The organism is Streptomyces spinoverrucosus (assembly GCF_006539505.1).
GTDB classification, from domain to species: Bacteria; Actinomycetota; Actinomycetes; order Streptomycetales; family Streptomycetaceae; genus Streptomyces; species Streptomyces spinoverrucosus.
Genome location: NZ_BJND01000063.1, coordinates 1 through 53,139 on the forward strand (window position 1 = coordinate 1; position 53,139 = coordinate 53,139).

Annotated in this window: 49 protein-coding genes and 4 pseudogenes; 24 read left to right on the plus strand and 29 right to left on the minus strand. The window is 69.1% G+C overall.

Annotated elements, in window-relative coordinates; all coding sequences use genetic code 11:
• The first annotated feature begins 128 nt into the window (after nt 1-128).
• The 3 genes and pseudogenes from SSP24_RS33305 to SSP24_RS33315 form a co-directional block, all read left to right on the plus strand.
• Complete coding sequence (locus tag SSP24_RS33305; protein WP_141313707.1) at nt 129-803, plus strand: SMI1/KNR4 family protein; 675 nt, start codon at nt 129-131, stop codon at nt 801-803.
• A gap of 179 nt (nt 804-982) precedes the next feature.
• Nucleotides 983-1,465, plus strand: a pseudogene (locus SSP24_RS33310) (tyrosine-type recombinase/integrase); the annotation flags it as partial.
• Nucleotides 1,452-1,880: pseudogene (locus SSP24_RS33315) on the plus strand (acyltransferase family protein); the annotation flags it as partial. The pseudogenes SSP24_RS33310 and SSP24_RS33315, both read left to right, overlap by 14 nt.
• Before the next feature lie 270 nt (nt 1,881-2,150).
• Here SSP24_RS33315 and SSP24_RS33320 read toward each other — a convergent pair.
• Both SSP24_RS33320 and SSP24_RS33325 read right to left on the minus strand, forming a co-directional pair.
• The gene (locus tag SSP24_RS33320; RefSeq protein ID WP_141313708.1) at nt 2,151-2,573 is read right to left on the minus strand and encodes a PIN domain-containing protein; all 423 of its coding nucleotides are present in this window, start codon (nt 2,571-2,573) and stop codon (nt 2,151-2,153) included.
• Complete coding sequence (locus tag SSP24_RS33325; RefSeq protein WP_020113663.1) at nt 2,570-2,785, minus strand: type II toxin-antitoxin system VapB family antitoxin; 216 nt, start codon at nt 2,783-2,785, stop codon at nt 2,570-2,572. The genes SSP24_RS33320 and SSP24_RS33325 overlap by 4 nt, the downstream gene beginning before the upstream one ends.
• Nucleotides 2,786-2,797: 12 nt before the next feature.
• Here SSP24_RS33325 and SSP24_RS33330 point away from each other — a divergent pair, with 12 nt between their 5' ends.
• On the plus strand, nt 2,798-3,031 hold the full coding sequence (locus SSP24_RS33330; RefSeq protein ID WP_141313709.1) for a hypothetical protein: 234 nt from the start codon (nt 2,798-2,800) through the stop codon (nt 3,029-3,031).
• Nucleotides 3,032-3,089: 58 nt separating this feature from the next.
• Here SSP24_RS33330 and SSP24_RS33335 read toward each other — a convergent pair whose 3' ends face one another.
• A complete protein-coding gene (locus SSP24_RS33335; protein WP_229866302.1) occupies nt 3,090-3,650 on the minus strand; it encodes a TetR family transcriptional regulator in 561 nt (186 codons plus the stop codon).
• A 224-nt stretch (nt 3,651-3,874) separates the two neighbouring features.
• Nucleotides 3,875-4,699: an SDR family oxidoreductase gene (locus SSP24_RS33340; protein WP_218037123.1), complete on the minus strand. Its 825-nt coding sequence runs from the start codon at nt 4,697-4,699 to the stop codon at nt 3,875-3,877.
• A 137-nt stretch (nt 4,700-4,836) separates the two neighbouring features.
• On the opposite strand from SSP24_RS33340, the gene SSP24_RS33345 reads away from it, so the two are divergent.
• Complete coding sequence (locus SSP24_RS33345) at nt 4,837-5,724, plus strand: helix-turn-helix domain-containing protein (protein WP_167529774.1); 888 nt, start codon at nt 4,837-4,839, stop codon at nt 5,722-5,724.
• Between the two features lie 186 nt (nt 5,725-5,910).
• On the opposite strand, the gene moaA is transcribed toward SSP24_RS33345, so the two are convergent.
• From moaA to SSP24_RS33375, 5 genes are all read right to left on the minus strand, one after another.
• Nucleotides 5,911-6,900, minus strand: a complete 990-nt coding sequence (moaA, locus tag SSP24_RS33355; RefSeq protein ID WP_141313711.1) for a GTP 3',8-cyclase MoaA — start codon at nt 6,898-6,900, stop codon at nt 5,911-5,913.
• Between the two features lie 29 nt (nt 6,901-6,929).
• The gene (locus tag SSP24_RS33360; RefSeq protein ID WP_141313712.1) at nt 6,930-8,081 is read right to left on the minus strand and encodes an XdhC family protein; all 1,152 of its coding nucleotides are present in this window, start codon (nt 8,079-8,081) and stop codon (nt 6,930-6,932) included.
• A 139-nt stretch (nt 8,082-8,220) separates the two neighbouring features.
• Nucleotides 8,221-10,470, minus strand: a complete 2,250-nt coding sequence (locus SSP24_RS33365; RefSeq protein ID WP_141313713.1) for a xanthine dehydrogenase family protein molybdopterin-binding subunit — start codon at nt 10,468-10,470, stop codon at nt 8,221-8,223.
• Nucleotides 10,467-11,447, minus strand: coding sequence for an FAD binding domain-containing protein (locus tag SSP24_RS33370; RefSeq protein WP_141313714.1), 981 nt, complete (start codon nt 11,445-11,447; stop codon nt 10,467-10,469). Before SSP24_RS33370 ends, SSP24_RS33365 begins: the two co-directional genes overlap by 4 nt.
• 12 nt (nt 11,448-11,459) lie before the next feature.
• The gene (locus tag SSP24_RS33375; RefSeq protein WP_141313715.1) at nt 11,460-12,128 is read right to left on the minus strand and encodes a (2Fe-2S)-binding protein; all 669 of its coding nucleotides are present in this window, start codon (nt 12,126-12,128) and stop codon (nt 11,460-11,462) included.
• Nucleotides 12,129-12,466: 338 nt separating this feature from the next.
• On the opposite strand from SSP24_RS33375, the gene SSP24_RS43595 reads away from it, so the two are divergent.
• Nucleotides 12,467-12,649, plus strand: coding sequence for a hypothetical protein (locus SSP24_RS43595; RefSeq protein WP_218037124.1), 183 nt, complete (start codon nt 12,467-12,469; stop codon nt 12,647-12,649).
• A gap of 243 nt (nt 12,650-12,892) precedes the next feature.
• Here the strand turns inward: SSP24_RS43595 and SSP24_RS33385 are convergent, their stop codons facing one another.
• Together SSP24_RS33385 and SSP24_RS33390 are read right to left on the minus strand one after the other, a co-directional pair.
• Nucleotides 12,893-13,975: a sensor histidine kinase gene (locus tag SSP24_RS33385; RefSeq protein ID WP_229866303.1), complete on the minus strand. Its 1,083-nt coding sequence runs from the start codon at nt 13,973-13,975 to the stop codon at nt 12,893-12,895.
• 534 nt (nt 13,976-14,509) lie between these two features.
• Nucleotides 14,510-14,998: a MarR family winged helix-turn-helix transcriptional regulator gene (locus SSP24_RS33390; RefSeq protein ID WP_141313716.1), complete on the minus strand. Its 489-nt coding sequence runs from the start codon at nt 14,996-14,998 to the stop codon at nt 14,510-14,512.
• Between the two features lie 156 nt (nt 14,999-15,154).
• On the opposite strand from SSP24_RS33390, the gene SSP24_RS33395 reads away from it, so the two are divergent.
• The 5 genes from SSP24_RS33395 (at nt 15,155) to SSP24_RS33420 (ending at nt 19,465) form a co-directional block, all read left to right on the plus strand.
• Entirely contained in the window at nt 15,155-16,516 is a 1,362-nt protein-coding gene (locus tag SSP24_RS33395; protein WP_141313717.1) for a pyridoxal phosphate-dependent decarboxylase family protein, read from the plus strand.
• 353 nt (nt 16,517-16,869) lie between these two features.
• Nucleotides 16,870-17,400, plus strand: coding sequence for a MarR family winged helix-turn-helix transcriptional regulator (locus tag SSP24_RS33405; RefSeq protein ID WP_141313718.1), 531 nt, complete (start codon nt 16,870-16,872; stop codon nt 17,398-17,400).
• A 166-nt stretch (nt 17,401-17,566) separates the two neighbouring features.
• A complete protein-coding gene (locus tag SSP24_RS33410; RefSeq protein WP_141313719.1) occupies nt 17,567-18,187 on the plus strand; it encodes a DsbA family protein in 621 nt (206 codons plus the stop codon).
• Nucleotides 18,188-18,233: 46 nt separating this feature from the next.
• Nucleotides 18,234-19,040 carry an MBL fold metallo-hydrolase gene (locus SSP24_RS33415; protein WP_141313720.1) on the plus strand — a complete coding sequence of 269 codons (807 nt, stop codon included), beginning with the start codon at nt 18,234-18,236 and terminating at the stop codon, nt 19,038-19,040.
• A 5-nt stretch (nt 19,041-19,045) separates the two neighbouring features.
• Nucleotides 19,046-19,465: a nuclear transport factor 2 family protein gene (locus SSP24_RS33420; RefSeq protein WP_141313721.1), complete on the plus strand. Its 420-nt coding sequence runs from the start codon at nt 19,046-19,048 to the stop codon at nt 19,463-19,465.
• A 273-nt stretch (nt 19,466-19,738) separates the two neighbouring features.
• Here the strand turns inward: SSP24_RS33420 and SSP24_RS33425 are convergent, their stop codons facing one another.
• From SSP24_RS33425 to SSP24_RS33435, 3 genes are all read right to left on the minus strand, one after another.
• Nucleotides 19,739-20,905, minus strand: a complete 1,167-nt coding sequence (locus tag SSP24_RS33425; protein WP_141313722.1) for an alanine racemase — start codon at nt 20,903-20,905, stop codon at nt 19,739-19,741.
• Entirely contained in the window at nt 20,902-21,819 is a 918-nt protein-coding gene (locus SSP24_RS33430) for an ornithine cyclodeaminase family protein (protein ID WP_229866304.1), read from the minus strand. Before SSP24_RS33430 ends, SSP24_RS33425 begins: the two co-directional genes overlap by 4 nt.
• A 156-nt stretch (nt 21,820-21,975) precedes the next feature.
• Nucleotides 21,976-22,647, minus strand: a complete 672-nt coding sequence (locus SSP24_RS33435; RefSeq protein ID WP_141313743.1) for a helix-turn-helix transcriptional regulator — start codon at nt 22,645-22,647, stop codon at nt 21,976-21,978.
• Between the two features lie 573 nt (nt 22,648-23,220).
• Between SSP24_RS33435 and SSP24_RS33440 the strand changes: the two genes are divergently transcribed.
• Together SSP24_RS33440 and SSP24_RS33445 are read left to right on the plus strand one after the other, a co-directional pair.
• Entirely contained in the window at nt 23,221-23,487 is a 267-nt protein-coding gene (locus SSP24_RS33440) for a ribbon-helix-helix domain-containing protein (RefSeq protein WP_141313723.1), read from the plus strand.
• On the plus strand, nt 23,484-23,927 hold the full coding sequence (locus SSP24_RS33445) for a PIN domain-containing protein (protein WP_141313724.1): 444 nt from the start codon (nt 23,484-23,486) through the stop codon (nt 23,925-23,927). The genes SSP24_RS33440 and SSP24_RS33445 overlap by 4 nt, the downstream gene beginning before the upstream one ends.
• A 230-nt stretch (nt 23,928-24,157) precedes the next feature.
• On the opposite strand, the gene SSP24_RS33450 is transcribed toward SSP24_RS33445, so the two are convergent.
• Nucleotides 24,158-24,415, minus strand: a complete 258-nt coding sequence (locus SSP24_RS33450) for a TSUP family transporter (RefSeq protein ID WP_141313725.1) — start codon at nt 24,413-24,415, stop codon at nt 24,158-24,160.
• Nucleotides 24,416-24,504: 89 nt separating this feature from the next.
• Here SSP24_RS33450 and SSP24_RS33455 point away from each other — a divergent pair, with 89 nt between their 5' ends.
• Nucleotides 24,505-24,906, plus strand: a complete 402-nt coding sequence (locus SSP24_RS33455; protein WP_141313726.1) for a nuclear transport factor 2 family protein — start codon at nt 24,505-24,507, stop codon at nt 24,904-24,906.
• Between the two features lie 126 nt (nt 24,907-25,032).
• Nucleotides 25,033-25,428, plus strand: coding sequence for a nuclear transport factor 2 family protein (locus tag SSP24_RS33460; protein WP_141313727.1), 396 nt, complete (start codon nt 25,033-25,035; stop codon nt 25,426-25,428).
• Nucleotides 25,429-25,591: 163 nt separating this feature from the next.
• On the opposite strand, the gene SSP24_RS33465 is transcribed toward SSP24_RS33460, so the two are convergent.
• Nucleotides 25,592-25,966 (minus strand): winged helix-turn-helix transcriptional regulator, encoded by a 375-nt coding sequence (locus tag SSP24_RS33465; protein WP_107446466.1) that lies wholly within the window; start codon nt 25,964-25,966, stop codon nt 25,592-25,594.
• A 315-nt stretch (nt 25,967-26,281) separates the two neighbouring features.
• Between SSP24_RS33465 and SSP24_RS33470 the strand changes: the two genes are divergently transcribed.
• Nucleotides 26,282-26,875, plus strand: coding sequence for a DJ-1/PfpI family protein (locus SSP24_RS33470; protein WP_141313728.1), 594 nt, complete (start codon nt 26,282-26,284; stop codon nt 26,873-26,875).
• Between the two features lie 140 nt (nt 26,876-27,015).
• Here SSP24_RS33470 and SSP24_RS33480 read toward each other — a convergent pair whose 3' ends face one another.
• The 9 genes from SSP24_RS33480 to SSP24_RS33520 form a co-directional block, all read right to left on the minus strand.
• Complete coding sequence (locus SSP24_RS33480; protein WP_141313730.1) at nt 27,016-28,962, minus strand: RICIN domain-containing protein; 1,947 nt, start codon at nt 28,960-28,962, stop codon at nt 27,016-27,018.
• Between the two features lie 227 nt (nt 28,963-29,189).
• Nucleotides 29,190-30,092, minus strand: coding sequence for an amidohydrolase family protein (locus SSP24_RS33485; protein ID WP_141313744.1), 903 nt, complete (start codon nt 30,090-30,092; stop codon nt 29,190-29,192).
• 5 nt (nt 30,093-30,097) lie between these two features.
• On the minus strand, nt 30,098-31,132 hold the full coding sequence (locus SSP24_RS33490; protein WP_141313731.1) for an aldo/keto reductase: 1,035 nt from the start codon (nt 31,130-31,132) through the stop codon (nt 30,098-30,100).
• Entirely contained in the window at nt 31,129-31,887 is a 759-nt protein-coding gene (locus SSP24_RS33495; RefSeq protein WP_141313745.1) for an SDR family NAD(P)-dependent oxidoreductase, read from the minus strand. Before SSP24_RS33495 ends, SSP24_RS33490 begins: the two co-directional genes overlap by 4 nt.
• A 185-nt stretch (nt 31,888-32,072) precedes the next feature.
• A complete protein-coding gene (locus tag SSP24_RS33500) occupies nt 32,073-32,381 on the minus strand; it encodes an L-rhamnose mutarotase (protein ID WP_229866305.1) in 309 nt (102 codons plus the stop codon).
• Between the two features lie 77 nt (nt 32,382-32,458).
• Nucleotides 32,459-33,343 (minus strand): carbohydrate ABC transporter permease, encoded by an 885-nt coding sequence (locus SSP24_RS33505; RefSeq protein WP_141313747.1) that lies wholly within the window; start codon nt 33,341-33,343, stop codon nt 32,459-32,461.
• A 77-nt stretch (nt 33,344-33,420) separates the two neighbouring features.
• A complete protein-coding gene (locus SSP24_RS33510; protein ID WP_141313732.1) occupies nt 33,421-34,341 on the minus strand; it encodes a carbohydrate ABC transporter permease in 921 nt (306 codons plus the stop codon).
• A 12-nt stretch (nt 34,342-34,353) separates the two neighbouring features.
• Complete coding sequence (locus tag SSP24_RS33515) at nt 34,354-35,718, minus strand: ABC transporter substrate-binding protein (protein WP_141313733.1); 1,365 nt, start codon at nt 35,716-35,718, stop codon at nt 34,354-34,356.
• Between the two features lie 93 nt (nt 35,719-35,811).
• Nucleotides 35,812-36,927 carry an enolase C-terminal domain-like protein gene (locus SSP24_RS33520; RefSeq protein ID WP_141313734.1) on the minus strand — a complete coding sequence of 372 codons (1,116 nt, stop codon included), beginning with the start codon at nt 36,925-36,927 and terminating at the stop codon, nt 35,812-35,814.
• A gap of 131 nt (nt 36,928-37,058) precedes the next feature.
• Between SSP24_RS33520 and SSP24_RS33525 the strand changes: the two genes are divergently transcribed.
• From SSP24_RS33525 to SSP24_RS33535, 3 genes are all read left to right on the plus strand, one after another.
• Nucleotides 37,059-37,826 carry a FadR/GntR family transcriptional regulator gene (locus tag SSP24_RS33525; RefSeq protein ID WP_141313735.1) on the plus strand — a complete coding sequence of 256 codons (768 nt, stop codon included), beginning with the start codon at nt 37,059-37,061 and terminating at the stop codon, nt 37,824-37,826.
• Between the two features lie 210 nt (nt 37,827-38,036).
• The gene (locus tag SSP24_RS33530) at nt 38,037-41,195 is read left to right on the plus strand and encodes a DUF1349 domain-containing protein (RefSeq protein ID WP_167529775.1); all 3,159 of its coding nucleotides are present in this window, start codon (nt 38,037-38,039) and stop codon (nt 41,193-41,195) included.
• A gap of 384 nt (nt 41,196-41,579) precedes the next feature.
• Nucleotides 41,580-42,761 carry a MalY/PatB family protein gene (locus SSP24_RS33535; RefSeq protein ID WP_141313736.1) on the plus strand — a complete coding sequence of 394 codons (1,182 nt, stop codon included), beginning with the start codon at nt 41,580-41,582 and terminating at the stop codon, nt 42,759-42,761.
• Between the two features lie 467 nt (nt 42,762-43,228).
• Here the strand turns inward: SSP24_RS33535 and SSP24_RS33540 are convergent, their stop codons facing one another.
• Nucleotides 43,229-43,780, minus strand: a complete 552-nt coding sequence (locus SSP24_RS33540) for an OsmC family protein (RefSeq protein WP_141313737.1) — start codon at nt 43,778-43,780, stop codon at nt 43,229-43,231.
• Nucleotides 43,781-44,003: 223 nt separating this feature from the next.
• Between SSP24_RS33540 and SSP24_RS33545 the strand changes: the two genes are divergently transcribed.
• The 3 genes and pseudogenes from SSP24_RS33545 to SSP24_RS33555 form a co-directional block, all read left to right on the plus strand.
• Nucleotides 44,004-44,456, plus strand: a complete 453-nt coding sequence (locus SSP24_RS33545; RefSeq protein WP_141313748.1) for an Lrp/AsnC family transcriptional regulator — start codon at nt 44,004-44,006, stop codon at nt 44,454-44,456.
• 536 nt (nt 44,457-44,992) lie between these two features.
• Complete coding sequence (locus tag SSP24_RS33550) at nt 44,993-45,274, plus strand: ArsR/SmtB family transcription factor (protein WP_141313738.1); 282 nt, start codon at nt 44,993-44,995, stop codon at nt 45,272-45,274.
• Nucleotides 45,271-45,626 (plus strand): annotated as a pseudogene (locus tag SSP24_RS33555) (aquaporin); the annotation flags it as partial. The gene SSP24_RS33550 and the pseudogene SSP24_RS33555, both read left to right, overlap by 4 nt.
• 891 nt (nt 45,627-46,517) lie before the next feature.
• On the opposite strand, the gene SSP24_RS33560 reads toward SSP24_RS33555, so the two are convergent.
• Nucleotides 46,518-47,039, minus strand: a complete 522-nt coding sequence (locus SSP24_RS33560) for a helix-turn-helix domain-containing protein (RefSeq protein ID WP_308439656.1) — start codon at nt 47,037-47,039, stop codon at nt 46,518-46,520.
• Nucleotides 47,040-47,399: 360 nt separating this feature from the next.
• Between SSP24_RS33560 and SSP24_RS33565 the strand changes: the two genes are divergently transcribed.
• Nucleotides 47,400-48,536, plus strand: coding sequence for a PQQ-dependent sugar dehydrogenase (locus SSP24_RS33565; protein ID WP_167529776.1), 1,137 nt, complete (start codon nt 47,400-47,402; stop codon nt 48,534-48,536).
• Between the two features lie 453 nt (nt 48,537-48,989).
• Here the strand turns inward: SSP24_RS33565 and SSP24_RS33570 are convergent, their stop codons facing one another.
• Nucleotides 48,990-49,733, minus strand: a complete 744-nt coding sequence (locus SSP24_RS33570; protein ID WP_141313739.1) for an oxygen-binding di-iron domain-containing protein — start codon at nt 49,731-49,733, stop codon at nt 48,990-48,992.
• A gap of 290 nt (nt 49,734-50,023) precedes the next feature.
• Here SSP24_RS33570 and SSP24_RS33575 point away from each other — a divergent pair, with 290 nt between their 5' ends.
• The gene (locus tag SSP24_RS33575; RefSeq protein WP_308439657.1) at nt 50,024-51,283 is read left to right on the plus strand and encodes a serine/threonine-protein kinase; all 1,260 of its coding nucleotides are present in this window, start codon (nt 50,024-50,026) and stop codon (nt 51,281-51,283) included.
• 102 nt (nt 51,284-51,385) lie between these two features.
• Here SSP24_RS33575 and SSP24_RS33580 read toward each other — a convergent pair.
• Nucleotides 51,386-53,139: pseudogene (locus tag SSP24_RS33580) on the minus strand (S8 family serine peptidase); the annotation flags it as partial.

Below are 53,139 nucleotides of genomic sequence, written 5' to 3' on the forward strand. Positions count from 1 at the left end.
ACTGGGCCGCGTGGGCTGTTCTGGCTCGGTGGACGGTTGACGCTGCTGTCACCTGATGCCTGACATCACGTGTCTCGGCTTGGCTGCATGTGTGCCCGGCGTAGATCCCTTGGCCTACGCTTCGGTTCATGGGGGCGATGATCTGGAGCGGTGTCCGAGAGCGAGTGGAGGCTCTGGCCCGTGCTGACAAGGCCCGGGAGGTCTTCGGAGCGTGGGACAAGCATGGGGGGACGGGGCACCATTTCCGGCTTGCTGATCCGCTGTCAGAGGCGGGTGTTGCCGCGGCAGAGGCTCAATGGGGCGTCTCGCTGCCTGCGGACTACCGAGCCTTTCTCCTCGAAGTCGGCGCCGGCGGTGCCGGACCCTTCTATGGACTCACGACCCTGTCCCGCACAGATGCCGGGTGGCTGTGGAGTGACCCCGGCGGCGGTACCGTCCACGAGCGACTGCGCTTCCCTTGCCCGGATGTTGAAGAGCGCGTGCTTGCGCAGGCCGAGCACGAGCGCAAGGAGCCCCTCGAGTCCGACTTCGAGGGCGAGGCAGCCTTCGACGCGGCGTACCGCGCCTGGCTGGAGGAGGACGAAAAGCTGTCCGACTGGCTCTTGTCCGGCGCTGTGTGCCTCAGCCGCGAAGGGTGCGGCTACTTCGACTGGCTGGTCGTGTCTGGCCCACAGCGCGGGCAAGTGTGGCTCGACGAGCGTGCAGGGGACGGACGGTTCAGTCCCTTCGGACAGGTCGGATTCGCTGACTGGTACCTCGACTGGGTCGAGAAGACTGAGGCTCTCGTGCGGCGTGGCCGCTAGGACGGGTGTTCAAGTGCTCCAGGCTTAAAGGAGTACGCGCAGGCTGGGAGTTCGACACCCTGGCGGTGGGCCAGCAATGCGAAGAGCACGGGGCGGATCGTCCATGTCACGCGGATGCGGTCCTGGGTGGTCTTCGGGGCCATGCCTGTGCCTCGCACGGGACTTCGGAGGGTTGCCTGATGCCTAACAAGAAGGGGAGACGCCGCCGGTTCGGTGCCGTGCGGCAGTACCGGTCCGGCCGTTGGACGGCGGCGTACCTCGGACCTGACGGTGAGCGCATCCGCGCGGAGGAGACGTTCGAGACCAAGAAGGACGCGGAAGTCTGGTTGTCCCAGGTAGAGGCATACCTGACCCGGGGGGACTGGCGTGCTCCCGACGCAGTGGCGGTCAACTTCCGTGTCTCCGCCGAGAAGTGGGTCGAGGAACGGGAGCTGGCCGTTCGTACGGACGACTTGTACAAGCACCTCCTCCGGCTGCACATCCTCCCGACGTTCGGCGCGCTCGATCTGGACGAGATCACGGCTCCGCGAGTGCGCGAGTGGAGGGCTGAACGCCTCTGCACCACCAAAGCGAAGACGACCGTTGCCCAGGCGTACCGCCTCCTCAAGGGCATCATGGAGACTGCGGTCGACGACGACCTGATCAGCCGCAACCCGCCGCGCCGAGAACGGTCAGAGCACCTGGCGCTGTACGGCTGGCACCACCGTCATGGTGGTCGCCTGTGCGGTGGGGAGTGCGTACCGGTACGGCGACGGTGACCACTTCACACGGCGCGGCTGGATCGGCGCATTCCTGCTCGCCGTACTCACCTTCGGCGCCGGACTGACGTCGCGTCGCCGGCGCCTACCGCGGGTGCTGACTGGACTGGGAACGATCAGCTACTCGGTCTATATGGTGCATCCAGTGCTGCTGGCAGTGATCGACAGCACGATCGGCCGACAGCGGCAGGACAATCTCGCGCTCGAAGTGGCGTTCTTCACCGTGCTGCTACCTCTGTGCGTGCTGACCTACCGTTACATCGAAGCGCCGAGCCAGACCTGGGGCCGCAGATTGGCACACCGCGTACAGCCACCGTGACGAGCGCCGTTGAGGGCCCGCACCGGGGTGAGGCACCCCCGGTAGTTGATGCGGGGTTCCTGGGGGTGATCCGCCGGCCGGTCGGGGGCGCGGACTGTCCTGTTGGCGGAGCGGAGCCGCTACTTCCACGCGTCGGCGGCCTCCGTCGGCAGGTGGATGGTCAGCAGCAATGCAGCCGTGGGCGCGGCTTCAGAGAAGGACGGTCAGAGTGCGCGCGCGAACGGGCTCTGCGCTTGGCTCGGCTGGTTGGCAGTCGACGCGGGGCCCGGATCACTTCCCGGCTTCTGGTCCGTACCACTGGAGTGCCTGGCCGGTGACGGCGGCGATGCACTCGAAGTCCCGGTCGCGGTGCAGGAGGGTCAGTCCCTGCAACTCGGCCGTGGCGGCCACCACGAGGTCGACGGCCGCGGCGCTGCGGTGCTGGCCGCGCTGGGTGAGGACCTCCTGGACCCGCCAGGCGCGGTCGTAGGCGCGGTCGTCGACGGGCACCCAGCCGAAGAGCAGGCGCATGTCTTCGATGCCTTGTGTGCGGTCGGCGGCGGAGCGCGCGCTGTAGAAGAACTCCAGCTCGGTGATGGGGCAGGTGGCGACGAGCCCGGCGGCTGCCGCCTGGTCCCAGCCGTACTGCTCGGCGTCGCCGCGCAGCATACGGGCGAGCGCACTGGTGTCGATCAGGAATTGCGCGGCCTTCACCGGCGGTAGTTCCCCTTGTCCTCGAAGAGGTCGAGGTCGAAGGCGCCCTCTTCCGCCGACGCCCGCAGGCGGGTGAGCGCCAGGGCCCGCCGCCGGTTCTCCAGCACCTCGCGCAGCGCGGTGTTCACCGTCTCCTTTTTGGTGCTGGTCCCGAGAGCCTTGGCGACGTCTGCGACGAGCTGATCGTCGAGGTCGATCACGGTTCGACTCATGAGTACACCCCCATGGATATCATTGACGCCATCGATTATATCTCGATGGGGCGCAAGGGGCGGGTAGGGGGAATCGTGGAGGGTGCACGCCTCAGTGAACTGGCCGCCTGCCTGCGGGAGTTCGGCGACGGCGGAGAGCCGCAGCGCCTGCTCGAAGACGATGCCTTGGCTCTCGCGGCGGATCTCTTCGCCCAGGTCGACGGGCGGCCGGCCCCGATGTCTTTCACACCGTTGCGGCGTTGGTGAACCTTGGGCGGATGACCCCGCTGGCCTGCATACAGAAATGTGTGCGGCGGGACCGTGGCTACTCCCTCAACGCGCTCATCGCCCGGTCGAGCAGCACGGCCAGCGGGACAGTACCCTCACAGGCCACCCACCCCGTGGCAGCCACGTCCAGGCAGGCGAGCGCGGCGGCGGCCAGCGCACTCGGCCTGGTGTCCTCGGGCCGGTCAGGGCTGATCCCCAGCCGTCGGGCGACCTCCGGCACCAGCAACTCCTGCCAGCTCAGTTGCTTCTCGTAGTGCCGGGCGCGCAGCGACGGGGTCTCCTGGAGCATGCGCAGATACCTGAGTGCCTGCTCGGGCGCTGCCTCGTTCATCCGCGTCAGGACGTCGAACGCCCGGCGCAGTGCCTCCCACGGCTGTTCGTCGTCGGGGCGGGCGGCGAGCGCCTCCGCGATCTGGCGGCCGGATTCCTCAAGGCGTCCCAGGACGATGTCTTCCTTGGTGCCGAAGTACCGGAAGAGACTGGCGCGTGACAGGCCCACCTCGGCGGCGATCTGGTCGACCGTCGTCCGGTCGAAACCCTGCTCGGTGAAGAGCCGGTGCGCCACCTCGACCACTTCCGCCCGAACCGTCGCACGCATGCGTTCACGCAAGCCGGGCGGCTTGCGGGGGGGCTTATCGGCGGTACGGGCGGTTTCAGACATACGAGAAGGGTACAGCAAGGACTCAATTTGATACCGAGTATCAGACTGTAGAGCGGTATCCCAGCCGCCGCGGCCCGGACACCGCGGTCGGCGAGCGCGCGGTCGCCCGCTGGGAACTGTCGCGCGCCCGCCGGCCCTGATCCGGCCCTGCCGGCGTGCGGTTACGCGGCGTCGCCCTGGGCCTGCGTGGCGACGTCGGCCCACTCCTCCCAGGTCTTCAGCCGCTCGGCGTAGACGTGCGGGACGAGGTGGAGCGGGGAGGTGCCGAAGAAGACCCGCAGGGGCGGGTTGTCGGCGTCCACGATCTTCAGCAGGGCCGCACCGGTGGCGGCGGGATCACCGCGCTCGATGGTGCGCCAGTTGGCGGCGGCGGCCGCGCGCAGGTCGTCGTAGGCGGGCAGTTGCTCGGCGAAGGTGGCGGAGGAGCCGGCCCAGTCGGTGGCGAAGCCGCCGGGCTCGACGAGGGTGACCTTGATGCCGAATCCGGCGACCTCCTGGGCGAGAGCTTCACTGAAGGCCTCCAGGGCCCACTTGGAGGCGTTGTAAATACCGAGGTTGGGGAAAGCGGTGACACCGCCGACGCTGGAGATCTGTACGAGGTGGCCACCGCCCTGGGCGCGCAGGAGAGGCAGGGCGGCCTGGGTGACCCACAGGGCGCCGTAGAAGTTGGTCTCCATCTGGTCGCGGACCTGCTGCTCCGTCAGCTCCTCGACCGCGCCGAACAGGCCGTAGCCGGCGTTGTTGACGACGACGTCCAGGCGGCCGAAGTGGTCGTGCGCCAGCTTGACGGCTTCGGTGGCGGCGGCCTTGTCGGTGACGTCCAGGGGCAGGGGAAGGATCGCCTTGCCGTGGGCGGCCACCAGGTCCGCGAGGGAGTCGGTGTTGCGGGCGGTGGCCGCGACCTTGTCGCCGCGCTCAAGGGCCGCCTGGGCGAACTGGCGGCCGAAGCCGCGGGATGAGCCGGTGATGAACCAGATCTTGCTCACGAGAACGCTCCTGACGAAGTGAAGTCTTATAAAGAGACACTACATCGAGCTGATACTCAGTATCAAGATGAGTTGCGGAGTCGATGCTGTACGCTGCCCCGCATTAGCGAGGCACGTTCGACAACTGGAGGACAGAGATGTCTTCACATGTGGCGGCCGGTGACCAAGTGACGTCAGGACTCGACCGGCGTAGCGAGCTGAGAGAGTTCCTGCGTTCTCGCAGGGCCCGGCTCAGGCCCGAGGACGTGGGCATGCTCTCGCACGGGCGACGGCGGGTTCCCGGGTTGCGGCGCGAGGAACTGGCGCAGTTGGCGGGGGTGTCGTACGCCTACTACGCACGCCTGGAGCAGGGATACGGCGAAACCATGTCGGCCGAGGTGCTGCACGCCGTCGCCCGCGTCCTGCGCCTGAACGAGGAGGAGCGTGACCATCTGGTCCGGCTGGCCCAGCCCGAGCGGCAGAGCACGACGCAGGCCGCGCCCCCGCCGCAGCGGCTGCGGCCCACCGTCCAGCACCTCCTCGACACGATCGGCGTGCCCGCCTACGTCGTCAGCCGGCGCCTGGACATCCTGGGGTGGAACCGGCTCGCCGCCGCCGTCTTCGGGGACTGGGCCCTGCTGCCGCCCGAGGAGCGCAACGTGGCCCGGCTGTTCTTCCTCTCGCCCGAGATGCGCGACCGGTTCGCCGACCCGGGCCGCACGGCGCTGAGAATCGCCGGCGTTGTGCGCATGAACGCCGGCAAAAGCCCCGGGGATTCCTACTTCTCCTCCCTGATCGAGGAGTTGTCGCAGAAGAGCGAGGAGTTCCGGCAATTGTGGGCACGGCACGAGGTGAGCTGCGGGACCGTCGGCGAGACCGTGCGGATGCGGCACCCGCTGGTGGGAGAGTTCGACCTCGTCCACGAACCCATGGCACTGCCCGGTGGCGCCCCGATGCGGCTGATGACCTACCACGCCGAGCCGGGCTCCCGCTCGGAGGATGCTCTGCGGATGCTGGCCAGTTGGGAGATGGAGCGGCTGCGCTGAGACGTGGAGCCGATGACGGAGCTGCGCGCCGAACAGCGGCCACGACCGCCGCATCTCGGCCTCGGCCGTCGGGTGGCACGAATACCCCAGTCCGTCCACGTCCGCGCCTCAGTCATGATTCCGCACCGTGCCGACGAACAGTCCGGGTGCGCCTGCTCACCGGGGTACTCGTGGGCTGCCACCGGGTCAGCCCCCGATGGCCGACATCGGCCTCTCCGGCCGTACGAACGAGGGATCGTCCAGGCCCGAACCGGCCTTCTTGCCCCACATCGCAGCACGCCAGATCCGGGCGATCTCCTCGTCGGGAGCGCCCGAGCGGAGCGCGGCACGCAGGTCGGTCTCCTCGCGGGCGAACAGGCAGGTGCGTACCTGGCCGTCGGCCGTGAGGCGGGTGCGGTCGCAGGCCGCGCAGAAGGGGCGGGTGACCGAGGCGATCACGCCGACGCGGTGCGGGCCGCCGTTCACGAGCCAGCGCTCGGCCGGGGCGGAGCCGCGCTTCTCCTCGCCCTCGGGGGTCAGCTCGAAGCGGGTGCGGAGGGAGGTCAGGATGTCGCCGGCGGTGATCATGCCGTCGCGCTTCCAGCCGTGCTGGGCGTCCAAGGGCATTTGCTCGATGAAGCGGAGTTCATAGCCGTGCTCGACCGCCCAGGCGAGGAGGTCCGGGGCCTCGTCGTCGTTGAGGCCCGGCATCAGGACCGAGTTGACCTTCACCGGGGTCAGGCCCGTGTCGCGGGCGGCGTGCAGGCCCTCGATGACGTCCTTGTGGCGATCGCGGCGGGTGAGGGTCTTGAAGACGTCCGGGCGGAGGGTGTCCAGGGAGACGTTGATCCGGTCCAGGCCCGCTGCTTTCAGGGCCGTCGCGGTGCGCCCCAGGCCGATGCCGTTGGTGGTCAGGGACATCTGGGGGCGGGGGTCGAGGGCGGCGATTCGCTCGACCATGCCGACCAGGCCGGGGCGGAGCAGCGGCTCGCCGCCAGTGAAACGGACCTCTGTGACGCCGAGGACGCGGACCGCGATGCCGACGAGGCGGACGATCTCGTCATCGGTGAGCAGGTCGGGCTTGGCCAGCCACTGCAGGCCCTCCTCGGGCATGCAGTACGCGCAGCGCAGATTGCAGCGGTCGGTCAGTGAGACCCTCAGGTCGGTGGCCACCCGGCCGTGGGTGTCGATGAGCACGGGGCCTCTCCTCCATGCCTTTCGCGCCGTCATGCGGCCAGGACCGAGGCCGGTGACATGGGGGCCACCGGGACGGAACCGTGGATGGGACCGGGGACGCGGGACAAGGGCAGGCCGGTGCCGTTGTTGATGTGGGCGATGATCTCGGCGGTGATGGAGATCGCCGTCTCCTCGGGAGTGTGCGCGCCGAGGTCCAGTCCGATCGGCGAGTGCATGAGCGCGAGGTGCTCTTCGGGAACGCCGGTCTCACGCAGACGTTCCAGGCGGTGTTCGTGGGTGCGCCGGGAGCCCATCGCGCCGATGTAGCCGACCGGGAGGCCGAGGGCCAGGCGCAGCAGGGGGATGTCGAACTTGGCGTCGTGGGTGAGGACGCAGATCGCGGTACGGGCGTCGACTTCCGTGGCCTCCAGGTAGCGGTGGGGCCAGTCGACGACGACCTCGTCGGCGTGCGGGAAGCGGGCGGGGGTGGCGAACACAGGGCGGGCGTCGCAGACGGTGACGTGGTAGCCGAGGAACCGTCCGGCCTGGCTGAGGGCGGCGGCGAAGTCGACGGCACCGAAGATCAGCATGCGGGGTGGTGCTGCGTGGGTGTGGACCAGGAGCGTCAGCTTCTCCGGGCAGGTGTCGGCATTCCCGCCGACCTCGACGCGTGCGGTCCGGCCTGCCCGCAGGAGCGCGCGGACCTGGGTGGCCACCGCCCGGTCCTCCTGTCGGCTACCCAGCGTCCCGTCGTACGCGCTGCCGCCCCCGAGGACGGACAGGGTGCGGCCGAGAAGGCGCTGCGGCCCGTCGATCACCTGTGCCACGGCGACGGGCACACCGGCCGACACCTGTTCCAGGGCGGTGGTGAGGTGGGGCTGGTCGGCGGGGTCGACCCGCTGCACCAGGACCTCCAACTCCCCGCCGCAGGTCAGGCCCACGGCGAAGGCGTCGTCGTCGGAGTAGCCGAACGAGGCCCGTACCGGGGGTTCGCCGGTCTCCAGGACCTGTTGGCACAGCTCGTAGACCGCGCCTTCCAGGCACCCTCCGGAGATGCTGCCGACCGCCTCGCCGTCCGTGCCCACGGCCAGTGCGGTGCCGGGTGGCAGGGGTGCGCTGCCGCTGACCCGGGTCACGGTGGCGAGGGCGAAGGGGCGGTCCTCGCGGCACCAGCGGTACAGCGTGTCCGCGATGTTCAGCATGAGAGGTGTCCTTCGGTGGGTGGTTGGGAAGCCCGCCGCCGCGCCGGCTTGGGGGATCGGAGGGACGGCGGCGGGCCGATCAGTGGGACGTCTCTCGGGGCCCCGCCCGGGTGGCGGGAGGGCCCGTGCCGCCCGGGGTTCAGAGCAGTGCTTCGGCGGTGATGGGCAGGTCGCGGATGCGGCGGCCGGTGGCGTTGAAGACCGCGTTCGCGATGGCCGGCGCGACCCCGACCTTCACGATCTCGCCGAGGCCCTTGACGCCGATGGGGTCGGCGTGGAGGTCCTCCCCGTCCAGATAGATCGCCTTGAGATCGGGGATGTCGGCGTTGACGGGCACGAGATAGTCGGCGAGGTTGGCGTTGACGATCCGGCCGTCGCGGTGGTCGGTGACCGTGTGCTCCAGCAGGGCCTGCCCGACGCCGCCCACCATGGCGCCGAGGGCCTGGCTGTCGGCGAGCTTGGGGCTGATGATCCGCCCGACGTCGTAGACGCCCAGCATGCGCCGCATCCGCACCAGACCCAGCCGCCGGTCGACGGCCACCTCGGCGAACACCGCACTGTAGGCGTTCATGGAGTACCGGTCGTCGCCGCTCGGGGTGAAGATCCCGCGCGTCTCCAGGTGCGTACGGCTGTTACGGGCCAGCAGTTGCCGGTAGGTCTCCCCGCGCGCGGGGGTGCCCTTGACGTGCAGCCGGCCGCCGCGGACCACGATGTCGTCGGCGGCGACCCCGTGCAGCGGTGACCGCTCGTCCTCGACGGCGAGCTTGATCGCCTCCTGTCGCAGCTTGTCGCAGCCGTCCTGGACGGCGGAGCCGACGCCGGCCATGGTCTGCGATCCGCCGTGCGGCGGGGCCGCCGGGAAAGTGGAGTCGCCGAGTTCGAAGCGGACCGTGCGCATGGTCAGGCCGAGGGCGTCGGCGGCGAGCTGCGTCATGGAGGTGTAGGTGCCGGGGCCCATGTCGCTGGTCGACGCCTGGACCAGGGCCGTGCCGTCGGCGTCCAGCCTGACCCGTGCCTCGGACCGCATGCGCAGGGTGTCGTAGATACCGCTGGCCATGCCCATGCCGATCAGCCAGTCGCCGTCCCGCCGGGAGCGGGGCTGGGGGTTGCGCCGGTGCCAGCCGAACTCGCGGGCTCCGGTCCGCAGGCACTCGCTCAGGCGCCGGGTGGACCAGGGCAGCCCGTTGGCAGGGTCCTCCCGCGGTTCGTTGCGCAGCCGCAGCTCGACCGGGTCGATGCCGGTCTCGTGGGCGAGTTCGTCCATGGCCGACTCGATGGCGAAGGCGGCGCTGGACCAGCCGGGGCCCCGCATGAACGTCGGTGTGTTCACGTCCAGCGGCACGGTCCGGTACGCCTGGCGGACGTGGGGCGTGGCATAGAGCATCTGCCCCGGGTTCATCACGCCCTCGACGTAGTGCTCGTACGAGGACGTCTCGGCCCGTATCCGGTGGACCGCCGCGGTCAGGCGTCCGCCTCGGGTGCTGCCCAGACGCAGCCCGTACTCGTAGGCGGGCCGGTAGCCCACCCCGTAGTACAGCTGCTCGCGGGTCAGGACCAGTTTGACCGGGCGGCGGATCTGGCGGGCGGCGAGGGCCGCGATGGTGGTGTGCGGCCAGGTACGCAGCCCGTTGCCGAACGCGCCGCCGACGAACGGCGAGATGACGCGCACGTTCTCCGCCGACATGCCGAACACGGCGGCGAGTTCGTCCCGCGCGCCCACCGTCCACTGGGTCTTGTCCCACACGGTGAGCTTCTCGCCGTCCCAGCGGGCGATGGTGGCGTGCGGCTCCAGCGCGTTGTGGTGGTTACGGGTGAGCCGGTAGGTGCCCTCCAGTTTGACCTCCGCCGACGCCAGTGCGTCTTCGGGGTTGCCGCGCACGTAGTTCTGCGGCGGCAGGGGGTCGTTCTCCCGGACTCCGGGTGCCGTCATGTCGGTCGACGGCTTCTCGGCGTCGTAGGAGACCTTCACCAGGTCCGCGGCGTGCTGGGCGGCCTCCAGTGTGCGGGCGACGACCACGGCGACGGGCTGCCCCAAGAAGCGGACCTTGTCGTCCTGGAAGACGTGCAGCCGTTCGCCGACGAAGGGGTCCAGCCAGGCGCCCGGGTTGTCGCGGTAGGCCAGCGCGGGTTTGTCGAGGTGGCTGATGACGCCCAGGACGCCGGGCTGGGCGTCGGCGGCGCGGGTGTCGATGCCGGTGATCCGTCCGCGCGCGACCGTGCTGTCGACGATGACGGCGTGCACGACGCCGTCGATGATGGGGGTCCCCCCGCGCGAGGTTGTTCGAGCGTGGGGGAGGTCGGCTGTGTACTTGGCCTGGCCGGTCACCTTCAGCCGGCCGTCCACCCGGGACAGCGGCGCTCCGACGGCTGCCTGCGGCTGCGGGCTCACTTGCCACCTCCTACGACGCGCAGTTGGCGCTCGACGGTCCGTTTGAGCAACTCGACCTTGAAACGGTTGTGTTGGAGCGGCCGGGCCCCATCGGCGGCGTGTTCGGCGGCAGTGGTCCACAGGGCGTCGGACGGCCGCCGCCCGATGAGCTGCCGCTCGACGGCGGTGAGCTTCCAGGGCACGGTGCCCACGCCTCCGGCAGCCACCTTCGCCTCGCGGATCACCCCGTGCCGGATGTGCAGGGCTACGGCCGCCGAGGTGAGCGCGAACTCGTAGGACTGCCGGTCGCGCACCTTCAGATAGCCCGACCTCAGCGGACGCGGAAGGGCCGGAAGCTCCACAGCCGTGATCAACTCGCCCTTGTGCAGGGCCTGTTCGCGGTTCGGTGTGCTGCCCGGCTTGAGGAGGAAGTCGGCGAAGGGCACGGTGCGCTCGCCGTCCGTCCCCAGCAGGTGCACGGTCGCTTCCAGGGCGGCGAAGGCCACGGCCACGTCGGAGGGATGCGTGGCCACGCAGTCGTCGGAGGTGCCGAGGATCGCGTGGGTGCGGTTGACGCCGTGCAGGGCCGCGCAACCGGAGCCCGGCTCACGCTTGTTGCAGGCGGCCGTGACATCGCGGAAGTACGTGCAGCGGGTGCGCTGCATGATGTTGCCGCCGATGGTCGCCATGTTCCGCAGCTGCGCCGACGCGCTCAGCTCCAGCGCCTGCGAGATCACCGGGTACAGGGCGCGTACGCCCCGGTGGGCGGCGGCCTCGGACATCCGGACCAGCGCGCCGATGCGCAGGCCCCCGCGCCGGGTGACCGTGATCTCGCGCAGCGGCAGGGCGCTGATGTCGACCAGCGTGCGGGGACGTTCGACGGTCTCGCGCATCAGGTCGACCAGCGTGGTGCCGCCGGCGATGTAACGGCCGCCGTCGCTGCCTGCCTTGAGGGCCTGCCGGGTGTCGGAGGCCCTGGTGTAGGAGAAGGGATGCATGGGGGCCGGACCTCATTTCCCGCGGGCGGCGGTCTGCTCGACCGCCCGCACGATCTTCACGTAGCAGCCGCAGCGGCAGATGTTGCCGCTCATGAACTCCCGGATCTCCTCCGGTGAGCCGGTGTGACCCTCGTCGATGCAGCCGACGCCGGACATGATCTGGCCGGAGGTGCAGAAGCCGCACTGGAAGGCGTCCTGGTCGATGAACGCCTGCTGCAGCGGGTGCAGCCGCTCCCCCTTGGCCAGGCCCTCGATGGTGGTGACCTCGGCGCCGTCCAGCCGGACGGCCAGCGTCAGGCAGGAGTTGACCCGGTGGCCGTCGACCAGGACGGTGCAGGCGCCGCAGGCACCGGCGTTGCAGCCCTTCTTCGATCCGGTCAGCCCGAGGTGCTCGCGCAGCAGGTCCAGCAGCGAGGTCCGGTTGTCGACCGTGACGGTGCGGCGCTCGCCGTTGACGGTCACGGAGACGAGGCTGCTGGGCGGCGCCTGGGCGGCGGCGTCCACCGGCTCGGCGCCGAGCACGGACGGCCCGCCTATCAGGCCACCCGCCACGACGGCACCGCCGACGGCCGTGGTCGCGATGAACGTGCGCCGGGACGGGGCGGACGCGGATCCCTCGGGAGATCCCTCGGGAAACCCCGCGGAGGGGGAAACAGTTGACTCGGGGGGTTCGATGGACATGCCCACTCTCTTGGTCGACGGAAGACGGATGGCGGTACCGACCACCGTCATGTGCACGAATCAGCGTGAGTGCGGGAGACGGTTCACGCCGCGGTGGACGAGCCCGGCCCTCGGCCCGCGAGGATGGCGGCGACCGGGGTCGAACACGGTCGGCAGCCGCCTCATCAGGCCTTCGGTGCGGCATGGCACCCACTGTGCTGCATGCGGCGCGATACAACGAGCAAACAGTTTTGGGACGACTCCGGTAGCTACGACTGCCGTTGGTACGTCTGGCAGTAGCAGGCAGAGCGGTCCGACCGTCCGCGGTGCCGCCCAGGGCCACCCGATGTTCGGCCGGGGTGACGGTGGCCGGCTGGTCGGGACGGGAGTCCGGGCCGATCAGCCAGGTGTGGAGGATGTACGTCCGGCTGGTGGCGCCCTCGGGCAGGGCGAACTGGTTCACGTACACCTCGTACGTGACCGGCTCGGTGAGGTCGAGGTACTCGTCCCTGCTGCCGGTGGGGGAGGAGAGCCGCCGTTGAGGGGCGTGGTGACGTTGCCGTCCCAGCCCGGGAGCCGGCGGGCAGGGTGAGGAAGGCCGGGACCGATCCGGCCGATCCGCAGATCACAGACGAAAGACCACTGCCTGACTGCCTGTTCCAGCCCGGAGCTCAAAGAACAAGGTGCGCGGCATGAACGGCGCACGCGACGGCGTCCGCCCCGGCCATGCCCGCCTCTTCCCCCACCCCCCGAGCCCGCATCACGTCAATCAGGCCGCTGACACGTCACGCCCTGGCTGACGAGTCCGTCGGCAGCACCGCCGTGACCTCCCAGCCCTGGCCGGTGGGACGGGGGCCGGTGCGCAGTTCGCCGCCGAGTGCGGTGACGCGTTCGGTGAGGCCGACGAGACCGAAGCCGCCGCCCCGCGCGGCCTGCGGGATCCGGGTGCCGCCGCGGCCGTCGTCGCGCACGGTCACCGTCAGCGCGCGGCCGTCGTGGACCAGGTCCACGGTGACTTCGCCGGCGTCGGCGGCGTGGCGGCGGACGTTGGTCAGGGCCTCCTGGACGACGCGGTACGCGGCCGTCTGTACCTCGGCCGGGAGGTCGTCGGGTACGGCGGGGTCGCGGTGCAGGACGACCTTCGGGCCGACGGGACCGCCGCCGAAGCCCTCGACCAGGCTCGGGAGCGCTGCCAGATCGCCGAGCGGACGGCTCTTGCCGCCAGCTGCGGCGGTGTAGTCCGGGGCCTCGCGCAGCAGGCCGACGGTGCGCCGCATGGAGGCCAGGGCCTCGGTGGCGGAGGTTTCGATGTTCCGCAGCACGGGGCGCAGTTGGTCCGGGTCGGTGGCCATCATCTGGGCCATCTGCGCCTGCACCAGGATCCCCGTGACGTGATGGGCGACGAAGTCGTGCAGGTCGGCTGCCATCGCGAGGCGTTCGCTCCGGCGGGTCCTGTCGACCATCGCGCGGCGGCGGTGATCGAGGAAGCGCAGGTAGCCACCCAGTCCGGCGGCCACCATCACCGGAAACAGGAGCGCCAGCCCGACTCCTCCGGCAGGCCCCTGGGGAAGCCTGGCGGGCAGGATGACGACGGCCATGCCGCACAGCCCCACGAACGCCGTCGCCCACCACCCGGGGCAGGAACGGACGGCAACCAGCAACAGGTACAGCAGGGACGCCGCTTCCGCCAGGCCGAACGCCATCGGCCAGTCGGTCAGGACAGCGACCACCGTCAACGCCACCGAGGCCCCGGCGGGTACGGCGATGCGCAGGGCGGGGCTGACCCACGCAGGCCGCCTGGCCGTGGGCCAGAGCACCGCGGCCAGGCACAGCGGCAGCACGGTGGCGGGCTGCAGCCACGGCGTCACGCTGTACCCGTCCTGCGGTCCCAGCGCCGCCAACAGGCCCGCTTCCAGCAGGTCCGTGCCTGGCCGCCAGGATCATCAGGGCCGCGCCGACCGCGCGCAGCCCTCTGCGCCGACGGCCGCCTGGCACGGCCGGTCCGTCGATCGCGGGCAAAAGGTTCACGGCGCCAGAGTAAGTATTCTGCGGCCCGGCGAGATCGGCCGAACGGCCATCGCCGCCCGAGCGGGGCCGCCTCAACAGTGGCCGAATGACCGAGGCGCGCGCGGGATCCCGCGAGGAAGGTGGGCGATGTCCGCCTCAGGTGCGGTCCTCCGCGCGCTGGTACTGCTCGCCGTCCGGCAGGGCGCAGCCACCGTACCGACCGCACCGCCTGTCGCACCCGGCTCCCGACCGGCACAGCACCGCCATCCAGTGCCGGCCCCCGACGTACGCGGGCGGAACGCCGGTCACCGCGGTCGCCCGGCCACCGGGTTCCGCCCTGGCGCATGCGCTGTCGGCGCACCACCCGCAGCGGAAACCGCCACGTGCCGGTGATGTCAGTCGACGGCGTCGCGCAGCGCCTCGTTGATATCGCTCAGCGCGCCGGTCAGCCGGGTGTAGTCGTCACGGGCCACGGGCGTGACGAAGTACCGCTCGACGACATGAGAGTGAACCGTCGCGGCCTGAAGGAACACGGTACGGCCGTGATCGGTCGGTTCCACCAGGACGCTTCTGCGGTCCTCCGGTGACGGGACGCGGCAGACCAGGCCGGCTTCTTCCATGCGGTCGATCAACCGGGTGGTGCCACTGCTGGTGAGGGTGAGGTCGTCGGCGAGCCGGCGCTGGGAGACCTCCTCGCCCGGCTTGCGGCACAGCCTGATGAGGACCTCCAGCATCGTGTGACTGATCCCGCACTCCCGTCGCAGGGCGGTGTCGATCCGCTGCTCCAGGCGGGTCGCGGCTTTGATCAGCAGCCCGAAGTCGCGAACGAGCTCGCTGTTGGCGGCACGGGCGGCCTGGTCGCCCCGCCGGGTCGCGGCATTCACCTGCCCAGGTCCTCCCATCCTGACGGTCCTGACCTTGAGTTTACTGCCACATCACCTACTGATGTCTCAATTGCTGAGCAATCAATTGCTGACTGCTCAACGAAATCCTATGGTGGACGCCAATCCCGCAGGCGGGCATCGGAGAGAGGGACATCCATGGACCTGCAGCACTGGCTCGGCCGAGCCACCAACGCGATACAGGACTGGGCCGACACCTTCGGCCCCTACCAGCCGCACCCGTCACTCCAGGTCGACGACGACCGCTTCGCCACAGCCTTCGAGGAGTTCACGGGGAGATTGCGGGAGAACTACCCGTTCTTCCACCCGCACTACGCGGGGCAGATGCTCAAACCCCCGCACCCCGCCGCGATGGTCGGCTACCTCACCGCCATGCTGATCAACCCCAACAACCACGCCCTGGACGGCGGCCCCGCCACGGCCCGGATGGAACGCGAGGCCGTCGCTCAGCTGGCCGCCATGTTCGGCTACGACGCACACCTCGGCCACCTCACCACCAGCGGCACGATCGCCAACCTCGAGGCCCTCTTCGTCGCCCGCGAACTCCACCCCGGGCGAGGTGTCGCGTACAGTGCGGACGCCCACTACACCCACGGCCGCATGTGCCGTGTGCTGGGGATGGAGGGACACGCGGTCCCCACGGACGACCGGGGACGTATGGATCTCGACGCGCTGGAGGACCTGTTGCGCGGCGGCCGGGTGGGCACGGTCGTACTGACCGCCGGAACCACCGGGCTGGGCGCCGTCGACCCGATCCACGAAGCCCTGCTCCTCAAAGAGCGTTACGGCGTCCGCCTCCACGTCGACGCCGCCTACGGCGGCTTCTTCACCCTGCTGGCCGGTGTCGACGGGCCCGAGGGACTCGCGCCCGAGCCCTGGCAGGCGATCGCCCGGTGCGACTCGGTCGTCGTCGACCCGCACAAACACGGGCTCCAGCCCTACGGCTGCGGAGCCGTGCTCTTCCGCGACCCCGAGGTGGGGCGCTTCTACCTCCACGACTCGCCCTACACCTACTTCACCTCCAGCGAGCTCCACCTCGGCGAGATCAGCCTGGAATGCTCACGCGCCGGCGCCTCGGCCGCCGCCCTGTGGCTCACCTTCCAGCTCCTCCCGCCCACCGCCGACGGCCTGGGCCGGGTGCTGGCGGCGGGCCGCCGGGCCGCTTTGAAGTGGGCACAGCTGATCACCACCTCCGACCGCCTGGAGCTCTACCAACAGCCGGAACTGGACATCGTCAGCTACTTCCCCGTTGTCGACCCCGCCACCCTGAGCGGCATCGACACGGCCTCCGCCCGCATCCTGGCGGACGGCATGACGAGCCCCGACCCGGTGTTCCTGAGCACCCTGAGAGCCGACCGCGAGGCGTTCACCGCGCGCCACCCCAAAATCACCGCGGACGCCGACAGCGGGCGCATCCTCCGCAGCGTGTTGATGAAACCGGAATCCGAGCACCACGTGGAGCACATCCACCACCAAGTGGAACGGCTCACCCGATCCTGAGGGCGATGACCGCCCGCGTATCAGTCGCCGTTGAAGTTGCAGAGCGGGTGACGAGGATCGAACTCGCGCTCTCAGCCACGACGGCTCCGACCCGGCCGCCCCGCTGTGGCGACGTACGGCCTCGGGCCAGGACCGGGTCGACACCCCGGACCTCCCCGCGATCCACAAGGCCGAATCGCTCGCCCAGCGCGAGGTGCTGCGCCTGCTGCGCGCCGAGGTGGGCGACGACCCGGACCGGACGTATGTCTGTGCCGAGGTGAGGCAAACAAGGCCGATGTGTAGCGCCCGCTGCTCTCGCCGCTGCCTGCTGTTCTCCTCGCCTCGCCCAAGGCCGCACGAGGCATGATCAGTGGATGCATGGTGTGGAAGACCAGTCGGGCGGTGGGAACGTGGAAGAGCCGACGGAGATCTCGTCGCCGAAGGATGCCGCGGACAATGCGCTGGTGCTGGCGTTCGGGCGGTTGCAGGGGGCGGCGAACCGGCTGGAGTACATCCTCGGGCGGTCGCTGGAGCTGGAGTGCGGCATCAGTCATCTGATGTTCGAGGTGCTGCTCATCCTCGGGCGAGCGGGCGATCCCGGGCTGTCGATGCGGGCCATCGCCCAGGAGCAGGTGCTGACCACAGGCGGGGCGACGCGCCTGGTGGACCGTATGGAGGCGGCCGGGCTGGTGGAGCGCGCCGAGGATCCTGGTGACAGGCGCGGGCGGCTGGTACGGCTGACCCGGCTGGGGGAAGAGACCACCGTGCGGGCGTCCCGGGTGCACGTGGAGAACATCCGGCGTTACTTCCTGGCGCCGCTGCCTCCCGAGGACCGGGAGCGGTTCGCCGAGGACCTGAGGATCCTGAGCCACTCCGCCCGGGACGAGCTGCCCCGCCTGCCCTGAACAGCCCCTCCGGGCTGCGGCCGTGCGGCTTCACCGATGCACTGACATGACGCTTTCCGGTGTGGCTGACGTCACACCGACGGGGAAATATCTGACGCGTCAGTTACTGTTTTCTCAGACGAACCGCTCGCGTTCGGCGGGCGCCACACCTTTGCTGGGACCTTCGATGAAGCTCGTCTACGTCTTCGACGCCTACTGCGGCTGGTCGCACGGGTTCTCCGGAACTCTGCGCGAGACCGTCTCCCGTCATCCCGAACTGCCGGTCGAGGTGGTCTCCGGCGGGCTGTTCACCGGGCCACGCCGGGTGCCGATCCGCGAGTTCGGCTACGTCCAGGGCGCCAACGCTCAGATCGCCGAGCTGACCGGCGCCGAGTTCGGCGAGGGCTACGAGCGGCTGATCACCGACGGATCGTTCGTGATGGACTCCGAGGCCGCCGCGCGCGGCGTCGTCGCCCTGCGCCGGGTGGCCCCCGACCGCGCGGCGGAACTGGCCGGCGCCCTCCAGCGGGCCTTCTACGTCGACGGCCTCAGCCTCTCCGACCCCGCGACCTACCGGAAGGTCGCCGAGGAGGCCGGTCTGGACGCCGACGCCGTCGTCGCCGCCTTCGACACGCCCGAGGCGCACAACGCGGCGGCGGACGACTTCCACCGCTCTGCCGAGCTGGGCGTCACCGGCTTCCCCACCCTGCTCGCCGTCGACGGCAACCGAGTCGCTGCCCTGGCCCAGGGCCACGCCACCGCCGACGAGATCGACCGGCGACTGGCCGCCCTGACCACCGCGCCCTGACCACCGCCTCACCCACTGAATTCCCATCCTCTCCAGGAGGCCCCGCATGAGTTCCCTCTCCTTCAAGGTCCTCGACCTCGACTTCCCGGCCGGCAGCAAGAACAAGACCGCCACGCTCGTCACCGGTGAGCAGGAGGCTCTGCTGGTCGACGCCGGCTTCACCCGCGCCGACGGCCACCGCCTCGCCGCCGAGCTCCTCGACTCGGGCAAGAAGCTGACCACCGTCTTCGTCAGCCACGGCGACCCCGACTTCTACTTCGGCGCCGAGGTCCTCGCCGACGCCTTCCCCGACGCCACCTTCGTCGCCACCCCGATCGTCATCGAGCACATCCAGCACTCCTACGAGGGCAAGCTCAAGGCATGGGCGGCCCTCGGCCCGAACCTGCCCACCCGCCTGGTCGACCTCACCCCGCTGACCGGCGACCTCACCCTCGAAGGCCACCGCTTCGAGCTCAAGGGCGGCCCGGCCGGCCTGCCCGACCGCCACTACCTGTGGCAGGCCGAGCACCGCGCCCTCCTCGGAGGCGTCCTGCTCTTCCAGCAGGAGCACGTCTGGGTCGCCGACACCCCCACCCCTGAGCACCGCTCCGCCTGGATCGACCTCCTGGACGAGATGGCCGCCCTCGACCCGCAGCTGGTCGTCCCTGGCCACCGCCTGCCCGGCACGGCGGCCGACGCCTCAGCCATCACCGCCACCCGCGACTACCTCGTCGCCTTCGAGGAGGAGCTCGGCAAGGCGGCCGACGGCGCCGCGCTGACCGAGGCGCTCGTCAAGCGTTACCCCGACAACGGCATGCTGATCGCCGCCCAGATCGGGGCGAAGGTCGCCAAGGGCGAGATGAAGTGGGGCTGAGTGGCATGACGTACGAGTACACCGACTTCGCGAACTCCACGGCCCCGGCCGACGTGGTCCGCCGCCAGTACCTGGCCTCCGCGGCCGGCGACCTGGAGGCCCTGCGCGCCACCCTCGCCCCGGACGTGGAGTGGAAGGAGATGGCAGGCTTCCCTCTCGCCGGCACCTACCGCACCCCCGACGGGGTCACCTCCCACGTCATGGAGCAGCTGGGCAAGGAGTGGGACGGCTGGACCGCGCACGACGACACCTATGTCGCCGAGGGGGAGAACGTCGTCGTCCTCGCCCGCTACACCGCGACCAACAAGGCCACCGGCAAGCCGATCGACGTGCGCGTCGCCCACCACTTCGTGGTCCGCGGCGGCCTGATCGTCCGCTTCGAGCAGTTCGTCGACACGGCCAAGGTTCGCGACGCCATGACGTAGTCGGGGCAGCACCTCACAGGCGAACTCACACAAGCCGGGAAGACGGTGAGGTCCACCGTCGGCAACGGCACCGTCTTCCTCAACACATCCGCCACCGATGTCAGCGTCCCGCGCGACGAGACCGTCGCCGGGACGGCGACCTGCACGGCGGAGGCCCGCTCGGTCCACGAGCGCAGGCCATGCGGTTGCCTGCCGCAGGGTGGCAGGGCTGGCAGCGTTGATCGTTCCTCCACTACATGGGCAGGGGTGGTGCGCGTCGGAGGGAGGGCTGGGTCACCAGCCTGCGATCCGCTGCCAGACGTCGGTGATGCGGGGGGCGGTGCCGGTGGTGGGTGGTTCGGCGCTGTCGATGACCTGGTAGCCGTGGTGCTGGGCGGCGGTGGCGCACGCGTGGTTGGGCAGGATCCGCAGGCGGGTGCCGACGGGCAGATCGGGCAGCGGGTGACCGTCGCGAGCGGTGAGGATTCCGTGTTCCTGGCTCGCCCCGGTCATGACCAGGCCCCGGATCAGGGTGCCGGTGAGATCGGTGACCAGGCCATACCCATGGTCGACGGCCTGGTTGGCGGTGCCGCGGTCGCGGGACATCGCCATCCAGCCGCCGTCGGTGAGGATCCATCCGTGTTCGGGCCGGTGCCCGATCACGGTGACGGCCACGGACAGTGCGAGATCGTCGATGCCGCATACGCCCAGGCCGGCCATCACCAGGTCGAAGAAGACGTAGTTGCCGGCGCGGACCTCGGTCACTCCTGTGAGGTCGGTGGCGGCGTGCGCGGTCGGGGTGGAGCCGACGCTGACGGTTGCGACCTCCATCCCCTTCTCACGCAGCCGTTGGGCGGCCGCGACGGCGATGTCGCGCTCGTGGGCAGCCGCTTCGCGTTGCCCTGCCGCGGTCGGGGCGAAGTAGGACTCGCCGGCGTGCACGAGGATCCCCTCGAGACAGTCGGCCTCGTGGAGTTCATGTCCGATGGTGAGTAGCGCGTCGTCGTCGACCAGGACACCGCCCCGGTGGCCGTCGCAGTCGACCTCGATCAGCGCCGGGATTCTCACCCCGGCCTCCCCGGCTGCGGCGGTCACGGCGCGCGCCTGCTCAGGGCTGTCGAGGAGAACCTGCAGCGTGATCCCGCGCCGCAACAGCGCCACGACACGAGGCAGCTTGTGCGGAGCGATCCCGACCGCGTAGGTGATGTCGGTGTAGCCGCCGTCGGCGAACGCCTCGGCTTCGGCCAGGGTCGAGACCGTGATCGGTCCCGGCCGGCCGTCGTGCATGAGCGCGGCGACTTGCAGGCTCTTCGCCGTCTTCACATGCGGCCGCAGAGCCACCCCCAGTTCGTGCAGGCGGCCGGCGAGGCGTTGAGCGTTGCGCTGCGAGCGGGATACGTCGAGTACGGCGAACGGCGTGTCCGGGTCGGCCAGCGTGGTGAGAGGCGCGGAAGCGGTCACAGTGCAACTCCCATGCGTTCCAGCAGGGCGAGACCCAGGTGGAGGTCCTGAAGGCCGATGCCGGAGCTGTCGAAGACGGTGATGTCGTGAGGGCTGGTCCGGCCTGGTGCGTGGCCGGTCAGCACGTCGCCGAGCGCGGTCACCGGTGCGTCGGCGGGGGCGTGCTGCAACTCGCCCAGCCGGCGGGCCTGCTGAGGAAGGTCGCAGAACAACGCGGCCCGCGCCAGCAGCGGCGGGGGCAGTTCCCGCTTGCCGGGGGCGTCGGCGCCCATGCAGGAGACGTGGGTGCCCGGGCGGATCCATTCGGTTTCGAAGAGCGGTGTGTCGTCAACGGTGGCGGTGGTCGCGGTGACCACGACATCGGCGGCCGCGCAGGCATCGCAGGCCTCAGCCGGTGCTGCGTCGAGGCCCATTCCGCGCAGGGTGCCGGCCAAGGCCGCGGCACGCTGTTCACTGCGCCCCACCACCAGCACCTGGCGGATCGGGCGAACACGGCTGACCGCGCGGGCTTCGTGGAGTGCCTGGTGCCCTGTTCCGAAGACGGCGAGGACCTGCGAATCGGCGCGGGCCAGGGTCTGGACGGCAAGGGCGTCGGCAGCAGCAGTGCGGTAGGCGTTGGCAGCTCCGACCTCAAGCACCGCAGCGATCCGGCCGATCCGCTGGTCGAGCAGCAGCAGTGTCGAGTGGTGCCGCGGGAGCCCGTACTGGTCATTGCCCGGCCAGTAGGTTCCGATCTTGACTCCGGCATGGGTCGTGGACGCGGCCGGCTTGACCGTGTAGCGGTTGCGGGGGTCGGAACCATGAGTGACCAGGCTGTCCGGTGCGGCGCCGGTGACCGAGTCGAGGAAGGCGGCCCGGGCCGCTTCCAGGGCGAGATCGTCGTCGATGGCTGCGGCGGTCTGTTCCTCGCGCACGTGGAGCAGGCTCCGTCCGGCGATCTCCGTGGCGGCAGTGTGTTCAGTCGACGGCGGCAATGGCGTGCACCTCCACGGCAGATGCGGTTTGCCTGGTGAGCCCTGCACCGGCTCCGGCGGCAGCGCGCCGGTGGCGGGCGTGCTGGTCACGGTTCCTCACTTCGCGTAGTTGTAGACGGTGGCGCGGGAGATGCCGAGCAGGTCTGCGATCACCTGCGCGGCGTCGCGGGACTCGAAGAAGCCGTCCTCGCGCAGCCGGCGGACGAGTTCCCGCTTGGCCTCCCGGGGGAGCGCGCGAGGGCTGACCGCCCGCTCGGCCGCGTGGCTTTCCACGACCTGGCGCAGCTCCCGGTAGTTGCGGTTGCGCAGAGTCTCCAGCGGCTCCCCGCGGTGCTCGGTCTCGGTCGCGACCAGGTTGGCCAGGGTCAGGGTCAGCGGTGAGAGCACGGATACGTCGAGGTTGAGGCACAGGGCGGCGATGTAGTCGCCGGAAGCGTTCTTGATGCCGATCGAGGTGCTCTTGGCCGGTCGGCCGTCCGGGAAGTGGTTGGCGTAGTTCTGGATGACGCTGGGGTACTCGGGGTCGCTGATCCTTGCCAGGCCCAGCTCGGTGGCCGAGTCGCCCACCTGACGTCCCGACAGGTTGTTCTCGATGACCCGAATGGCGTGGTCCGGATTCCGCAGGTCGTGGAGGACGACCTCGCACAGACCGGGCAGCGTCCTGCCCACGGCCGTTGCGATCTTTTCCGCCTCGCGAATGAGGTGCTCGTCCGCGTCCAATGGGCCCGCGGAAGCGGCAGGCCCCGGATCGGGCTGACGGCTCGGCACGTCGTTCACTGCTTCTCTCTCCCCTTTGATCGGGCCGTTCCGTGCCGCAGAACCAGTAGGAGCGGTCGGCAACGCACGAAAACACGCGTCGGTATGTCCCTGAACACCTGGGGCTGGATACCCCAGCAGCATCAACTTTTAGTCCATCTCTAGACGGATAGTCTAGATGGTTCTGGATTCCTCGTCCAACGGCAGGACGGACCGCTCGGCGACGACGGGGCGAAACCGTGTCAACAACGCGAACGACTCCCCAACGGCGCCGCGGAGAGCTCCGGCACCACATTTGCGCGACTTAGGGCACGCCGAGGGCACGGAGACCTGGGCTCTGACCAGGGCAGATACCTGGCCCTTGAGGTGGTCGTGCTGGCCGGATTTGGAATCCGCCTCCAAGTGTCTCGTGCCCAGGACAGCTGTGGTTGCGGACGCGTATGCGCGGTGGCCGCCGGCTGTCATTCGACGCCGACTCCGTAGGCGCGAGCGAGGCCGTCGAGGCCGTCTGCCCATTGGCGGGGCCTGTGGGACAAGGAGAAGCGCGCGGATACACCAAACCGGTACATGGACTACACTTGGTACATGTCCATGAAGCGCACCAACGTCTACGCCGACCCCGAGGACCTGGCGATCATCAAAGAGGCCGCCAAGCGCCGGGGCATAAGCGAGGCCGAGATCATCCGTCAGGGCATCCACCTTGCAGCCATGGCGAACCGGGTCTGGGACGAGCCGCTGTTCTCACGCACCTTCGAGGGGCCGGGGCGCACACTGTCCAAGCCAGAGGTCCGCGACACGGTCGCGGAGGCCGTCCGGCGGGAGACCGGCTCGGGTTCCGGATCCGCCGCGTGATCATTGTCATCGCCGATACGTCCGGCCTTCTGGCAGCCCTGGACTCGGCTCATCCGGAGCACGGGGCGGCGAACGAGGCGATCATGGCGGCGGGCCTGCTGGTCATGTCCCCGCTCCTGCTGGCCGAACTGGATCACGTGGCGACGCGTGAGCTCGGCAGGGAGGCTGCCCTCAGCGCGGTCGACGACCTGAGGCGCTGGATGAGCCGGGGTCGTGTCGTCATGCCGGAGATCACGGAGGACCACCTGGGTGCCGCCCAGTCTGTCCGTGTCCGCTACCGCGCGCTGGACCTCGACCTCGCCGACGCTGTGAACGTGGCGCTTGCCGCCGACTACGACACGGACGCGATTCTCACCCTCGACCGACGAGACTTCCGGGCCGTACGCCCGTTGGGCCGCTACAAGGCGTTCCGGGTACTCCCCGACGACCTCCCGCTCTGACGCAGGACCCTCGGCGGTCAAGTGCCCGCTCCCACAAGGGGCTTGTGCACCGCCCACGACGAAGCACGTGCAGGACGGGTGTCCGCCATCGCCCAGGAACAGCAGGCTGAGGGCTCGCTTCCGGCTCATCCAAGTGAAAGCGCAGGTCAGCGCCACGTTGCGACGTGATGGGGCCGCCCTCGCGAGGCGCGCGTGCCCTCCGCATGATCGCACGGACAGAAAGCGGACTTTCAGGTGGCCGCCACGCGAACGAGCACGAAGCCCGCGACCGCCAGTACGAAGACCGAGAACGCGCGTCGCAGCGCCTTGGCCGGAAGCCGGCAGCCCACCGGCGCGGCCGCGGCGGCGCCGAGGAGGGCGCACGCCGTGAAACTGCCTGCCAGCAGCGGGTCGAGATCCACGTGGCCGAGCCAGGACACCAGCCCGCTGAACGAGTTCAGCACGATGATCACCAGCGCCGTGCCCGCGATGTGTGATGTGCGACACATCAGTCCATTGGTTACGTTGAGGTGCCTGGTTACCGAGGGTGAGTATGGCGGTGCAGCAGGACGAACTCACCGAAGGAGAGGGGCCGGCCATGGGGTCCACCACCGCGCTCAGGATCGCCCGGCAGTACGCCGACGGGGTCTCCGCCAAGGACTTCGCCACAGTCACGGGCTTGTTCGCCGACGACATCGTGTGGCACCAGCCGGGCGACAACCGCTTCTCCGGTTCGCATCGCGGCACGGCCGCGATCGGCGAGATGTTCGGCGGCATGATGACGGTCACCGAAGGGACGTTCGCGCTGGAGCCGACCACGGAGCCCATGGCGAACGGCTCACTGGTCGCGGTCACCGTCCACTTCTCGGCCGAGCGGGACGGCGTAGTGATGGGAATGAACGGCGTCGACCTGCTGCGGATCGAGGGCGAGCGCATCGCGGAGGTGTGGCTCTTCTCGGCCGGCCAGCAGGGCGAGGACGAGTTCTGGGGCAATGCCTGAGAGCGGGTCTGCCGAAACCTGACCGGGCGTCATCGATCCATCCCGAGTCGCGTATGTCGCGCCTCGCATCCCACCTGTAACAGCAAGTCGTACTGCCTCTATGCCAGGGGCATAAGGAGTGTTGTCATGACCAGCAAGAACGTCGACATCGCAAGTGAGTACTTCCAGGCCGTGCAGACGGGTGACCTGCCCAAGGTGGGCGAGCTTCTGGACGAGGCGATCGTCTGGCACCAGCCGGGCGCCAACCGGTTCTCCGGTGAGCACAAGGGGCGCGACGCCGTCTTCGCAATGCTCGGCGGGATGATGGAGGCCAGCCAGGGCTCCTTCGCCATCGACACGGTCCACGCCCTGATGGGCAACGGCGACATGGTGGCCGCCTCGATCCACTTCGCCGGGCGGCGCGACGACGCCTCCATGAGCATGGACGGCGTGGATGTCCTGCGCCTCAAGGACGGCAAGATCGTCGAGATGTGGCTGTTCTCCGGCGACCAGGCGGCCGAGGACGCCTTCTGGGGACAGTAGGCCGCCCGCATCCTTCCCGGACGGAAGCCGTCCGGCACTGCGGTACCGTGCCGGACGGCTTGTTGCGTGGGTTACCAGGCGACCGACGGCACGATCCCTCGACTACGGGTGACTCCGGGCGCGAGTTCAGGACGCCGCCCGCACCGTCGGGTCCACGTACCCGTCACGGACACTGGCGGGCGTCGTAGCTCTCGCGGGCCGCGAGTACCTCGGAGATGTGGTCCTCGGCCCAACTGCCCAATGCATGAATCGGGGCGTGCAGGGTGCGACCCAGTGCGGTCAGCTCGTATTCGACCCTGGGCGGTACCTCGGCGTACACGTGCCGGGTGACGATTCCGTCCCGTTCCAGGTCTCGGAGGGTCTCGGTGAGGACCTTGGAGCTGATGCCGTCGACGGTGGCGCGCAGGTCGCGGAAGCGCATGCGGTCGGCACTGAGGGCGATGACCACCATGGCCGTCCACTTGTTGGCGACGCGAGCGAGTGAGGTGCGGGACGGGCAGGTCGCCGTCATGACGTCGAAGGCCGGAAGCTCTGGCATGCGTGACATCCCCTCATTGGTTACGTGAAGGCGACTGTTTACCGGTGGCTGGTTACCGATGGTGAGTGTAGGGCCCCAGGAGGCAGTACTCGACTGAGCTCGGCTGAGGAGAACCGATCGCGGAGCCCACCACCACGCTCGCCGGTATGTTCGCCGACGACAGGCAGCGCCGGGAACTACCGGTGGGGCCGAGCCGACCAGTCAGGAGAGAACTCTCACTGGGAGGTAGTCCATGGAACGCCGTACTTTCCTGCAGGCGTCCGCGTTGTCGACCGGGCTGGTGGCGACGCGCCCCTCGCCTCGGCGGCGTCGCCGTTGCGTGTCCAGATTCTGCTCTACGAGGGTGTGGAGGAATTGGATTCCGTCGCGCCTTTCGACGTGCTGTCCATCGCCGCCAACATGGGCGGCGCCATCCGGACGACACTTGTGTCGACCAACAAGCCGACCATGGTCACCGCGTCGAGGGGTCTGCGGATCGAGGTACCGCGCGGCTGGTCACCGCAGGACGCCGATGTGCTGATCGTGCCCGGCGGCATGCGGCACGACCAGCCAGGATCGGGCATGCACCGGCTGCTCGCGGACAAGGCGTTCATCCGGCGCCTCGCCGACGTCGAAGCGATCATGGTCGGGGTCTGCACGGGCGTGATGGCCTTGTCGGCGGCCGGATTCACGCGCGGCAGGCCGGCCACCACCCACTCGGACAGCAAGGCCGCACTCGCCGCACAGGGCGCGAAGGTGGTCAACGCGCGCGTGGTCGATGACGGCGACCTCGTCACGTGCGGTGGCATCACCTCCGGCCTGGATGCCGCGGTCTGGCTGGTCGAGCGGTTCCTCGGCGCGCAGTTCGCCAACCAGGTCGAGACCGTATTGGAGTACGAGCGCCGCGGCACGGTCTGGCGTAACTCGTAGCGCAGCTTGAAGGGTTGATCACTCTCGGCGACGCTGGACCCACTCGGCGAACCGGCGGTGCGCGGTCGGAGCGCTGACCCCGAACGAGGTGGGCAGTGCCGACCAGGCGCACCCCGGTTTGCAGCACGGTGGAGGGCGGGTCAGGACGGGATGATCTGCCATTGCTGCCGTGTCTGTGACGCGTACGGCTGCTGCTCGATGTTGGCTCCGTCGGTGGTGCTGCCCTCGTCGACGCCGAGGGAGAGCCCGCTGTAGCGGTTGATGAGGAAGTGGTTTCCGTCACCGGTGGGCGTGACGGCCCAGTGCTGCTGGGGGGCGTCGGCGTCTGACCAGATGCCGACGTTGCCGCCGTCCGCGCGGGAGAGATCCGCGACCTCCAGGAGCTTGCCGCTGCCCACACCCTTGATCTTGTAGTAGCCGTCGCCGGTGCTGGTGAAGGTCCACCTCTGGTTCGCCCGGTTGAGCCACGGCCACTGCAGGACGTTGGTGCCGTTGGCGGTGCCCGCGCCCTCCACGTCGGCGACCTTGCCGCTGTGCCGGGCGACCAGCCGGTAGACGGTGCCGTCGCCGGGCAGTGTGCTGGACACCAGCGCAGGCTTGGCCGTCCGGCCGCCGATCCTGACGCCGCCGATGTTGGCGTAGCCGCCGGTGGCCGCGTTGACCTGGATCCGTACGAAGCCCACGTTCCGGGCGGGCCACTCGACCAGCTTGGTCTTGTGGTTGCCGGCCCAGGTGCCGGTGGCGACGTGGGTGAAGGTGACCCCGTCGGTGCTGGTGGAGATGGTGTAGGAGGTGATGTCACCGTCGGTGGAGTTGGTGCGGTTCCACTGCTTGGGCAGGTACTCCAGGGTGGAGACGTTGCTCCACACGCCGCCCAGGTCGATGGTGATGGACTGCGGCAGCGACAGGCTCCACGTCGACCAGCAGGTCTCGTAGCGGACGTCGCTGAGTCCGTCGATGGCGTGGAGCGGTCCCTCGCCGGTGTGGAAGGCGGTCGCATACGCGTTGACCGGTGTGAGGGGGTGCTCGGCGCGCAGCAGCTGGGTGGGCAGCGGCGGCCTGGAGGTGTCGGGGCTCCATGCGGCGCCGACCTCGGCGAGGCGGTTGACGATGTTGGTGTCCAGCAGGCCGTCGCGGTTGGGCGGGCAGTTGAGGATGAAGGAGGTGTACTTGGGTTCCAGGTCGGTGAGGTGGGAGAGGATCGCCGACTTGCTCATGAGGCTTTCGGTCGGGGTGGAGGGGTGCCAGAACCATCCGTTGCTGATGGTCTGTCCCTGCATTCCGGCGTAGGTGTTGCCCGTCGGCGCCGTGATGCCCAGCGGCTCCTCGAAGAAGATCGCCTCGCTGAGGAAGGGCTCGGTCAGTCCGCCGATGTCGATCATGACGCAGTCCGGCTGCAGCTGCTTCACCAGCGAACGGATCCTCTGGTAGGAGACGGACTGCTGCCCCATCTGCCATGCGTAACCGTCGGTCATGAACATGTCGATGGTGCCGTAGTTGGTGAGCAACTCGGTGATCTGACCGAGGATGAAGGTCATGTCGCCGGGCTGGATGGCATCGGTGATTTCGAGCCCGGTCACCTTGTGCCGGCTCTCCCATGCCTCGACGCCGAAGGTGCGGTCCCAGATCGAGTAGTAGAACCCGACCTTCAGCCCCTTCGCCCGGAAGGCGTCGCAGTACGCCCGCACCACGTCCTGCTTGTAGGAGCTGTTCGCGACATTCTGGGTGCCATACGCGCTCGGCCACAGGGCGAAGCCGTCATGGTGCTTGGTGGTCAGGATGCCGTAACTCATCTTCGCGGCAACCGCCGCGTCGGCCCACTGCGCGCAGTTGACGCTCGGGGGAGCGAAAAGGGTGGGGCTCTGGTTGGGTTCGGCCCACTCCTGGTTCGTGAACGTGCCCAGGCTGAAGTGGTTGAACATGCCGAACCGCATGTCGACCATCTTGCTCAGGTTGCTCTGTGTGTCTGCGGCGGCCGCCTCCGACAGAAGGCCGGAGAAGCCGGGGACGATCGGCAGGGCGGTCGCGGCGGTCGCCGCACCCGCGGTGCCGAGAAACGTACGGCGATTCATTCTTGATGAGGACATGGCCCACTCCTGAGGATCGATGGCATTGATCGCGATGACGACGGCTGTGGAACGGTGCTCCGCTGGAACCTGCCAGCTGGGCAGGTGCCACGTGGAAGGTGACCGCCCGAGGTTGGCGACCGGGTTGTCGTGGGCACCATGCCCGGCAAGAGCCGGAAGGGGTGACCACGGCGTCGTAACCCGCGAAGACCTCCGCGACATGTCGTTGAAACAGGTGATGAAGAGAGCTACGCGCATGGTGCTTCCTGAGGAACCGGGGAGCCGGTGACGGTCAGTCCGTAGGTCCGCAGGGCGGTTCCCGTGAAGACCTCTCGGCGTTCGGCAGGATGGAGTGCTGCCATCAACTCCTGCGCGGCAGCGACGACTTCGGCGTAGGTGGCGGCCAGCCGGCAGACGGGCCAGTCGGAGCCGAACATCAGCCGCCGCGGTCCGAAAGCATCCAGCACTGTGTCCGCGTACGGCCGGAGGTCCTCGACGCTCCACTGGCCCCAGTCGGCCTCGGTCACCATGCCGGAGAGTTTGCAGACGGTGTTGGGCAGCGAGGCCAGCAGGCGCACCGCGTCCGCCCACGGCCGCAGCTCGCCCGAGGCGATGGGGGGCTTGCCCGCATGATCGAGTACGAAGGTGAGGCTGGGAAGCAGTCGGGCGGTCTCATGGGCGGCCGCGAGCTGGTGGGGCCTGACAACCAGGTCGTACACGAGCCCTGCCTCGGCCACTGCGGCGAGCCCACGCAGCACGTCCGGCCGCACCAGCCAGCGAGGATCGGATTCGCCCTGCACCTGGTGGCGGATGCCCACCAGGTGCTCGCCACCCGGCCCCTCCCGCAGCGCCGCGAGCGCGCGGGCGACATCCGGGGAGGTCAGGTCGGTCCAGCCCACGACGCCGGCCACCAGGTCGCTGTCCTGGGCCAAGGCCAGGAACTCGGGCGTTTCCTCCGGTACATCGATCGTCTGGACCAGGACCGTCGCGGTGACGTCGGCGGCCCGGGCCTCCGGCTCCAGGTCGGCGAGCGTGAAGTCGCCGCGCAGCGGGGCGAGTTCCCGTCCGGTGATCCAGTCCTGGTCGCGGACGGAGAGGTCCCACACGTGGTGGTGTGTGTCGATGACGCCCCCACCGGTGTTCGCCTCCATGGCGGTCACCCCCACGACTCCCCCTTCGGTCGATCGGTCTCTTCGACCGGTGTGGCGGCAGGGACGGGGACGTGCGGGGGCAGCAGCCCCTCGGCGCGCAGTCCGTCCCAGACCGCGGCCGGCATCGTTCGCCGCAGCTGATCCACTGTGTCGCGGACCTCCTCGGCGGAACGGGCTCCGGACAGTACGCTCGCGACCGCCGGATGGCCGAACGGGAAGCGCAGAGCGGCCGCGCGCAGCGGTACGCCGTGGCGTTCGGTGACCGCCTTCATGCGCAGCGCCCGGTCCAGCACGTCTACTGGGGCAGGCGCGTAGTCGTACATGGCCCCGGGTTTCGGGTCGGTGAGCAGACCCGAGTTGAACACCCCGCCGACGATGACTCTCCTGCCGCGGGCGGCGGCCTCCGGCAGTACCTCCGCAAGCCCCTCCTGCTCCAGCAGGGTGTAGCGGCCGGCGAGCAGCACCACGTCGATGTCGGTCTCGCGCAGGAAGCGGGCGGGGAGGGCGCACTGGTTCACTCCGATGCCGATCGCCTTGACGACGCCTTCGCCGCGCAGCCGTTCCAGCGCCGGGTATGCCTCGGTGAGGGCCTGCTCGGCGTGGTGGTCCGGGTCGTGCAGCAGGGCGATGTCCACACGGTCCAGGCCGAGGCGGTCCAGGCTCCCTTCCAGGGAGCGCAGGACTCCGTCGCGGCTGAAGTCCCAGACTCGCCGGTGGGTGCCGGGCACGGCGAAGCCGTGGGCGAGATCGTCGCCGCGGCCACCCTCCGGGTTGGGTTCGAGCAGCCGCCCGACCTTGGTGGAGACGGTGTACGTGTCGCGGTCGCGGTCGCGCAGCGCGGCACCCAGGCGTCGCTCGGACAGCCCGAGTCCGTAGTGCGGGGCGGTGTCGAAGGTGCGTACGCCCGCGTCCCAGGCCGCCTCCACCGCGGCGAACGCGGCCTCGTCGGTGACCGGGCGGAAGAGGTTGCCGATGCCGGCGGCCCCGAACGACAGCTCGGTGACCCTGACTTCGGTGGTGCCCAGCGTGGTCGTTCTCATGCGCCGGCCGCCGGGCGCAGCCGGAGCCCCTGCATGCCACCGTCGACGGCGAGGGCGATGCCGGTGACGGAGGCTGCGGCGGGGCTCGCCAGATAGACCACGGCCGCCGCCACCTCGTCCGCGGTGACCAGGCGGCCCAGGGGCTGGCGTGCGTCGAGGGCGGCGCGTTCCGCCTTCGGGTCGTCTGCGGCGTCCAGGAGCCGGGTCACCCAGGGGGTGTCGGCGGTGCCGGGGTTGACACAGTTGACGCGGATACCCTCACGGACGTGGTCGGCAGCCATCGCCAGGGTCAGCGACAGCACCGCGCCCTTGCTCGCGGAGTACAGGGCGCGCTGGGGAAGGCCCGCGGTGGCCGCGCTGGAACAGGTGTTGACGATCGCCGCGTGCGACGAGCGCCGCAGATACGGGAGGGCGGCGCGGGTGGTGCGCACCGTCCCGAGGACGTTGACGTCGAGGACGCGGTGCCACTCCTCGTCGGGGTTGTCCTCGACGGCGCCGATGGCGCCGATGCCCGCGTTGTTGACCAGGATGTCCAGGCTGCCGAGTTGCTGGGCAGCGGCGTCCACGGCGATACGTACCGAGGCGTCGTCGCCGAGGTCGGCCTTGATGGCGATCAGCGGCTCGGGGGCGCCGGAGGGGTCGAGGTCGAGGACGGCCACCGTGGCGCCATGCTCGGCCAGCATCCGGGACGTGGCCAGCCCGATGCCGGACGCGCCGCCGGTGACGACGGCCTTGAGCCCTGACAGGCCGCTCATGCTGGTCAACTTGCTCAAGGGGGCGCGGTCGACACCGTCCGAGGCGAGGAAGGCGCCGTCGATGTCGGAGGTCACGGAGGACAGATCCAGCAGTCGGCCCTCCTCGGTGCGGACGGCGGGCCGCTCCTCGCCGGGCGCGCCGACTCGTAGAAGTCTCACTGGGCGTCTCCTTGACATGGGTGTTGTCAGGTGGCTGTCGCCGAGGGGGTCAGATGCCAGATCTCGGTCAGGTCCGACCAACTGCCCCCGGTGCCGGTATCTGCCCAGGGCTCCTGACATGGTCCGGTGAGCTTCCACCAGGCTTGGGTGGCCGCGTCGGCGCCGATCGCGGCCATGCCGGCCTCGAAGTCGTCGCCGTGGTACTCGAAGTAGCCGAACAGCGTGTCCTCGCGCAGATAACCCGTTTCATCGGGGTCCTTCCGTGAGTGTGGGCGGCGGTGCCGGACAGCCCGCCATGGCCCTGGCCGGTGACGCATTGGCGTGGGCGTCCGCACGGCGTGGGGCTTGGCGACGACGCCGACGTCAGGGAACGCCGGTTGAACACGGCGGCGCCAAGGGCGCGGCTGCCGCCTCACTCCTTTGTCGCGCCGGCGAGCATGCCGGACACGAGAGCGCGTTGGGAGAAGAGGAAGACGATCAGAACGGGGACGATGGTCACGAGGGTGGCCAGGGCCAGTTCGGGTCGCATGATCTGGTTTCCCGCGCCGCTGGAGGTGTTGAACAGCGGCGAGGCGGCGAGCAGGTTGTTCAGCCCCACCTGCGCCGGGTATTGGGAGCTGTCGGGCAGCATCACGAACGGCAGGAAGAAGTTGTTCCAGTTGCCGACGAAGTTGAAGAAGCCGACCAGGGCGATCACGGGCTTGGCCAGCGGCATCGCGATGAGACGGAAGACCTGCCACTCCGAGCAGCCGTCGATGCGTGCTGCGGCGAGCAGGTCGGAGGGGACGTTGGAGGAGAAGTAGATGTAGGTGAGGTAGACCCCGAACGGGAAGAAGGAGAAGGGCAGGATGACCGACCAGATCGTGCCGTCCAGGTGCACGGCGTTCATCCCCAGGTACAGGGGCAGCACCATCGCGGCCGTCGGCATGAGCATCACGAGCATGGTGATGGTCAGCAGCATCCGTCGCCCGATGAACCGGGTGAGAGCCAGCGCGTACCCGGCGGGGATCGACGTCACCAGGGTTATGGCCAGCGCGCCGAACGTGTAGAGCGCCGAGTTCAGCAGCCAGGTGATGATGGCGCCGTCCTGGAACGCGTAGAGGTGGTGCCAGGCGTCGGCGACCGCGCCGAGAGAGCCGAAGGAGAACGGGTTGTCCCGCACGATCTGGCCATCGGTCTTGGTCGGGGCCAGCAGGAGCCACACCACCGGCACGCAGAAGAACAGCACGGACAGGCCCATGACGATGAGCCAGGCCAGCCGGGCGGCCAGTGAGCTTGGGCGGCGCTTCCGGCGCATGGGCTTCCTCGGGCTGGAGTGGGCGTCGGCGGTACGGGGCGGCGGGGTTCGGCGGGCTGTGGTCGTGGGAGCTGTGGTCATCCTTCGTCCCTGTCGAACAGGCCGGTACGGAAGACGACGAGCGCCGCGCAGGCGAGGCCCAGGATGAGGAGGTCGACGGAGAGCGCCGCCGCGCCGTTGAAGTCGCCTGCCTGGAAGGCGTACTGGTAGGAGAGCTGGTTCGGTGACCAGCTGTCGGGGATCATTCCCCAGCTGGCGAGGGAGACCAGTTGCGGCTCGACGAAGAGCTGGGTGCCGGCCGCGAAGGCCAGGATCAGCATGTACGCGATCCACTTGGTGATCATCGGGATCTGGATGCGCAGGGCGATCTGGAGCGTGCTGGCGCCGTCGATGCGGGCGGCCTCCAGGATCTCGTCCGGGATGCTGTTGAGCGCGCCGTACATGACCACGATCCAGCCGCCGGCCCCGGTCCAGAAGGCGATGACGGTGAAGAGCACCGGCAGGTGACCGGGGGCGTTGACCTGGGCGAGGGTGTTCCAGCCGAAGCTCTTCAGCAGCCAGCCGACGGGACTGGCAGCCGGGTCGAGAAGTATCAGGAAGAGCAGTACGCTCGCCACCCCGGCGAGGGCACCCGGCAGGTAGAACAGGAACCGCAGGGTGGTGGAGGTCCTGCGCATGCGGCCGTGCAGCATCAGGGAGAGCAGCACCACCAGGATCATCAGGCTGGCCAGCCAGACCACCAGGTACAGGCCGATGTGGAGGAAGGCCGGACCGAAGCGGTAGTCGGTGAACGTCCGGGTGAAGTTGCCGAGTCCGACGAGCTGGTTGCGGGAGTTGGACAGCGCCAGCCACACCGCGTAACAGGTGGGCAGGACGCCGAAGGCGAGTAGGAGGAGGACGTAGCCGGAGACGAAGACGTAGCCGGCTCGTCCGACCGGGTTTCGGGCCGAGCGGCCGCCACGGCGGCCGCTCCGCTCCGTTGCGAGGTGGGTGGTCATCGGTCCGCTTCGCTAGTTGACGGTGTAGCCGAGGGACTTGGCCTTGTTGGTGATGGCCGTCTGCCAGGTGTCCAGGGTGTCGGTGAGGGTCTTGCCGGAGTTCAGGGCGGGGACCACCGTGGAGGAGTAGATGGCTTCCTGGCTGTACTGGGTGGCGGACCAGCCGGGCCAGATCAGTTCCGCGGATTCCTTGAAGACGGGGCTGACGTCCTCGGCGAAGTAGCCGGTCTTCTTCTGGTTGGCGAGCCAGGTGACCGCGGCCTTCTTGTACGCGGGGTAGGTGCCCGCGGTGCCCTGGTAGGCGTCGGAGGTTGTCATCCAGGTGACCAGGTCGGCGGCCGCCTTGAGGTTCTTGCTGTGGGAGGAGACGAACCACAGTCCGCCGCCGACGTTGCCGGTGTAGTTCTTGGCGTCGCCCTCGAACTTCAGCGGGGAGGCGGCGGCGATCTGCCCCTTGGGGATCTTGAAGGTGGAGTTGAAGAGCACCTGGCCGAACCAGGAGGGGCCAGGGAGCATCAGAACCTTGCTCGCCTGATTCTTGATGAAGCCGGCGCTGAAGACGGTGTCCTTGGAGACCGAGCCCTTGGCGATCAAGGTGTCGAGCAGCTTGGCCATCCGGGTGCACTTGGGGTCTTGCAGGTTCACGGTGACCTTCCTGGCACCGGTCGTGGTGCTGGCGGTGCACTGGCTGGCCCAGAAGTACACCTCAGGAGTCCAGGCGTCTCCGGCGGTTCCGACCAGGTAACCGGGGTGTTCCTCGGCTACCTTCTCGCCGAGTGCCTGGTACTCCTCCCAGGTGGTCGGGACCTTGTACCCGAACTTGTCCATGAGGGACTTGTTGTACCAGAGCACGTTCTGGGCCAGGTCGTTGCGCAGGCAGTAGGTGTTGCCGTTGAAGACGCACGGGTCCAGGGCGCCGTCGGAGAAGCCGTCGAGGGTGGTCTTCGGGATGATGTCCCGGTTGACGGGGGCGGCGTAGGGCGTCTTGCCCTGGGAGGCCCAGGTGCCGTCGTTGACGTTGGCGCTGAATGCGACGTCGGGCCAGCCGCTGCCGGTGCGATCGAACAGCTGGACCTTGGCCTGCAGATCGTTGGCGCCGTTGGCGTCCCCGCTGTACGTGACGATCTTGATCTTCACGTTCGGGTGCGCCTTCTGGTACGCCTGCACGCCAGGAACGCGGGTGGCGTCCGCCCAGACCGTGATCTCACTGCCCTGCTGCTGAGCCACGGGCTTGAAGGCCGCCGGGGAGGAAGTCGCGGGGGGTGTGGGGTCCGCGCTGCCGCAGGCAGCGAGCGCGAGCAGGGAGACGGCGCCCAGGACGGCGACGGCCGTGTGCCTGAGCCGGCGGCGGGAGGAAACCGGAACGTCGTCGTTCATGACTGACCTCAGATCTTGGGAAATGGCGCACAGCGGGAGAGGTGCCGCGTTCGGGGTGTTCGAGACAGGCCGTCGGGCCTTGGGCTCCGGTCATCAGGCCCGGGGCGGGGTGATGGTCTCCTTGTCGACAAATCCCTGAAGGGCGGGAGGGTAGTCCAGACCCGCCGGAAGGGCGACGCCCGGACCGGTGGGGGCATGAACGAGGCCGTGGGCGTCGATGCCGCTCTCGCGGCTGATGGGATTCCCCATGACCAGCGACTCGTAGTAGGTGGTGTTCGAGATGGCCATGCACAGGTGCCGGTTGGGGATCTCCGGCCCGTGCACCTCGGCGCGCAGCCGGTAGGCGTCGGCGAGGTGGGCGGTGCGCATCGCGCCGGTGAAGCCGCCGCGCAGTTGGGTGGAGGCGCGGACTCCGAAGGTGGCGGCGCCGGCCTGGATGAAATCGGCCGAGTTCATGTGCGCCCCGTCGGAGGTCTCGGCCACGAGGAGGGGAACGGCCACCGAGTCGGCGAGGCGCTTGTACGCGGTGACACTGAACTCCCTCATCGGCTCCTCGTACCAGAGGTAGTCGGCGTCCGAGAGAGCGTGCCCGAGGTAGATCGCGTCGGGGAGGTCGAAGCCCGCCGACCCGTCGAACATCAGCGGGATGTCGTCTCCCACATGCTCGCGCAATGCCACCGACAGGCGGGCGTCGCGGCGGGCGTCACCCCAGGCATGGAGCTTTATGGCTGGGTAGCCGAGATCCAGGGCCTGGTCGGCGATGTCCAGGTACTCCTCGACCGAGGAATAGGTGACAGTGGAGGCGTAGGCGGGTATCGAGGTGCGGTAACCGCCGAGCATCTGCCAGGTGGGCCGGTCGGCGAGTCGTCCGGCCAGGTCCCACAGTGCGGTGTCGACCAACCCCAGCAGGTAGAGCGGGAGCTCCTCCGTGCGGTCCAGCTCCCACATGCGGTGCCAGAGCCATTCCCGCTGCAGGGGATCGTGCCCCACCAACTCCTTGCGCAGTACGCGGTCCAGCAGGTCCGCCAGGATGACACCGCTGCCACGCCGGGGGGACATCGCCACCCCCTCGACCCCTTCGTCCGTGCAGATGCGCAGCACCGCGGCCTCGCCCTCGGACGGGCTGCCCAGGAGTCCGTCCCGCCAGACGAAGGGCGGACTGGCTCCCGGCACCCGGACCGGATGGCACTCGACTTCGGTAATGCGCACGGCTTGCACCCCTTGCACGGGAAAGTACTGCTGCGTAATTTTCGTGTAACGTAAGTCGTCATACGAATGCTGTCAAGAAGTTCCGCGCAGTAGACTCGCCGCCATCGGCACGCATCAGCAAGGGGACCCGCATGGCCAAGGACAGCACCGGAAGAACAGGGGAGCCTCCCGTTCTCAAGCCCTGGCCCAAGCGTCCGGCCCGACTGGCGCAGGCCGTCATGGAGAGCCTGACCGACACGATCGTGTCGGGCGCCATTCCTCCAGGATCGACCCTGCCGGTGGAACCCGAGCTCTGCGAGACGTTCGGCGTCAGCCGAATCACCATCCGCGAGGCAGTCAAGTCCCTGGAGGCCAAGGGGCTGGTCCAGGCCCGGCAGGGCTACGGCACCACCGTCACCCCACCCGAGGAATGGAACCTCCTCGACCCCGCCGTGCTCGCCGCGACCGTCCAGCATGACGACCAGCTCGTCGTCCTCGACCAGTTGGTCGACATCCGGTCGACGCTGGAAGCCCAGATGACAGCCCAGGCTGCGGAGCTGGCCACCGACGACGACCTGCGAGCCATCGAGCGGCTGCTCGCCCGGCTCGACGAGGAGACCGCCGTCCCGGCACGCTTCATCGAGACCGACGTGGCCTTCCACGACCGGATCATGCAGGCATCCCACAACAGGCTCGGGCGTTCCATCATCCGGATCCTCCACGCCCAGGCGCGCACGACGTTCCTCTACAACGGCACACCGGACGCGACCGCATGCGAGCAGGCCAACGCGGAGCACCGCGCAGTCGCCGAGCGGCTGCTGGCCCGGGACTCCGAGGGGGCCGCGCAAGCCATGGCGGCACACATCACGACCGCTTGGAACCGCCGCCGCGTGCCGAACGTCGGCTCGCCCGCCTCCTGAGAGCACTCCCACCGACTCGCCCCCGAGCCAAACAGGCCGGGGGCGTTCGCATGTCCAGGTCCCGCCGAGCCGGCAGCGCGCGACCTATTGACGAAATTCATATGACGTCTAATGTTACATCGCTCTTACCCCTTCCCCCTCTTGTCGCTGGGCTCTCCCCTGCCCGCCCACGCACACCACGGGCCCCCTGAACCTCCCGGAAGGTGTCACATGCGAACAACCCGCATACGTCCCACGGTTCCTGGCCGTCTCAGGTCATGGCTGGCCACAGCCGCCGTCCTCACCGCCTCGACCGCCACCGTCCTCGTCCAGGCCGGCCCCGCCTTCGCGGCCGGCACGACGCTCTACGCCTCACCGAGCGGCTCCGGCACCGCCTGCTCCGTGAAACGGCCGTGCTCCGTCACCCAGGCCAAGAGCAAGGTGCGGGCGACCAACAACTCCATGAAAGGGGACATCACCGTCGAGCTCGCCGACGGCACCTACCGGCTCTCCGCGCCGCTCGCCTTCACCTCGGCGGACTCCGGCACAGGCGGCCACACGGTGACCTGGAAGGCCGCGCTGGGCGCCCACCCCGTCATTACCGGAGCACAGAAGGCCACCGGCTGGACCGTGCAGGACTCGGCCAAGAACATCTGGAAGGCCGACGTCGGCACCGGCTTCGACACGCGCCATCTGTCCGTCGACGGCGTCATGGCCACCAGGGCCCGCGCCGAGATCCCCCGCTCGGACCTGACCGCGACCACCAGCGGCTACACGTTCACCAACAGCTCACTGAGCTACCTCAACAGCCTCGCGCAGCCCGAACGGACCGAGATCCACGGCATCGGATCCTTCACCGACCGCTACGCCCCGGTGACCGGCATCAGCAGCGGCACCATCACCATGGCCCAGCCCTCGTGGAACAACAACACGTTCGGCTACGACACCCTGACGAGCCCCTTCCGGGCCGGCCCCCTCTACATCGAGAACGCCTACGAATTCCTCGACTCGGCCGGCGAGTGGTACCTCGACACCGCTACCGGCACCCTGTACTACAAGCCGCTCGCCGGGCAGGACATGAGTGAGGCCGACGTCGAGGTGCCGAAGCTGGAGTCGCTCATCAGCGTCGGAGGGACGTACTCCTCCCCCGCCACCCACATCGCCTTCTCAGGGCTGCAGTTCTCGGGCACCAGTTGGCTGGACCCCACCACCCACGGCTACGCCAGCCAGCAGACCGGCGCGTACCTCTCCGGTACCTGGGACCGCCCGTCGGATGCGCTGACCTCGTGTCAGAGCGGTTGCCGGCTCTTCGAGGCGGCACGCCCTCACTGGAAGCAGATGCCCTCCGCCGTCCAGGTCTCGGCCGCCGACCACATCGCGTTCACCGGTAACCGGTTCACCCAGCTCGGACAGAACAGCCTCGGCATCGGCAACGACGCCAACGCCCACACCACCGGCGTCGGACTCGGCGCCCGCAGCATCACAGCGACCGGCAACGTCTTCACCCAGAACGCGGGCGGCGGCATCGCCGTCGGCGGCGTTCGGGCGGACGCGCACCACCCCAGTGACAGGCGGATGACCAACCGGGACATCACGCTGAGCAACAACCTCATCCATGACGTGGCGCTGGAATACCGTGACATGTCGGCCATCCTCGTCACCTACGTGAACGGCGCGACCATCTCGCACAACGAGATGTACAACCTGCCCTACTCCGGCCTCACCATCGGCTACGGCTGGGGCGCCAACGACATCGGCGGCAGCCAGGACTACGTCAACCGGGGCCTGTACAACTACCAGCCCATCTACACGACCGCGACAACCGCTGCGAACAACCACGTCACCGACAACTACATCCACGACCTCATGCAGCAGATGACTGACGGCGGCTGTCTGTACACCCTGTCGGCGTCACCGGGCAGCACCTTCGAACGCAACTACTGCCACAGCAACAACGGTTGGTTCGGCTTTTACCACGACGAGGGCTCCCGGAACTTCACGGACACCAACAACGTCTTCCGGAACACCGGCGAATGGGGCCATGAGAACAGCAATGCGACCAACAACACCGGCGCCCTGACCCTGATCGACAACTGGACGAACAACAGTCACGCGAACATCACCAACACCAACGGCCGCGGTGACGTGGTCAGCGGCACCGTCGTCGTCAGCGACGGCAACTGGCCGTCAGCCGCCAAGACGGTCATGAACAACGCCGGTATCCAGCCCCTGTACCGCCCGCTGACCACCGACCCCGTCAACTCCCCCTACAGCGCCTACTCCTCCACCCCCGCCAACACCGGCCAGAGCGGCGGCCACTTCACGATCACCGACGCGGGCGAGGACATCTGGGGTGCCGGCGGACAGCACGAAGACGAGTACGGCACCGTCTTCCGAAACGGGGCAGCTGTCGACGGCACGTCGGTGACCGCCCGGGTCGACAGCCTGGACAAGACCAGCGGCTGGGCCAAGGCCGGCGTCGTCCTGCGCAACGACCTCACGGACGACGGCTCCTCCGCCGGATACGCGGCTGTGGTGGTGACCCCGAACAACGGCGTCAGCTTCCAGCGGGACTCCGACGCCGACGGCTACCTCGACCAGCTCACGTCCACCGCTGCCACCGTCAAGGCACCGGTCTGGTTGCGGCTCACCCGCACTGCCACCCAGGTGTCCGCCTACTACTCCACCGACGGATCCACCTTCACTCAGGTCGGCTCGACGGTGACCCTGCCGTCCATGGCGACCACCCAGGATGCCGGTGTCATCCACACAGCCCACAGCACCACCGCCGGCAGCGCGACATTCAGCAACCTGCGCATCGTCACCTCTCCCTACAAGGCATACAGTTCGATTCCGGCCGCCGTCAGCCAGAGCGGCGGAGTGACCTCCCTGACCGGCGCGGGCATCGACGTATGGCGCTCGGGCACGGCATACGACGACGAGTATTCCGCCGCCTACCAGACGGGGGCGGCTGGAACGTCCTCGACCGTCACCGTCCGCGTCGCCAGTCAGGACAAGACCAACAGCTGGGCCAAAGCCGGCCTGATGCTGCGAAACAACATCGCCTCCGCCGGCTCGTCCACCGGATACCTCGTCCTCGCCACCACCCCCGGCAACGGAATCGCCCTGCAGTCGGACTCCAACGGTGACGGCTACCTCGACACCAACACCACCAAGACCGGAACCGCCACCGTCGCCCCTGTCTGGCTCCGCCTGGTCAGGAGCGGCACGTCGGTCACCGGCTCCTACTCCGCCGACGGCACCACCTGGACCACTGTCGGCACCGCGACCCTGACCGGGGCGAACAGCACCCTGGACGCGGGCATGTTCTCCACGGCCCACGCCGGAACCATCGGCACCGCGAACTTCAGCCGGTTCTCCGTCAGCTGACGAAGCGGTTCGGGTCACGGTCTCCGAAACGAGCTCCGCGTGCCGGTGCGACCTCCGCACCGGCACGCGGAGCACCGTCATGTCCGGGCCGACCTGCGTGCGGCATGGCAACGCGCACGCGCAATCGACGGTGCCGCCTCCACCCTGCAACGCGCAGAGTCTTCACGGCCGCGCCGGCGAGCCGGTCGGCCGCCCCGGGTACGGGCGGCGGGCCCCCAGCGCGTCGGTGTGAGCAAGCGGGAGACCCAGAGCAAGAGTCGCAACCGGCAGGCGCAAATTCCTTGCTGAATCGCGCCCCAAACTGGGTGACTCTTTGCCGCTTCGAAGGAAAGATAGCACAAGAAAGGCAAACAATGCGCGCGACATGCGGTCTATTTTCGCTTCATGGATGACGCATTGAAGGACCTCACTGGAACTCGCGGCGTGAACCCACTGCGGCAGCTGTCTCTGGAGCAGCTGCGGCAGCGCACGAGTATGAAGTGGACGACCTACCAGGACGACGTATTGCCACTGTGGGTGGCGGAGATGGACGTGCCGGTCGCCGAGCCCGTAGCACGAGCCATCCACAGTGCGGTGGAGCGCGGAGATACCGGGTATCCGGCCGGAACCGCCTACGGCGAGGCATTCGCGGACTTCGCCGCGCGACGTTGGGACTGGGACGACCTGGCTGTTGAGCGGACGGCGATCGTCCCTGACGTGATGCTGGGCATCGTCGAGATGCTCAAGTTGGTCTCCGGCCACGGGGACCCCGTCGTGGTCAACTGCCCTGTGTATCCGCCCTTCTATCAGTTCATCCGCAACGACGGCCGGCCGGTTGTCGAGGCGCCGCTGACCGAGGAAGGGCGGATCGACCTGACCACCCTGGAGGTCGCATTCCAGAAAGCCACCGGTCGCGGCGGGCGGCCGGTGTATCTGCTGTGCAGTCCGCACAATCCGACCGGCACCGTACACACCGCCACTGAACTGACCGATGTTGCCGAGCTTGCGCGCAGGTACGCCGTGCGCGTCGTGGCGGACGAGATCCACGCTCCCATCGTGGCTGCCGGAACCTCCTTCGTTCCTTACCTGAGCGTGCCGGGCGCGGAGAACAGCCTGTCGGTGATGTCCGCCTCCAAGGCATGGAACCTGGCCGGTCTCAAAGCCGCCCTCGCCATCGCCGGCCCCGAGGCCGCCGACGACCTGGCCCGCCTCCCCGAGGAAGTCAGTCACGGCCCCAGCCACCTCGGCGTCATCGCCCACACCGCGGCCCTACGGGAGGGCGGTGCCTGGCTCGACAGCCTGCTGGCCGGACTGGACGAAAACCGTCATCTGCTCGGCGATCTACTGTCCACCCACCTGCCCGCCGTGCGCTGCCGCCCAGGCCAGGCCACCTACCTGGCCTGGCTGGACTGCCGGAAACTGGCCCTTGGCGACGACCCGGCGGCCGTCTTCCTGGAACGAGGCCGGATCGCCCTCAACTCCGGGATGGCCTTCGGGCCGGGCGGAGCGGGGTTTGTCCGTATGAACCTGGCCACCTCCCCGGAAATCCTCGCCGAAGGGGTCCGCAGGATGGCCTCCGTACTGTGAGTTCGTCGACTCGAAAGGGACGTGATGGGTAGCCTCTGCGGTCCGCTCAGCAGGACTGCGTAGGTAACCGCCCGTCCTGTGCGCCGCCGCAGAGCCGTGCCGCGTCTCAGAGGCCGGCCCATGCGATCCGTCTTCGGCCACTCTTGGTCTCACTGACGAGCTCCCGATGCCCCAGGAGGGGGTCCCATCCAGGCGGGGCGAGAAGCGGGCCTGGGCATTCGGTTCCGCGCGTCTCTCAGCCCATTGGCATCTCAGCGATGAGTCCATGCGCAATTGAGGGAAACAGGCGCGCCTGAGCCCGGATACCGCCGTGCGGGGTCTCCAGGCTCCTCCTGCGGATGCCCACCCTGGAAGACACCGGCGCACGTGGCTGACCCGCCGTCCGATGCCGCTTACGGGCGGATGCGGGCAGCGGGTCGTGCGCCGCGACTGTCCTTTACAGTTCGGGCGTCCGGGCTGTCGCGTGCTCAGACAAGCGTGGTGACGACGTCGACCGGGTTAACGAGGGTGTCGCGGATGGGCGAACGGCTCTCGACGAGGGAGATCAGCTCTTCGAGCTGCTCGCGGGTGGCATCAGGGGCCTCGATGTGGACGCGAACGCGCAGCTGCTGCACGCCCGGACGGATTGCGGTGTCGATACCGAGGAACCCGCGCAGGTCGATGTCGCCTTCGAGCTCCAGCCGGAAGCTCTTGAGCTCGATGCCGCGCGAGGCGGCGTTGGCGGTGAGTGTGACGGTGTAGCAGCCTGCCAGCGCCTGCAGAACGTACTCCGCGGGCGAGACCGCGGTGTCGGTGCCCAACAGCGCGGTCGGCTCGTCGCTGGTCATCGTGTACTTCGCCACACGCTGCTCGTCGCGCTCACCGCCCTGCGTCAGGGCGCCGGTCTGCGCCTTGATCCGGAAACCGCCCTGCCACTTACCGTCGACAGCGAAGGTGACCTGGCCGAGCTTGGGAGTGGCCCGAACGGCGTCGATGGTCTCCTGCAGAGCCTTTACGTCGATCTCGTTGACTACGGACATCAGTACTGGTTCCTCCGATTGGCGTGGGGCGGTCAGGGTGAGCGATGGCAGCGGCCATCGGACCGCCACTCAGGACTGAGAAATGTGTCGCGGCGCGGCGCACACTTCGCCCCTGAAGAAGCAGTCGACCGCGCTAACTCTCTAAGACGAGGCTAGGCGGGATCGACCGCTATATTTTTGCCACCTTTGCTAGCAGCCGGATAGATTGGGGAGAGAGTTGCCCATTGACCGGGTGGATCGCGAAATTCTTGCGGAGCTACAGAAGGACGGTCGCCAGACGATCACGGAACTGTCGGAGAAGGTCCGGCTGAGCATCTCGCGTTGCCAGCGGCGGCTGCGCGAGCTCGAGCGCGCAGGCGTGATTCGCGGATACAAGGCAGTGCTGGATCCGGAGGCGATGGGACTCGGCTTCGAAGCGCTGGTCTTCGTGACGCTGCAGCGGGAGGATCAGTCGACGCTGGCGGCCTTCGACGAGGCCGTCGCCGCAATTCCCAACGTTCTGCAGGCACAACGCCTTTTCGGCGATCCCGATTGCCTCCTGCACGTCGTGGCCGTCGACCTCGCCGACTACCGGAAGCTCTACGAAGGGCAACTGACCAGGCTGCCAGGTGTACAGAAACTGACCTCCACCATCGTCATGAAACACATCGTCGAGGCGCGCCCACTCCCCACCTGAGACGACGCCCCGCCACCCCGCTCGGCACTGGGCCCAATGCCGGCACGAGCGGCCCTGGTGGTGTCGCCGCTGACGCCGGTGGACGACCTGCGTCAGCGGCGGTTGCCCCCTGCGGCGCGGGGGTCAGGTCGCGGGTCGTGTACCAGTTGCAAGGTTTCGTCGAAGCGCTTGGTGGCACGGAGCCGGGCGGCGTACGCGGGTCAACCGCGGTCGCCGGTGATGGCGAAGTCGATCCAGGCAATGTGCATGGTGTCGGCGAGTGCTCCGAGGGCACGGGGCCGATCAGGCCGGTGAAGCGCAGGATGTCGAAGACGAAGGCGAGTTCCCCCGCGCGGCGGGCGCCGAGTCGGCCATCAAAGGTGGGCGACTGCAGAGCGCCCAGACGCTTCTCCACCACGGAGGTGACACACATTCCATGCGCGGGCGACCTCGACCGGCTGCGGCCCGCATCAGGCGGTGCCGCCCTCGGTGACCTTCACGGCTGCGGCGGCGTAGCGCCGACGGACGGTTTCGCGCAGGTACTTCAACATAGAGGTATGTCGAAACAGCAGCTTGAGGTGATCGGCCAGGATGCCGCCCGCTGCCCGGGACCCTCGTCCGCTCCGCTGGACGAGGGCCAGGCGGCCGAGCTGGCGAAGGTGTTCAAGGCTCTCGGTGACCCGCTCCGGCTCTCCCACCACCTCAAGCTCCTGCGCCAGGCCGGTCTCATCGACTGCGAGCGCCGTGGCACGTGGGTGTACTACTGGGTGCTGCCGGCGGCTCTCGACCGGCTCGCCGTGTTCCTGAAGACGCCGACTGCGGTCGAGGCGCTCACGTGAGCGCCTCCCTGGGGCGCCGTGCCCTGGCCGAGGCCGTCGGCTCGGCGGCGCTGGTCGCGGTGGTGGTCGGCTCCGGCATCCAGGCCACCGAACTGTCCGGGACGTCGGCGTCCAATTGCTCGCCAACTCGCTGGCCACAGTGTTCGGCCTGGGCGTGCTCATCGTGCTGCTCGGGCCTGTCTCCGGCGCTCACCTCAACCCTGTCGTCACGCTTGCCGCCTGGCTAACTGGCCGTCGCGCAGGCGACGGGCTCACGGCGCGGGACGTGGGGGCGTATGTCCCTGCCCAGATCGCTGGTGCGGCAGCGGGTGCCGTCCTGGCCGACGCCATGTTCGGCAAGCCGCTGGTGAGGACCACATCCGCGGCCTGCTCGCCGACCTCGGCGTGGAGCCGCGCCTATAGCGGCCGCCTGGGCATCGTCAATCACGAACGCATCGGCTTCTGCAATGGCGGACGCCTGTCTGTGAACTGCCGCTTCGCATACGCGACTTCGCGAGCCAAGCACGCGGCGGTGACGCGGGCCACACATAATGCGTCTCCGATTTGAGACGTTCGGGCCAATTGGTCTAGACAACAAACAAACCCCAGGCCACTGGCCTGGGGTTTCATCATGGAGCGGGTGACGAGAATCGAACTCGCGCTCTCAGCTTGGGAAGCGACGGCGCTTGAGCAAGCTCTAGGGCTCTGACCAGCGTAGACGCCTGATCCATGGAGTGGTCGGATGGGCCTGGATGCGCCGCTGTTGACCGCTGTTTACCGCCCTTACGGGCACGCTATGGGCACGCAGCTCCAGGGAGGGACGCTCGGCATGCCCCGTAGCCCCGCAGGCTCGCGAGGAGGGCTGCGCCAGGGTGCGCGGCGATGCGGCATTGCGGCAGCACATGTATGGCCTGGTGCGCGGCGTCACATCCGGGATCTCAGCACCATATCCGGACTTCCTTGGATGGAGGTCTACGGCAGAGAGAACGCCGAGGAGCCCGACGGGCAAACGCAGCCCCCGGACCGAACCGCCCAACGTCCGTCATCGGGTGCCGCAACCCCATCGCCGCCGATGGTGACGTGCGCCACCTCGACCCCGACCCCCAGCGGCCCAGCTGAACCGGCACCAGCGGTTTCGGCGAGGGCAACCGCAGGTCGGTCGGCTACGGTGGCCTGTCACTGCCACCACGGAACGCGAGGCCGACGTGCTATTCGGCTCAGCAGCGGCCCCCGCATGCCGGGTGCGGCGTCTGACTGCCTGGGCCTACGCCTGCTGGGGCGTGGGGGTGTGGGCGAGTCGAGCGCGCAGGCGGGCCGCGTCCTGGCCGGGCGGGAGGCCGTAGGTGCTGCGGTACTCGCGGCTGAACTGGGTGGCGCTCGTGTATCCGACCGCCTGTGCGATCCGGGCCGCGGTGGCGCCGCCCGCGACCAGGCGCCGCTGTGCCTCCTGCAGGCGCAGGTGTTTCTGGTACTTGAGCGGGCCCATGCCGGTGGCCGCTTTGAAGTGCCGGTGCAGGCTGGCGGGGCTCATGTGTGCCACGGCGGCGATCTCGTCGATTCTGAGCGGCTCGGTGTAGCGGGCGCAGATCCATCGGGCCACCTCGCGCATCCGGGCCGTGGTCGAGTCGTCCAGTGACCACTGGCGCAGGACGGGGCCGAGGGAGCTGCGCAGCAGCCGGTAGAGGATCTCGCTCTCGACGCGGGTGGCGAGGGGGCGGATGTCGTCGGGGGGTCGAGGAGCTGGACTCGACCTGGGCCTTGACCGTGGTTCTCCGCCTCTAAGCACGCCATGGGCACGGCCTGCGGGAAAGCCCGCCATTCGGACACCGAGAAGGACCCGACAGCCCAGGTACCAGGGGCCTGGTCAGCAGGAGGTGTCCGAACAGTAGGCACCACCCGGGCGCCGTATGAGGAGAGTGCCGGGGAACGGGGAGGCGGAGGGCGCGACGGAAAGCGGAGCGGAGGTAAATGGGTGGCGGAGTGTGGTCTATTTCAACAACCCCTGTCCCGGTAGCCTCACCTGTGGCCAGTAGCGCACCAATCCCCCCACCCCCCAGGTGTGCGTGCCGGTGTGGACGACACCCCCCTATCTCTGCCTCTGGCAGCCGGGTGACCTCCCCCGTTCGCCGCCTCTAGGAGGATCACGGTGAAAGTTCGCACCAGAAGCTCGGCGATCATCGGCACCCTCTGCCTCGTCGCTTCCCTCGCCTTGACCACGGCGTCCGCCGACGAGCTCAGCGCCCCACGCCAGGCAGCGAAGGTCGTGCTCAAGAAAGTGGCCACGGCCCAGAATCCAACCGCCGGCGCCGCCGGTCCCGGTGGCACGGTCTGGATAGCCGAACGCGCAGGCAAGGTAAGGGTCTTGGACGATGAGGGGCTCGGCGAGCCCGTCCTCGACATATCCAGCGAGACCACCACCAACGGTGAACGCGGCCTGCTGGGCGTCGCGTTCGACAAGGAGTTCGCGCACTTCTACATCTCGTTCACGAACCTCCAAGGCACCAGCACCGTGGACGAGTTCGCGGTGCGGGACGGAAGGATCCAGCCGGACACCCGGCGCACCGTCCTCACCCAGACACAGCCCTACGCGAACCACAACGGCGGCGACATCGCGTTCGGCCCCGACGGCTACCTCTACATCGCGCTCGGCGACGGCGGCTCGGGCGGCGACCCGCACGGCAACGGGCAGAACCTCGACACGCTGCTCGGCAAGCTACTGCGGATCGACCCGAGCGGCGGCAAGCCGTACGCGATCCCGCCGGACAACCCGTTCGTGGACGACCCGAACGCGAAGGACGAGATCTGGGCATACGGGCTGCGCAATCCGTGGCGGTTCTCCTTCGACGCGGGCACGGGCGACCTGCTGATCGGGGACGTCGGCCAGAGCGCCTGGGAGGAGATCGACTGGGCCCCGGCAGCCAGCAAGGGCGGCGAGAACTACGGCTGGTCCCAGATGGAGGGCAACCATCCCTTCCGGGGCGGCACGGAACCCGCGAACCACGTACCGCCGATCCACGAGTACGACCGCAGCGGGCTGGGCTGCTCGGTGACCGGCGGATACGTCTACCGAGGCGAGGCGATCCCGGATCTCAAGGGTCAGTACGTGTTCAGCGACTACTGCGACGGCACCATCCGTGCTCTGCAGATGGAGAACGGCGAGGTGACCGGCGTGAGCGACCTCGGAGTCGACGGCGGCCGGGTCGTCTCGTTCGTGCAGGGAGGCAAGGGCGAGCTGTACGTGCTCGACCTGCGTGGCAGCGTCTCCCGCATCGACCCGGCGTAACGACCACTGGATGTGGAAGCCGCCGAGTAGCGAGTGTCACCCAGGTCGGCTGGATCACCTCCGGCATCTCCGGCCCGCCTGAGACCAGCCCGCCGCCCCGGCCCGAGAACCTCGACCTCCTTCGGGTGCAGGACCTCGGGTCGGGGCTCTCCGGGCTCGGCCCGGAACCGGCGGCAGGCCGGCTGGCCCTTTCGTGGAAGCACCGTCAGATCCCCTCAGTCGGCGGGTACGCGCGAGACTTGGCTCAGGACTTCGGCCGGCGAGTGATGGCGCCAGACCCGGCCGATCTCTTGGGGAGTTTGCACGGTGTCCCCTTCAGTGGCCTTCGTCCTGCCTTTAGGGCACGCAGAGGGCACGCCACCCCCAAATTGGACTAAACAAGCAACCAACCCCAGGCCGCTGACCTGGGGTTCATTATGGAGCGGGTGACGAGAACGAATCGTCCGCCGGTGGTCAGTGATGCTGGTGATCGCCGGGTGTCTCGGCCATCGGGTTCCATTCCGTGACGCCTGTGACGTCCGTCGCCCGTAGTGCCTGGAGGTAAGCGGGAATCCGACTCGTCTTGACGCTGCCGTGGTGGCAGGCGAGGGTCTGCGGGTGCACGGCCTCGATCTTGTCAAGGGCATGGTCGAGGTGGGCCCGTGAGGGGAAGATGCCGACGCTGCGGTACATGTCGATCATGTAGTCGCTCTGATCGGCGTCCGTGGTCGCTCGCCCGCTGTCCGGTCCGATGAACACGTCCGAGCAGAAGACCGTGTGTGTGGTCGCGTCCCAGGGAAGCATCGACTCCCAGGTGTGGACGTACGGAGTGATCAGGAACCGTAGGCGGTGGGTGCCGAGGTCGAGCTCACCGCTGCCGTCGACCGCCAGCGGATCGCGGTCCGCGAGATCGCCGTTGACGCCCGCGCCGATGGGACTGCACACCGGCAGGGCGTGCGGTGCCCGGTGCAAGTAGAGATGGAGCGCCCCGGACTCGTCGCCCTCGAAGTGCGGCACGACCAGGTACCGGAGGCTCGCCGGGTCGATCAGCTGTGACACCGCGCGGTAGGTCTCGTCGAACGCCCGGCGGAAGCCCGTCTCGACGAGCGTAGGAGCCTCGTCGCGGATCAGGAAGAAACTGGTGGTGAAGTCCAGTTCCGGATCGGTCATCACGTTGATGCGGAAGATGTCCGCTGCTACCTCGTCGACGGCAGCCATCACGTCCTCCCTGCGGTGAAGGCGGTGATCCGCCCCGACACCGCCCACGTGGTGAGGCGTCTTCCTCATGAAAGACCTCTCTGCCAGAGAAGGTCGTCCAGAACGGCAGTGCAACCCACCCTCGGACTTTCCCGCCTCCACCGATTCCGGCATCACCGACTTCGGACCCCTTGCACCTGTGACACGGTGCGGTCTGTGCGCGCTGAGCAGAGTGCGGTGCGTTGCTCTCGCTGCTCAGCGATCCAGCGGACGGGGAGCACCGCGGTCAACGGTGGCGAGGGACGAGGTACGTGGTGCTGGTCGCGGACCGATACCGGCTGGACGAAACCATCGGCCGGGGCGGCATGGGCGAGGTCTGGCGTGCCACCGACGAGTTGCTGGGCCGGACCGTGGCCGTCAAGCTGCTCGCCGCCGAGGCGGACGACACCACGACGCAGCGCTTCCGCCGAGAGGCGGAGATCGCCGCCCGGCTCAACCACCCACATGTGGTGGCGCTGTACGACGCCGGATCCCACCAGGGCCGTCCTTACCTGGTGATGGAGTACGTCGAAGGCCGCAGCCTGGCTCAGGAGCTGTCCGCCCGGGGCGGGCTGGCCCCCGAGTGGGTCGCCGACCTCGCGGCGCAGATCGCGGCGGGCCTGTCCGCCGCGCACCAGCAGGGCGTCATCCACCGGGACGTCAAGCCCGGCAACCTGCTGCTGTCGGCCGATGGCACCGTGAAGATCGCCGATTTCGGGATCGCCCGGATCGCCGACGAGGCCTCGGTCTCCCTGACGGCCACCGGGCAGCTGATGGGTACCAGCACCTACCTGGCCCCCGAGCGAGCCCTGGGACGACCGGCCGGTCCCGCGTCCGACGTCTACGCCCTCGGCTGCGTCCTGTACGAGCTTCTCACCGGCCACCCGCCCTTCCAGGGGGACACCGCCGCAGCCGTCGTGCACCAGCACATCTCCGCCACACCCGCCCGGCCCGGGCAGCTGCGGTCCGGACTGCCCGGCAGTCTGGAGGACTACCTGCTGCGGCTGCTCGCGAAGGAACCGGGCCACCGGCCCACCGCCGAACGCGTCAGCGACTGGTTCGCCGCCTGGAGGGACAGCCGGACCGCCCCGTCGCCGGCGCCGGGCGCCGTGATGCCCACGGCTCAGCTGCCCGGCGCCGCTGTGACCTCGTCGGCACCGCTCGCCCGGCGGCGCTCCACGGTGCTTCTCGGCATCGCCGGGGTGGTCATCTTCGGCGCCTCGTTCCTGGTCGGCACGACCCTGATCAACGAGGCGAGCGCCCCGCCCGGGAAGTCCCGTCCCTCCCCGTCGAGCACCACATCGGCGACCTCGGCGGTCACGGAACCGTCGGTCGACGAGCAGACCACGGCTGCCACTACCGGCTCCGCGCCCCCGGAACCATCCGCCCTCCCGACGCCGCAGCAGACCACGCCTCCGCCCCCGATCCCGACGGTCAGCCCGACGACCCCGTCCGGCAGTTCCTCGCCGTCCACGACCTCACCGCCCAAGCCCGGCAAGAAGAAGAGCGACAAGCCCAAGCGAGAGGGCTGACCACGGCACCAGCGTCGGCCGTGGCCCGGGGCGATGACACGGGGGCGGGCCGGGCCCCCGCAGGGGTTCCGGCCCGCCCGGATCCTCCGAGGAGGCGCCGCGTCAGCGGAAGCGGACCCGCACGCTGTCACGTGCCGTCTCAGTGCCGCGTTCCACCAGACGTACGACGATGGTGCGGTGGCCGACGCCGTAGGAGGACGTGGTCAGCCGGAACGACCAGTCGGCGAGACCCTCGGCGGGACGCCAGGTGGCCGGGTCCACGGGAGCGTTGCGGCTGACGACCTGCCACTCGACGCGGGCGTCGGGGACCGCCCGGAAGCTCGTCCGTGTGGCCTGCGACGGAGTGCTGTCCCGCACCGCGCGGGCGTACAGCACGTGTTCGCCCGCGCCGAGGCGCCCGACCCGAACGCGCCAGGTACCCGTGGCCTCGTCGAGTTCCGCAGAGAGCGGGGAGGCGAAGGTGCCGTCGTCCACGGACACCTGCACCCGGCGGGTTTCCGGACGGCCGCCGACACCTTCGGGGTCGGTGCCGGCGTCGGGGAAGGTGAACCGGCCGCCGGCCACGACCGTTTCGCCCTCGCGGACTTCGCCGCCGTCCGCGGGTGCCTCGATGGTGGCGCCGAATTCAAGGCCGGAGGGCGGCAGCGCGGCCGGGTCGACCGTGAGCCTCGTGGCGTGGTCGCCCTCGTATCCCACCGCGAGCAGGGCGGTGGTGTCGGAGAGCAGTTGGACGGTGAGCTGCTCCCCGGTGAAGGCGTGCCGGGCGGTCTCGAACTCGATGGTGAGTTTCGTCCAGGAGCCGGTGACCGGCTGGGTCGTGGCCTTGCCACGGCCGATCTCCCGGTCGGTGGCGAGCAGGACGACGGACGGGCCGACGAGTGCCGCCGGGGCCCGCGTCCGTACGTACAGCTCGGCCCGCACCTTCGAGCCCGCGGCGAGCGGTGCGTCCAACGTGTCGGTGGACGGATGCGCGGCCGTCGGCAGATACGGCGCTACGGAGGACAGGGTGTCACCGACGGCGCAGCCGTCCGCGTCCCCCGCCCGGTCGGTGCGGTCCATGGTCCGCTCGGCGCCGCAGTCGGGCCCCTGGTGCAGGTAGTAGCTGAACGCCCGCTCGGAGTACGTCTCTTGGGGCTCAGCAGTTCGCTGCGCGGCCAGCGTCCCGCGCAGTACACCCAGCGTGCCGTCCAGCGTCGCCACGTCGTCGAGGCCCGCCGAAACGCCGCTCGGCAGCGGTGCGGGATCCTCGGCGCCGTCCCCGTCCCGGTCGTAGCCGCCCCAGATGCTGTCCCGTACGGCCCGGTCGGCGGCGAAGAAGTCGTCCTCGACGGGGCGTTCGGGCAGCAGGGCGTGGCCGAGCAGCACGTCCGTGGCACGGCGCGCGGTCTCGGGGGTGGCGGCGCCGTAGCCCTCGAAGAGGACGTTGCCGGCCGTGTGCGGTGAGGCGAGCGGCCAGCTGGCGGACGGCAGGTTGTCCTCGCCGAGCGGGAAGGCGTTCTTCAGGACGGCCTCGCGCAGCTCACCCCGCGTCAGCCTGCCGTCCTTGAGGTACACGCTCCCGTCGAGCGCGGTGCCCTCGGCGACGACCTGGCCGCTCTTCTGCCCGGCCCGCCCGTCACCGATCGCCTCGCGCACCCGCTGAAGCGTCGTTCCGAAGACGCCGGCTGTGTACGGCGTCGCTGCCGAGGTGCCGCTGAACTGGTCCTGGCACAGAACACCGGTGTGGCAGGCCGAGGGAAGGCTTCCGATGCCCCAGGACGACAGGTGTACGGGCATGCCGTCGCCGACGACGGCCCGCCGGTCGTCGCGGCGCAGCGCGCCGACGGTGATGTTCCAGTCGGGTCCGGTCTGGTCCG

Coding starts and splice junctions, on each gene's coding strand:
- SSP24_RS33305 (WP_141313707.1), top strand. CDS start 129: ATGGGGGCGATGATCTGGAGCGGTGTCCGAGAGCGAGTGGAGGCTCTG.
- SSP24_RS33325 (WP_020113663.1), bottom strand. CDS start 2,785: ATGAGTCGAACCGTGATCGACCTCGACGATCAGCTCGTCGCAGACGTC.
- SSP24_RS33330 (WP_141313709.1), top strand. CDS start 2,798: ATGGATATCATTGACGCCATCGATTATATCTCGATGGGGCGCAAGGGG.
- SSP24_RS33335 (WP_229866302.1), bottom strand. CDS start 3,650: ATGCGTGCGACGGTTCGGGCGGAAGTGGTCGAGGTGGCGCACCGGCTC.
- SSP24_RS33345 (WP_167529774.1), top strand. CDS start 4,837: ATGTCTTCACATGTGGCGGCCGGTGACCAAGTGACGTCAGGACTCGAC.
- SSP24_RS33360 (WP_141313712.1), bottom strand. CDS start 8,081: ATGCTGAACATCGCGGACACGCTGTACCGCTGGTGCCGCGAGGACCGC.
- SSP24_RS33370 (WP_141313714.1), bottom strand. CDS start 11,447: ATGCATCCCTTCTCCTACACCAGGGCCTCCGACACCCGGCAGGCCCTC.
- SSP24_RS33375 (WP_141313715.1), bottom strand. CDS start 12,128: ATGTCCATCGAACCCCCCGAGTCAACTGTTTCCCCCTCCGCGGGGTTT.
- SSP24_RS33395 (WP_141313717.1), top strand. CDS start 15,155: ATGGACCTGCAGCACTGGCTCGGCCGAGCCACCAACGCGATACAGGAC.
- SSP24_RS33405 (WP_141313718.1), top strand. CDS start 16,870: ATGCATGGTGTGGAAGACCAGTCGGGCGGTGGGAACGTGGAAGAGCCG.
- SSP24_RS33410 (WP_141313719.1), top strand. CDS start 17,567: ATGAAGCTCGTCTACGTCTTCGACGCCTACTGCGGCTGGTCGCACGGG.
- SSP24_RS33415 (WP_141313720.1), top strand. CDS start 18,234: ATGAGTTCCCTCTCCTTCAAGGTCCTCGACCTCGACTTCCCGGCCGGC.
- SSP24_RS33420 (WP_141313721.1), top strand. CDS start 19,046: ATGACGTACGAGTACACCGACTTCGCGAACTCCACGGCCCCGGCCGAC.
- SSP24_RS33440 (WP_141313723.1), top strand. CDS start 23,221: ATGTCCATGAAGCGCACCAACGTCTACGCCGACCCCGAGGACCTGGCG.
- SSP24_RS33450 (WP_141313725.1), bottom strand. CDS start 24,415: ATGTGTCGCACATCACACATCGCGGGCACGGCGCTGGTGATCATCGTG.
- SSP24_RS33455 (WP_141313726.1), top strand. CDS start 24,505: ATGGGGTCCACCACCGCGCTCAGGATCGCCCGGCAGTACGCCGACGGG.
- SSP24_RS33460 (WP_141313727.1), top strand. CDS start 25,033: ATGACCAGCAAGAACGTCGACATCGCAAGTGAGTACTTCCAGGCCGTG.
- SSP24_RS33465 (WP_107446466.1), bottom strand. CDS start 25,966: ATGCCAGAGCTTCCGGCCTTCGACGTCATGACGGCGACCTGCCCGTCC.
- SSP24_RS33480 (WP_141313730.1), bottom strand. CDS start 28,962: ATGTCCTCATCAAGAATGAATCGCCGTACGTTTCTCGGCACCGCGGGT.
- SSP24_RS33485 (WP_141313744.1), bottom strand. CDS start 30,092: ATGGAGGCGAACACCGGTGGGGGCGTCATCGACACACACCACCACGTG.
- SSP24_RS33490 (WP_141313731.1), bottom strand. CDS start 31,132: ATGAGAACGACCACGCTGGGCACCACCGAAGTCAGGGTCACCGAGCTG.
- SSP24_RS33495 (WP_141313745.1), bottom strand. CDS start 31,887: ATGAGCGGCCTGTCAGGGCTCAAGGCCGTCGTCACCGGCGGCGCGTCC.
- SSP24_RS33505 (WP_141313747.1), bottom strand. CDS start 33,343: ATGCGCCGGAAGCGCCGCCCAAGCTCACTGGCCGCCCGGCTGGCCTGG.
- SSP24_RS33510 (WP_141313732.1), bottom strand. CDS start 34,341: ATGACCACCCACCTCGCAACGGAGCGGAGCGGCCGCCGTGGCGGCCGC.
- SSP24_RS33515 (WP_141313733.1), bottom strand. CDS start 35,718: ATGAACGACGACGTTCCGGTTTCCTCCCGCCGCCGGCTCAGGCACACG.
- SSP24_RS33525 (WP_141313735.1), top strand. CDS start 37,059: ATGGCCAAGGACAGCACCGGAAGAACAGGGGAGCCTCCCGTTCTCAAG.
- SSP24_RS33530 (WP_167529775.1), top strand. CDS start 38,037: ATGCGAACAACCCGCATACGTCCCACGGTTCCTGGCCGTCTCAGGTCA.
- SSP24_RS33535 (WP_141313736.1), top strand. CDS start 41,580: ATGGATGACGCATTGAAGGACCTCACTGGAACTCGCGGCGTGAACCCA.
- SSP24_RS33540 (WP_141313737.1), bottom strand. CDS start 43,780: ATGTCCGTAGTCAACGAGATCGACGTAAAGGCTCTGCAGGAGACCATC.
- SSP24_RS33550 (WP_141313738.1), top strand. CDS start 44,993: ATGTCGAAACAGCAGCTTGAGGTGATCGGCCAGGATGCCGCCCGCTGC.
- SSP24_RS33570 (WP_141313739.1), bottom strand. CDS start 49,733: ATGGCTGCCGTCGACGAGGTAGCAGCGGACATCTTCCGCATCAACGTG.